Genomic DNA, 57671 nt, shown 5'->3' with positions numbered 1-57671 from the left:
TAGAATCACGCTACACCAACGGCACATTAAGCGGGGAAAAGTGGTTAATTGGCAACGGAGCGCGCGGTGACATTGGCGTGGTGCTGTTCAAAACAGGGGCAAGCCCATTGGCAACACGTGCCGCTCTGGTCACCAAAGACATGATCGACTCGCCGCAGGTGAAACGTCGTTTGTTGAAGCAACATTGTTTGCGTGGTGCGCGCTTGTCTTACTTGAAGTTTGATGAGCTACCCATCCCCCAAGAGCAGTTGCTCGGTGAACACCTTCACCCTTGTGAGCGCGGCTTGTTTTCGATGATCCGCACCTTCAACAAAATGCGCCCGTGCGTGGTTGGCCTGAGCATCGGCTATGCACAAGCCGCGGTGGATGTGCTGCTCGACCACGGTAAAGACGCAGGTATTTCGCAAGATGCCTGTCGCCACTTCAACACCATTCTTTCAACCATTCGGGCAGTGAACTTGGTGGCGGCAAAAACCGCCGACAAAGAACCGGACAACATGGCGTATTCGTCGCTGGCGAAAATTGAATTGGATGATTTAGTGAAGCAAATGCGTCCTTTCTTGTTCCAGCACTTCAGCAAACTTCAATCTGACCATTTCACCCATGTTCGCAAGTTTATGCGCGATAGCTATGCCTTTGACTTTATGGAAGGCACGCACGTTATCCAAAAACATAACTTGGTCAACATCCTGAAGCGGAACGATTACGTGAGCCCATGGAGCGGACTATGAAAAATATCGCCTCTATCCTTTCTTCGGTTGGCCCTACCTTCTCCTCGGTTGGATCGACGCTGTCCATTTTCGCGTCGTCATCTTCCACGTTTGTCACGCAATTGCTGGCGGTGTGGTTAATCAGCCAAGAAGACCAACGCGCGCTGCTTATCCTCACGGTGTTTATGCCGTTTGGCTTCACCTTGTCAGCCTTGTCTGACGCGTTACGTGCTGGCGCATTGCCTATCGTATCAAGCCATGAAGATGCAGGGGCAGCCGAGGTTCACAGCGCGGTTGCCACCTTGTTTGGCATGGCCGTGGTGCTGTTTGGTGGATTAGGCGCGATGGTGTGGGGGCTGATGCCCCTGCTCCAATCTTATTTCCACTTGCCTATCGTCGCCTATCTCGATTTCTCTGATTTGCTGCTCGCCATGACCTTGGTGTTCTTGCCAATCACCGTCTCTTCGATTCTGACGACCTGTTTGTTTGCGAAAGAGAAAAACGCGCTCGCCACCAGCATTGTGGTTGTCGCCAACGTGTTGCAACTCAGCTTGATTTTCATCTTCGCCAAGCAAGGCCACGGCGTGATGTCGATGCCTTATGCGGCGGCATGTTCAACATTGGTTGCCATCACCATGGGGCTGACACTGTCACCCACGTTACGCCAAATTATCGCGCCTCGCGCACTGGCGTATTTCTCCGCTATGCAAACCCAAGTGAAGCAGCTGCTGTCCATTATTGTGCCTATATTTTCCAGCTACTTACTCCTGATTGCGTGGCTGTTCTACATCACTTACATCTTGCTGCAATACAGCGATGCTGCGGCTTCTGCCTTCCCGCTTTATGCACGTATTCAGAACCTCATCATCATGTTGTCGATTGCGGTAGGTGTCAGCCAAGCGATTCGCTTCAACAAAAACTCGGCAGACTACGACTACAGCATGTTGAAAAACAGCGTGACGCAGTTCGTGAGCCAATCGATTCTGTACCAAATCCCTGTGTTGCTGGCCGTGTTTATCTTCAGTGAAAACATTGCACTGTGGCTGGTTAACGAGCCATCCATTGCCGCGGAATGTGCCGAATACCTGCGCATGATCTCGCCAGCGTTGTTGGTGCTTTCCACCTATGTCGGCATGACGGTGTACATGGAGCAAACCTTCCGCTCACGTCGCGCCTTTATCTACAACGCGCTCTACCTTGGCGGAGAAGTCGCGCTGATTGAAATGGTGCGTCCTTATTGCACCACCAGCTCTGAGCTTTATGCCTTACTTGCCGTGGCCTTCTTCGCGTCCGCTATTTTCATCCTGTTTGAAATCGGTCGCTCACGCTACGAATACCATCTCATGCAGAAAATGCAGTCTGTGACTCTTTAAAGGAATATCCCGATGAAAACGACACTTTACGATCAGTTGGTACAAATCCAACAACAGCAACCGAGCAAGGTTTGTCTGAGCGACGCGAAGAACAATTGGACGTTCACAGATTTGCTCGACAAAACCAACAGCCATGCAGAAGCACTCGCAAAAGAAGGCTTAGGGCTGGGCGATCGCCTGCTATACATTGCTGGTCGCGGCATGAACACCTTGCCGTTGCTGCTGGCGGCCAACAAACTGGGTGTGCTGTTCGCGACCATTGATGCACGTGCCGATCAGTTGAAAAACCAATCCATCATCGACCAGTACGAAGCGGACATACTGCTGATTGCGCCGGAGCATGCAGCAAAGGCCAGCTATCAGTTGAGCTACTATCGCGCGTTGGACACCGCCTCGTTGGATGCGCCTGGTTGGATCAGAAATGACCGCGCTACTGGCGTAAACGAAACCAATGTGCCTGCACAGCAACGCAACCGCAAACCTGTGGCGAGCGACATTGGTTTGGTGTTCTTCACATCAGGTTCTACAGGCCGTTCTAAAGGCGTGGCACTGAGCCATTCCAATGTGTTGTTTGCGGCGCAATCCATCATCGAGTATTTGGAAATTAGTGGCGATGACGTGATTTATAACGCGCTGCCGCTGAACTTCGATTATGGCTTCTATCAAATCCTGTTCCCACTGTTCACGGGCTGTCAGACCTTCTTGACTAACTCTTTCATGATCCCGCAGAAGAACTTGATGGAAGTGCAGAAAATCAGCGCGACCCATTTCCCTATCGTGCCGTCGATGGCGCGTTTGATTAAGCAATTCGGCAGTGCCAAGCAACTGGAATCGGTCACCACCATCACCAATACCGGCGAAGCGATTCACCGCGGTGAAGTGGAATACATGCAGACCATTTTCACAAACTGCCGTTTCTTCTCCATGTACGGCTTAACCGAGTGCAAGCGCACCACCTGGCTACACCCTGACGAATACGCGAAGAAACCGGACAGCGTGGGCATTGCCATTCCCGGTACACGCATCGAGATCTTGGATGAGAACAACCAACCTGTTCCGGCTGGCACCGAAGGTCAAATCGTGGTGTCTGGCCCGCATGTGATGACGGAGTATTTGGATAACCCAGACGCAACGCGTAAGGCGATTTTCTTTGATGAAAATGACCGCCAGAAGAAACTCGCGACTGGTGATTTCGGACGCATGGACAGCGACGGTTATCTCTACCTCAGTGGCCGCAAAGACGAAGTGTTCAAGATTGATGGCTTGAAATATTCCTGCAAAGAGCACGAGCAGTGGTTGAAATCGCAGCCTGAACTTCGCGATGCCTGCATTTTAGTGAATGCCGACACCATGGCGATCACGGCCTTTATTGTGGAAGAAGTGGGCGAATCAATGTCTGACGAATTGCTGCGCGAACGCCTGTTGAAACGCTCTGCCTTGTCATCGCATTTGCCGAAACGTGTCGAACGCTTGGTGGACATTCCTATCAACGACAACGGCAAGCACAACAAGCAAAAGCTGAAGCAAGCCCTGCTCGACGGTGACCTCGTTGAATGGCAACTGCCAGAGCCAATCACTCATGTTCAACCAAGACAGTTAGCAGAGACACTATGAACAATAAACTCGCGCTTCTTATCCCGGTGTTAACCGTGGCACTCGGTGTCTCCGTCTATTCTGTGGCGGGCGTGAAGAAAAAAGCACCTGACACCGATATTCCCGCAGGCTTTCAAATGAAAACCGTGGAAAGCCTGTTGGTACAGACGGAACACCGCAACAAGATGTATCAATCCGCTTGCATGATTGCCCCACAGAACATTTACCACCTTGCCCCCAAGGTGGAAGGGGAAGTGGTGTATGTACGCAAAGGCGGCCATCGGGTGAAGAAGGGCGAGTTGTTGCTCGAGATTGAAAACGAATCGGTGCGTTATCACTACCAAGTGGCGCAAAACAATTTGCGCCTCAATGAACTGAACCTGAAACGCTACCGTTCACTCCGCGTGAAAAATTCGAAACAAGAAACCGATGAACTGCAATTGAAGGTGGATAACCTTCGCGCAGAAGTGGCGTATCAACGTTCACTGTTTGAGTCTTTCAAGTTCTACGCGCCGGAAGACGGCGTATTCGAAACGCCGTCTGTGAAGCAATATGATCGCGTAAACCCTGGCGTGTCTGTCCTGACGTTTTACGGTAACCAAACTTTCGAGTTCACCTCGAAAATCCCACTCCATATTTTCTCGTCTATCGCGCTACGGGATGAAATCGCCCTGCGCTCCGTCGATAACGGTGACGTAATTGCCACGGCGCAATACAGCCATCATGAGCCGGAAGACAACGGTGAGTTTGTCACTCTTTACGGCACATTGACGCCTGATGACGTGGTGATGGAAAGCACAGGCACACCCGCAAGTTTGGTGAACCATTCGCTGTTCGAACGCTGCACATCTAACTTGCCGCTGCAACATGCTGATCAAGGCATTTTCCTTGAAAACAAGTATGTGCATTTGGATTACAAAGGCTTCTATGTGTTCAAGCTTGATGGTCGCCGCGTGAAGAAGAACTACGTGCAAGTCAGTTGGTATGACGACGGGGTGTTAGAGCTGGAAAGCGGTGTTTCCGAGGGCGACCGCATCGCCACCGCAGGATCATTCAAGTTACTTGATAACGAATTGGTTCGCGTAAAAAGACCTGAACCAAAACGCGACACGCCGACAAGCACGGAAACCAATGACACTGAACAACTGGTGGGAATGATCCGATGAAACCTGATGCGATGAAAAAGAGCATGGAGAACCCAGCGACCTCTTGGCTAGGACGCTATTTCGAATCGCGCATGGGCTACATCATTCTGATGTTGCTCATCACAATGTGTGGATTGGCCGCACTGAAATTCGTCACGCTAACGTCCTTCCCCTACTCGCGCAGCAGCACCATTTTTGTTTCCGCCCAATTTTACGATAAGCCTGCGAAGTACATCGCCACTCACGTGGCGAGCGACATTGAAGACATTTTCGCGGAACAAGACGGGCTGGAATATACCCGCTTAACCGTGGGCAACAATTCACTGCGCGTTACGGGGAAGTTCGACAAAAGCGTGGACATTGATGCCGTCGCCCGCGATATCAGCAACCAGCTCACCAACCGCCCTATGGTGCAAAACAACCTTGATGAGCTGACATCCGGCTTAGACAAAGGTGATTTCGCCCCTGATTTGGGGTACGTATTTACCTCTAACGCACGTTCAGACTCATTGGTCAGTCGACTGTTGGAAAGTGAAATCACCCCCATTCTTCGCAGCTTACCCGGCATTCAATCGGTCGCCCTTTATGGCCCGAGCGATGCGATTTACATCGATGTGGATCAAGACCGTTTAAACGCGGCAGGTCTAGCACTGAACCAAGTATATGACACCGTGCAGTCGGCATTTACCCAGCCTGCGAGCTATTTGGTGGACGGTGAAAACTACGAGATTTATCACCACAAAGACGTCGATAACGGCATTCAAAAAATGGCGACCTTGCGCCTTGAAGATGATGGCGCGCAAGGGGTTCACGCCTTATCCGATATCGCGACGTTTCGCGTTGCCAACGAATACACCCGCGTAAAAGCCAAGTTCAACGACAAAGACGGCGTGGTGATGCTGGCGACCTTCGATGGCCGCGCAAACCCGCTTTCCGTTTCAACCGAAGTCAAAACCATGATCACCGATTTTCTGGTCGGTGAGCCTGACATCAAAGCGCAGGAAATCATGGACAGCACCGTGATGCTGTATGGCTCTATCAAGGAAACCCTGCTGTCGATTATCTTGTCTATCGCCGTGACGTGTTTGATCGTGTATTTCACGACACGCTCTGTGGCCTCGGCCTTTGCCATTTCTCTGTCGATTCCCCTTTCGTTACTGTTGGCCTTTGCGTTCTATTCCGTGTCGCTCGAGTCCATCAACCTGATCACGATTACTGCGCTTATCATCGCCATTGGCCTCGTGGTGGATGATTCCATTGTGGTGACAGATTACTTGAACGGACACAGTGCAGCGCCAACCACAGCCAGCACGCAATCTAGCAGCCAACTGATGCGATTACGCGCCATCTTGATGGTATTGGTTGCTATCACGCTTACATTGGTGGTTGTGTATTTACCGTATATTTTCTCAAGTGCCGATTACAGTGTGGTCAGCAAAGAGTTCGGCATCGCCATTTCCATCGCCCTGCTGTGTTCTTTGTTTGTTTCTGTGCTTATCACACCCAAGCTGTTGCCGAGCGCTCGCGCTCATGTCAATCAAGTGGCAAATAACACACCACATAACACAGCAAGCAACGCCAAAAGCGAGGCGTACCAAAACCCAGTGTTACGCGCGTATCACCAATCCCTGTGCCTTTTCGCAGAAAGCCGCGTGATCCGGTCGCTGACTGCTGTGGTCATCATGGGTGTGTTAGTCGCGGGGTTCTTTTCATGGCAAAACAGCGACAGCGAAGTCGCGCCACCGGAAGACAAACGTTTGTTGTTGGTACTGAGTGAAGTCAGCCCGAATGCAACGTCATCAGACGTTCAGGCACAAGCCAGCAAACTGACGCAACGTATTTTGGCGCTGGATTGGGTGGATTCCACCAACTATGTCACTGGCCTGCCTGACAGCAATATGATCACCCATTATGTCCGCCTGAAAGAGCCAGTCTCTGGCTCGCAGGAAAACGGCGACAATCTTGTGTGGTGGGAACACATCACAAAACCCATTCAAGAAACAGCTCAACAGTTCGTCGATAATCCTCAGAAGAATAACCTTCTGGTGGAACAGTCTAAGCGCTTGGCGTCACTGCTCGCCCAAGAAACCTTGAGCCGTTCGTTTGTGATTTTGCCAACGGACATTCCAGGCGCATCCACCTTCCCTATCGACATGGCGATCATGGGCAGCGACACAGAACAAGTGCTAGATAAAGTCGAAGCGGCATTGAGAGAAGCGCGTGCCACCGGGCTTTACGAGTTCTTGGTACACGATGCCAAGTATGTGTCGAACCAATTCAACATCGATACCTTAGTGGATACCACAACCTACGGCAGTGCGGAACGTCGCTACTTTGCGTCACTCATCGCGGCGTTTTCCCAACCAAACTATATTGGCAAAACACCTCATGCGAACGACAACGTAAAAGTGTATCTCGGCGTCAGCCCGTCAGATCGTCAAAGCATGGTAGAAGGCACAACCACCATCGATGACTACACCTTGTATGACGATGGCTACCGTAAAATCATGAAAAGTGCGATTCAGCATGTTGAGCCGTCTTTTGAACCGCTTAACATCAATAAAACCAACGGCCTGCCAAGTGTTCAAATTCGCGGTATTACGTTGTCTGGCGTGAACAAGTACGATGCAATTCATACCTTGAAAGACATTCTGATGTCGAAAGGCATTGCAGAACACAACATCACCTTTATTGGCTCAAGCCGCTCGATTTCGTCGTCAGTGACCGAGCACATGAACATTACCTTGTTCTCGCTACTGCTGATTTTCTTGCTACTGACGGTGCTGTTTGATTCTGTGGTCGCGCCGCTGATCATCGTGCTTTCCACGGTGCCAGTGACCTACTTTTCGGGGTATATCGCGCTGGATATGTTTGGTCTGTCCGACAACATTTATACGCGGTTGTCGATTCTGACGGCGGTGGGTTTATCGTCGAAACAAGCGGTGATCATGGTGTATGAAGTGATTCGTATTGCGCGTGAGCATGCAGACCCAGCTAAGCTGAAAGACGCCATTATTGAAGGCTGCTCTCAGCGCTTTAATGCGGTGTTTATGACCTCGTTTTCGCTGATCCTTGGTGTGCTGCCGTTGGTGTTTCAATTTAACTTTGGCGCAGTGGCTAAATACAACATCGCGGTGGTGATTGTGTTCTGCATGACCACGTCGTTCTTCACCGTATTGTACTTAGTGCCTTTAGTGATGATGAGTATGCCAAAACGCGCGTACAACACCTTGCTAGGGTATGTAAACACCGCCAATGAACACGTAATTCAAGGCCATAAAGCACGACCTATTTAAATACGCACAAAAACGGCAAGCTGAGCTTGCCGTTTAATTGGCAAATACAAATACATGACGCCTTGATTGATCTGGAACATCCGTGACAATAAATTCATTATTTTATAAATATTTATAACAGTATTTAGAAGAAAACAGATTAGACAAACATAGATGTTGAACTATGCTTTATGCATGAACTTTCATACACATAAAGCATATGGTTTATCGTCGAGTTTTGCTTATCGGGTTGCTGTCCCTCATTATCGCAATAGGTGTAGGGATTCTCTTTGCACCTGTTAGTTCGCTCATAGACAGACAAGAGCATGATTCACACAGTCACGGAACAAATGCAGACATAAACTCCCTCTACCAAAACGCACTCGTTTTTCCCATTCCAAGTCACTTTGATTATGACCTCCCACTGATCAGAGTAGGCTGGACCTTATTCAGAGACGAGGGTCTCTCATCAAACAACAGCGTAAGCTGTAACAGTTGCCACAATCTTCAAACAAACGGCGCTGAAATCACGCCCGTCTCTGTTGGCGTGGGCGGGGCAGGCTCACGAAATTCATTGACGGTTTTCAATGCCGCGCTGAACTACCGATTCTTTTGGGATGGAAGAACAAATAGCTTGAAGAAACAAATGGACGGTCCTGTCCACGCGCCGTTAGAAATGGCGTCGTCTTGGGCTGCCATTGTTGACTATGTTGCTTCTAAACCCGAGTACAGAACCCTGTTCGATGAGGCAAACATTTTACCCATCAGCGCTGATTCCATTCAGCATGCGCTTGTTGCCTTTCAAGAATCACTACTGACCCCAAACTCTCCTTTTGACCGCTATCTTAACGGTGAGCAATACGCCATTGACTCATCGGCCAAACAAGGTTGGATAGCCTTTCAAAAGTTAGGGTGCATTAACTGCCATCAGGGACAAAATATCGGTGGAAGCTTGATGCAACGTTTTGGCTATTATGACAACGCCACTTCAGACGGGAAAAAAGCCAATGAAAAAGACATGGGCCGTTATCTCATCACCCAACAAAATGCAGATAAATACCTGTTTCGCGTTGCCAGCTTGAGAAATGTTGCCGATACACCGCCCTACTTTCATGACGGCAGAACAAGCAATTTAGAAGAAGCCATAGAGATCATGGCGAAGGTTCAATTAGGACACGCCATAGAACCAACGGTAATAAACGATTTATCTGCTTTTCTGCATTCACTCAGTGCGCCAAGGCCACAGGTTCTGGAGATACTAGAACGTGAATAAACTTGCTCATCTCCGGTATGCTTTTCTCGTTTTGTTTGCCGTGTTATTGCTAATAGCGACAAACGGTTACAACGTGAAGAATCAATTGACTCACCTCAACATTGAGGTAACGACGCTAGGCCATGAAATCTTGTATTTGCGCGATGAAGCTATCGCATTCAATTCTGGTCATTCTGTCACGCCTCATGTGATCACACGTGGCGTAGTTAACACAGAAAGAAGGCTGGAAAGCTTTGTATCAAATACTCACGGGTCTCACGTCGAAGTTTTTAATCAAAATACGCAACGCATCGACAGTGCTATAGATTACTTTTCCGAAGAATTTCGACACCTTACACAGTCTATCGACAACCTTATTGCGTTAATCATCACGCGAAACAGTGCCCTTCATACTCTCTCAGAACGCGATAAATCTATTAACACTTTACCCGCAGAAATCGCTGCCAGTTTGCACCTTTCAAACGAGCAAAACATGCACTTTATAGAGCGATACAATGCATTGAACAAAGAAATCTCACTGCTGATTAACGACATGGTAATTGGCCATCGCGGAGAGTTTGTCGAAGCGACGGAAAGTGAGTTAAAAGAAATGGAATTTCACACTTTTCAGATGTCTGTGGTGTTATTCAGTCTTTCACTTTTAAGCCTCATTGGTTTCATTCTCTTATCTTCATGGCATCGTGTTGATAAATTGAATGAGTTAAACCAGAAACTGACTGAAATGACAGAAAATGCTGAGCGCGCTAATCAAGCCAAATCACTTTTCTTGGCCACAATGAGCCATGAACTCAGAACACCCATGAATGGCGTGCTCGGCATGGCACAACTTATCGCGGATGAAACACAGGAATTATCAACGAAGAAAAACATTCAGATCATCAACGATTCTGGCGAGTATTTGGTCACCATCCTCAATGATATTTTGGATTTTTCTAAGGTCGAACAGGGGCTTATCGAAATTGAATATCACCCTTTCAAGTTCCATCAACTCATTGATCCCGTGACCAATGCGCTGCGTCCTATTGCCAACGAAAAAGATATTATTCTCGAAGTAAAAAGTAATATTTCCGAAGACATCACCTTTATTGGTGACAGTTCTCGCTTTCGCCAAGTACTTTTTAACCTTGTGGGTAATGCCATCAAGTTCACCAACAAAGGCAGTGTGAAAATCATCTGCGATTATAAAGTAAGTGAAAACCAACTGGGAATGTGGATACAAGACACAGGGGTGGGTATTTCGAAGGACAAGCTCACCGATATCTTTGAACCTTTCCGTCAGGCAGAGTCGTCAACCACACGCAAATTTGGGGGGACAGGGTTAGGTTTGTCGATCGTGAAAAATATCATCGAAACCATGAAAGGCGCCATTAGTGTGGTCAGTGATGAAGGCCAAGGCAGTACCTTTGTCATCACCGTGCCACTGGATGTTATTGACGAATGTGTAGAAGACGTCGAAGTACTTGCAGCAAAGCCCCGTATTTCTGCCATTGAATCGCTTGATATCCTAATTACAGATGACAACGCTGTGAATGCCATGGTCGCTAAACGTTTATGTGAAAAAATGGGGCACCAAGTAGATATTGCTGTGGACGGGCAAAAATCCATTGAGGCACTAGAAGCAAAACCCTATGACCTGATTCTTATGGACAAACACATGCCTGAGCTCGACGGCATTGGCGCCATCCATTATATCCGTCAAAAAATGCGCTCTCCCGTTATCATTTTTGCCTGCACGGCTGATGTGTTTAAAGAAGCCCACGACGAATTCTTGGACATTGGTGCTAATCATGTCCTCACTAAACCGATCCAAAAAAGCAGCATTGAAAGCGCCATTCAACATTTTATGAATGATTTCGAACGACTACGAAATGCTCGTGGTATCACCACACAAGGTGCCGAAACCTCGAATGTCGTTTGTTTATCGAGAATGCCGAAAAGCGCACTGCCGATGACGGAAGAAGAACTGTCATCTAGCTCTACGCTCGCGGTTTTCGATGACGATAAAGAAGAGCAACGCTGCTTAATTTTACTCATGATAGAGGAGTTTGAAAAAGCCTCTGACAACCTCATTAACGCCTTTAGTCGCGGGGATCTTGATATGCTCTTCAATGCCTTGCATGTGGTAAAAGGGACTGCATTGAATTTGGATATGCCAAGCTTGGCTAAACTCGCTAAAGAGAACGAAGAAAAGGCCAGAATGAACATTTCACCAGGATCGACAACCTTACAGAAGATCCTCAACCTGATGTCGGTAAATATCCAACAAGCGAACCGTATTTTAGACTTGCACACAGCGGACAAAGCGGAAAAACAAATTAATTGAGAAAAGGGGCGACTGCACACTCAGCTCTGTGACTCGCCTCTGTGACTTGCCTTGAATCTGTTGATACGGAACCGAAGAGGACCGCAACGATCCCCCTGACATCTATACCAATCCCCCAACCTGACCCTCACCTGAACAAAACCGTCACATAAGCAATACAATGAAGCCTGAAAGTGTTTTATTGGTCATTTTTTAGTACCAATGAGAACCATAACAGCCCTCTAGTTCATCAAGATGATTACATCTAAGCTTCTATCGCACTTGAGAAAACTGTAAGTATCAATGCAGTGTCGCTTTCTGCGGCGCAATTACTTCATATTCATGCGAGGCAAAACAACATGGAAGCTCAAAACATTAAAACAATAGAAACCTACTTTTCAGCCTTGGCGACAGGAGACATGGCAACATTTTCAAGCCTTTTCGCAGATGACGTTGTATGGGTCCAACCCGGTAACAATGCATTTTCAGGTATAAAAAAAGGCTTCAATGAAGTTGGCGCAATGGTGGGTGGTATGATGGAGGCATCAGGCGGCAGTTTTGTCGTGAAGCCGACGAGTAATCCAATGGCAAATGGCGATTTTGTCTCTATTGCAGTGACATTCTCTGGTAAAACCCAAACGTCTTCTATTGACATGACTGGCGTTGATTTATTCCAACTCAAAGACAATAAAATTGTCGGTGTTTGGCTTTTCTCTGATGATCAAGCCGCCGAAGATCAGTTCTGGGGAAAGTAACTACAAGCAAGTTATCTTGGTTCGCTCGGCTGAATGAACCCTGACTAGGGTCCTGTATCCCTATCTCAATAGCATTAATCCAGATACGAAAAAGCCCGCTCGCTCTTTATTGTCAGAGCAGGCGGGCTTAACCTTATTTGGCGGAGCCAAGAGAAATACGAAAGCGGTATTTACCTCTCACTTCGCTCACGCCTTTTGGGCTGTCGCCTTTTCCAACTACGTTGCGGCTTTAGCTTGTATAGCCGAGAGATAGAGGCGAAAAGCGAAAGCAGATTGAGATAGAAAGATGCAACGCGGCAAGTTAACTTGCCGCCGATTGTGTCATTGCGAATGAGATGGATAACGCGGCTCTAAATGACCAACTCCTTCACAATTGACTCTCTTAAGGTTGGAGAAGCCGGATAACGCGAGATCAACTCTCCATGGTCTATCACCCAACAAGCACTGGCTATTTGCTCAATCAAGGTCAGATTTTGCTCCGCCACAATAAAGCTATGACCTGCACGTGCCTGCTCGATAATAATGTCACCCATTTTTTGAATATTCTCAGGTTGCACACCTTCGGTCGGTTCATCAAGCAAGGTTATAAGCCCTCCTTCTGCGATCGCCCGGCAAAAAGACACCAACTTCCTTTCGCCCCCTGACAGCTTTCCAGCCAGCACTTTATAACGCCTTTCAATGATGGGAAATGCCTCGACTAACCGCTTGGAAATAGGGTTATCCCCCCACATCCCGGTGAGTGAGAGATTGTCATACACACTCAACCCACTAAACACGGTCTGCTCTTGTAATCCATGGGTGATGTGTTTTTGTTGGCGTTCGAAAGCGTTACATCGTGATACATCACTCCCAGTAAGAGAAATACTTCCTTTCGTTATCGGTAAAGCACCCGAAAGTAGCTTCAACAAGGTTGTTTTCCCAACGCCATTGCGCCCCGCCAGACAAACCACCTCGCCTTTTTCCACAGCCAACGTCACGTCTTTCACCACGGTGATATCACCGTATCCTCCAGAAAGGTTTTTTACATCCATCAGTGATACAGGCATTACTTGGTTCCTCCTGCATAAATACTGCGAACATCCGTATTCGCGCGAACAGACTCAAAACTGCCAAGGCACAACATGGAACCGTGATTCATCACCAGCACTTCATCTGCAAGTTTTTCTACAACCTGCATGTCGTGTTCAATGATGACGCACGGTTTTTCTTCCCTTTCGACGTAGTCTTTGATGATGTTGATAAGCGACGTTGTTTCGACGGGAGACAGCCCCGCACAGGGTTCATCCAACAGCAAGAGGTCGGGCTCAGACACACATGTCATGACAAAATCAAGAAGTTGACGCTGACCCACTGACAACTCCCCCGCAGATACCTTACCTTCCTTAAGAAATGGAATGGCATCATAAAACGCGGCCAGTGAGGCGGTGACGTGTCCATATTCCGCAGAAAGATACATCGAACGCGAATAAGAACGTCGCGCCCATAGCGCAAGGTGAATGTTTTCTTCAACAGTTAACGTGGGAAACACCGAGGGAATTTGAAGCTTTCTACCAATACCTTGGCATGCTGCATCATAGGCTTTTTTAGGATGGAACCGTTCGCCTTTCCAAATGAGGCTACCAGAGGAAAGTGGGAGCACCCCCGTCATGGTATTAAACGCAGAGGTTTTACCCGCACCATTTGGACCGATCAAACACTGCACCCCTTTCCCGCCTAAACGCATTTGCAGCGTAGAAAGAATCGAGACTTCGCCTATCGACACACAGGCATTGTCCATTTCCAATTCGGCGCAGCCATCAGGAGGGGTTGACTCACAAACCACCGCCGCAGAGTTATCCGCATATTTTCGTGATTTACATGTCGGTAACCACCCGAGCAATCCCTTGGGTAAAAAGAGAACCACTAGGATAAAAATGGTCGCAACGATGACCTCCCAATAAGGGAAGGTTTCTTTCAATTCACTCGACACCATTCCCATGACCACTGCACCAGCGATGGGGCCAATAAGAATAAATCGCCCGCCGACTGCCGCCCAAATAACGAATTCAGCGGAAAGAAAAAAGCCTAATGCGGTTGGAGTGACAATGCCTTGGTGTGCAGCGTAGAGTGCACCAGCTAAACCAGAAACAGCAGCACTGATGGCGAAAACTGCACTTTTGAGGTGATCACTTTTATACCCCAGAAGATCAACACGCTGTTCGTTGTCTCTTATTGCATTCAGCAACAGGCCAAACGGCGTGTTATCCATGTATTGCATGACCAACAAAATCACACCAACAACGGCAGCAATCACCCAATAGAGGTTTTCATAACGATCGGTTCCAGGGAGGTCACTGATGCTATTGAGGCCATTAAACCCGCCTGTCACGCCATCAAACACCAGGGCGAGTTGTGTCGCAAGCATGGCCACCGCAAGCGTGATCAATGAAAAGTAGGGACCCGCACTGGCGGTTCGAGAAAACACCAACCTTCCCAATAAATAAGCCGCAAGCGCCGGAAGTAGCAACGCATAGACAGTCCCCAATAATGCGGACGGGACGGTGGCTTCACCTTGGTTGACGTAACCAAACGCATACGCCCCAAGACCAAAAAATACCGCTTGTCCAAGAGGTAGAAAACCCGCTTTACCCCAACACAGTGACACGCTTAAAGCGGCTAAACCAAAAATAAGGTAAAGACCAACTTCATAAGCTGTATAGCTATCAATGAACAATGGCAACCCGAACAGTGCTGCCACCGCGTAGGTGTTAACGTTGCGAAATAATGCCATTGGGTTTCCACCATAAAAAGAAAATCGATAGCAACAAAACGCCGGTATATCCAACGACATTGTCAAAGATATTAGAAAGCGTCTGATTCAATCCACCAATCATGCCACTCCCCAAGATCACACCTTCAACACTGCCTAACCCACCAATCACGAGGGCAAAAAATGAAGAAAGTAAGTAATCCAATCCCATATAGGGATCAACTCTGACTAACGGCGCAATCAGCGCACCGGCTAGGCCTGCTGTGCTAACACCAAAAATAAACGTATACGATGCGAGCCTTTGCGTATTGATGCCCATGGCTTGTGCTAGCGATGGGTTGTCCACCATTGCGCGAATTTTTAAACTGGCCGGGCTTTTGCGAAACCAAATGTAGAGGGCTCCCACCAAGACCGTAATCAAAACGATCAAAACGAGTCGGTAAGCGGGATAGTCCACGCCGATGACGTCCAAGGTTCCAGGAATATACTGAGGGACATTTTGGTACTCTCGACCAAACAGCGCTTCAACCCCTTTTCTTATTAACATCGCGATACCCCAGGTCGCCAACAGGGTATCGAAGGGGCGTTGGTATAAGTGCTTAATGATGCCCCTCTCTATCAAAGCACCAACCATTGCACTCACAAAAACAGCCAGTAAAAGGCCCGCAGGCCAGGGCAAAGACCACTGGCTCGCGAGTACTGCGCTGTACCCACCCAACATGACAAACTCGCCGTGCGCCATGTTCATGACACCGAGCAACCCAAACACAGCTGCCAAGCCTATTGCCACGAGCGCCAGCACAGAAAGGCTATAAATCACATTCAATCCGTACAAAGTGAACACATCCATATGCGTCGCTCACTCCTAAGTCAATTTCAATTGATACATTGCGTTGTTATTCATCCACGGCAAGTGCTGTCGCTTGATACGTCGTTGAACGTTTCGACAACCTGAAAAACACCATCCACGGCTTTTGCCAGATAGATGTCTTTGTCCACATGGCCATTTATCAGTGTCATCTCGCCACGAGGAGAGGAAAATGAGGTCCCTTCAGAGACCTTCGCAATACTGCTCGCAGATAGAGATTTTGCATTGTTTGCAAGTGCATTGAGCAGCAATACACCGTCATAACAAGACTCACCCAGTGCATTCAATACAGGCGCGTCGTCACCAAATTTTTGGTAATAACGCTTGGAAAAGGCGGCAGCTTCCGGCGACCTGATGTTTTGGAAATAACCCGATGACGAATAAAGTCGCGCCGCATTTTCAGCACCAATACCGGCTAACGTATTCTCTTCAATCAAGGTGCCCAGTCGCAGTGCTTGTTTATCGAGTCCAAAGCTGGAAAATGCTCGATTAAAGCCAACAGACGCACCACCCACTAGGGTGACTAATACCGCATCTGCCCCGCTCGCTTTTATCTTCGCCAAGCTCGCATCAAAGTTATCAGCTGAGAAAGGTAAGTAATCTTCCCCTACCACTTCTCCACCCGCGGCCTTTATGTAGCCTTTTGCAGCCGTGTTCGTGTCGCGAGGCCAGTTATAATCGTTGCCAATCAGATACCATTTACTGACGGTCTGATTTTCCATCAACCACGGTATAACAGGCGATAACTGTTGAGCGGGGGTTTCACCGATCACATAGGTACCCGGCGCGCATTCTCCGCCTTCATAAATAGGCGTATAGATATACGGTATTTTGCCTTTAAATAAATCAGTCAATGCACCGCGAACGGCACTGTCATGCATACCGATCACAGCATCGACTTTCTCTCCCTTATAAAGTCGAACTGCGTTTTTCAGTGCCTCAGAGGGCGAGCCTCCCGCATCGGCATAAATCACTTCTATCTGCTTACCAAGCACCCCTCCCGCTTTGTTGATTTCGTCCACCGCCAGTTGCGTGCAGTTTTTGCAAGATGGTCCAAACAAGCCTGCTGGGCCAGATAACGTGATCATGACTCCGAGCTTTATTGTGTCTGTCGCTAATGCTTTGGTAGACACAAAAGCGGGAGACATCGCCACCAACAAGGCAGCACTCATCGACGAAGTTAAAAATTCGCGTCTTTTCATTGTTGTGTTCCTTACATCTATGGAAGTAGCGTTGTATGAGGGCGAATTACGCCCTTTGTTGAAAGGCGAAAACGGCTTCAAGCGCCTCTGCGATGGCAAGCAGTTGCTCATCGCTGCCGTAGGGGCCATCAATTTCAATACCGACAGGGAGGCCATCTCGCGTCAAGCCGATGGGCATGCTAATGCCCGGTATCCCCGCGTTACTGGCAGGGTCAGTGTTATGAATGAAGGTAGAAAAGGTAGGAAGGCGTTCACCGTTTAATTCAACGGTTTCATCGTCACCAATCGGCGCAGCGGGAAGTGCGGTTGTTGGAAAAATGACCGCGTCTACACCATATTTATCAAAGTATTCTTTATAGGCGTTTTGTAATTGAGGGCGCACCACATCAATGGCTTCTCGATACACCGACGTTGGCATCGCTCCATCTGATAATAATGAGGCCATTAATCCTCTGACATCAGGACTTAAGGTGTTATCCGCAACATCCTTAACACTCACATCGGGTACATTGGCACTCAGGTATTCAGGAAGGTTCTGCATAAATTCATAGAGCGCGATCGGGAAGCTACAACCTTCATTGAGTTCACCGACATTGGGAATATCAGCGTCAATCAACGTCACGCCCATGTCTGACAAAGTGTTTAAGGCTTTTTCGGTTAACCACGCGACGTCTTGATCAAGGTTGTCGTAAAAATATGCGCGGGGCACCCCCAATCTAATGGATGAAACCTCTTTTGTTTTATCGATAGACACATCGCGTTTATCCGCCATGATACGGTCAAGAATTCGACAGTCTCTTACGGTATTCGCCATTGGGCCTGCGGTATCACGCGTATGGCTTACTGGCACCATACCTGTTAATGGATAACGCCCTACCGATGGACGAAAACCAACAATACCGCACAAGGCCGCGGGGAGTCTGACCGATCCGCCAGTGTCTGTCCCAATACCTGCGGGCATGATTCCCGCCGCCACTGCCGCCGCAACGCCGCCACTAGATCCCCCTGGGATACGATGTTCATTCCACGGGTTTTTCGATGCACCGCTATACCCATTGTTAGTGGTAATGCCGAACGCGAGTTCGTGCATGTTACCCATGCCTCCCACCAACGCGCCTTGACCCATCAGTCTCGTGGCGACCTCAGAGGCACACGTTCTCTTTCCTGCCAATGCTTTCGTGGCCGCAGAAGCAGGAAGCACGCCCGTTTGAATATTGTCTTTAAAGCAAATCGGTATTCCGTTAAGCGCATCTCCAGCGCCACCACTTTCGTCCACGGCTTTCGCAGCCAGTCGTAACTGTTCCCAATCAACCGATATCAATGCATTGAGGTGCTTCAGGTTTTCAGCCCGTTCTATCACGGTGTTCACGTAAGCTTCACACGTTAAATCACCCGATTTAAAGGCAGTTTTCAGCGACTCTATGGTTAACGGCATCCCTTTACTTTCCACCATCTCTTACTCCTGAGATTTCACATTCCTTTACCTATTAGCATGAGACGAATGAATAAGAACCGCCATCCTCAACAATGAGGATATCGGCACCACGGTGAGCTGATTGGAGGTGTTGTTCGCGGTTTTGAAGGGTTTGGAAAGACAGAAAGAGGCATCTAGAAAAGCAACGGAGTCATTAATTCGCAACAAGTGATAAAAATAGACGCGGGCAATCTAGCCCCCCTAGATTGCCCGCCTTATGTCTATCACTCGTCAGTGAGTCAGCACTTTATGAATCAGTTGGGTTCGCCCGCTCACATGCAGCTTCTCAAAGAGATGTTTAATGTGGGTACGCACTGTTGTGAAGGACACACTGTACCGTCGGGCAATTTCTTTGTCCGACAACCCTTGAATCAAAGCCATACATACATCAACTTCTCGCGACGTTAAGTGATATTCCCGAACTAAAAAATCCGGGTTCATCGCCAAACTATGCTTTGTTTCACTCTCGAGGTCGGTTTTTAACTCGTCAATGACCTCCCTCTTTGATTTGGCTATCTTCATTCCATTGGTAAAGACATTGCCAAGTGCATTGACAATCTCGATGTCTCTTTTGGTGAAATCGTTGCGTTTTCGGCTCCGCCAAATTCTCAAATCACCAATATTATTTACACCGTCATGCGCATGAAAATTCAATCCATATGTCAGACCATCAACAGACAGAAATTCATTAAAAAACTCTGTTTGCTTCAACGCACTGTGAGGCATAATTTGGCTAACAGCTGTCGCTTGCTTTCGTCGTTGCAGCTTCGGCGTTATCGGGTCGTGATACTGAAAATACGCCTCGTAGTGCGTGAGATTGTCTTCTGACATGTTGATAGCAACGCGGTGTAAAAAACCGACTCGAGGACCATCCCAAACATAAGAAGCGAAATAGTCAGCATCAAGCAAGTTCAGCAAATACATCCCAACTTGTTGCCGCATTTCCGAACATTCCATGCCCGCATTGAGGCATTCTGCAATCTGAAAAACAGTGTGAGTTTCACGCATAGACAGGTTCATAACATCCCCCTGTAGTACCGGTTTATCGGGCGTTTAAGGTGTACTTAATCTCTGTCATCCATATAAGAAATCAGGTAAACCCAACGCCAAGGCTGGAATAAAGATAATGGCTAACAGACGAGCAATGTCGGCCACCCAAAAGGGCATAACGCCACGAAACACAGTGCGGCTACTTAAATCTTTAAACATGCCGCTGAGTACAAAGACGTTCATCCCCACTGGTGGCGTGATCAGACTGATCTCAGTCACCACCACCACCACAATGCCAAACCATATCAAGTCAAACCCCATGCTCTGCACCACAGGGTAGAAAACGGGCACAGTGAGCAACATCATCGACATACTTTCCAATACGGTGCCAAGCATCAGGTAAATCACGATGATCATCAGGAAGACCAACATGGGTTCGAGATCTTGCGTGGTCAGAAAGTGCACTAAGCCTTCAGGAAGCCCTGCGAGATTGATAAAATTAGAAAATATCAACGCACCCAGTACGACAAAAAAGATTTTCGCACTCATCGTTGCCGTTTCAAACAGCACCTCTTTCAGCAACGCTTTGGTCAATAAATCACGCAAATAAACAATCACTAACGCACCGAAACTTCCGATACCCGCCGCTTCTGTCGGGGTGAAAACACCCAGATAAATGCCCCCCATGATCACGGTGAACAACGCGGCAATACCGCTTATTCCTTTGTAGGCCTCCCGCTTTTCCGCGGCAGTCATCTCATGCCCTCTCGGGCCTGATTCTGGAGAACGCCAAACCACAAATTTGACCGCAACCAGATACAAAACAATTCCCATGACGCCAGGCACAAATCCAGCAGCAAACAGCTCACGGATACTTTGCTCAGTCAAAATACCGTAGATGATCAACGCCACGCTGGGAGGAATCAAAATACCGAGAGTGCCACCGGCTGCGATGCAGGCAGAAGCAAGGCTGTCGGCATACCCGAAACGGCGCATGGAAGGAATGGCGACACGCCCCATTGTTGCGGCGGTCGCAAGGCTTGAACCACAAATCGCAGAGAACCCGCCACACGCGGTAATGGTGGCCATCGCCATACCACCACGATGATGCCCCACTAACGCATTTGATGCCCGAAACAGTTCAATGGACATGCCCGATCGGCTGATAAGGTTTCCCATCAAGATAAACAAAGGAATCACACTCAACGCGGGATCTTGCAGTGTGTCGATCATTCTCCGCGCACTGATAGAAAGGGCTGCTGTAAAGTTGAAATCAAGCAAAGAGGCATAGCCAACAACCCCTACCAAGGTCATGGCATAAGCGAGGGGCATGCGAAGCACACAAAGCAATAGCACCAAGACCAAACCAATGAATGCACTAATCATGACGATCTCCCTCCATCGATTGGAGGCGATGTTCCAATACAGCCGTGGTGCAAACAGCGCGAAGGAAGAATGCAAACGCACTCAAGAATAAACAGGCAGCAATCGCATACATTGCCCAAGACGCAGGTATTTCCAAGTATTCAGTGACAAGGCGTTTTCGATCAGCTCGCGTTGCCAATTTAAATACCGTCATGGCGAGATACACGCACCCTGCACTCAAACCTAACGCATAAATACGCTCGATCCACTTAGCAACACCAGGGCTGATGGCATCGGTGAGCAAATCCACTCTGATCTGATCATCTTTAAACACCAACAGAGGGAGCATTAACATCACGAGTACGAGCAACATAAAGCCCGTTAACTCACTCCCTCCCAGAATAGGTGTACCCAAAACGTAACGCCCTAATACATCCAACACGGTGAGTAGCATCATGCCGAACAAGGCCAACGCGCTTGTCCACGTGATAGCAGGAAATAAGTAGCAACACCCGTCTTGAAACAGCAGCCAGTAGTGCTGTCCAATTTTCGTATTACTGCGGGTCATTGCTCACCTCGTATGCCTTAGCGGTCTCACGAAATACTTTGAGCGCCGCTTCGGCATCCACATCGCGATCACTAACAGACGTTATCCACGTGCTATCAAGGTCTTGGGTGATCGCAGTGAAATACGCCAAATCCTGATTTGAGGCTTCCACAATCTGGTTGCCATTTTCACGCGCTACGCGTTCCGCCTGATCATCTGCAGCTTCCCACGCTTTGGCTGCCATGGCGGACAGTTTTTCACCCGACACGGCCAAAATGGCTTTTCGGTCACGCTCTGAAAGTTCGCTCAACACGTCTTCATTTAAAAAGATGCCGAAGCTTCCAAGGTACATACCATGTGGCAGTTTTAACGTGTAAGGGGCGACTTCGTGGAGTTTGAGTGCAGTTTTTGTAAACATAGGATTGAAAACACCATCAACCACACCTTGGGTAAGCATTTCGTAGATTTTATTGGCAGGTGCAGCAACCCCCGTCACACCAAGGCGCTCACCAATCGCAGATTGGATACCACCACCTACCCGGATTTTTTTGCCCTTTATTGCTTCAAGGTTGGGCAAAGGTTCACGCATGTGTATTTGACCTGGACCGTGAGTAAACACACCCACCAATTCAACACCCTCATGCTCACCCGCACTCGCAAGGTACTTTTGGTGAATACGCCAGTGCGCAACAGAAACGGCTTCTGCACCGGCATGATGATTGGGTAACTCTGCCAAACTGGTTAGCTTGAACTGTCCTGGGAAATACCCGTGATACGTCCATGCACCGTCAACGGCACCGTCTTCAACCAAATCAATAAGGCTGTTCGGGCTACCGAGATCGTAAACCAATGAAATTTTTACACGCCCATCAGTAGCCTCTTCAATCCATTTCCCCCACGTCGGCAATACCGTTTTATTCATTGCTGCGGCAGGAGATAACCACGTCGCGATTTTGAGTTCGACATTCGCCATCGCGCTCATGGGCAGTAAGAACCCCATTACCATCACAAGCAAAAATACCTTCTTCATAGAACCCCACAGACAATATGATACATTTAATGCGTATATTTAACATATAACGTAACACGTCATAACAAAACAGCAACATGGCAATAAATGTGAATCTTCTCTTTACTGAAACAAAACAGAATAAACACATTAAATCTCATAAACTTAATACATTACTCGCTGTGAATAAGGGGGAATAAAGGTGCTTAATTTGTGAGCTTGATAGGTGCTTAGGCGTAAAAATGTCGATAATCAAAACCGAATTTTATGCGGGATTTGCGCGAGAAATTTGAGGTTTCCAGTATTAGAGATGACCTCATGACTCATTTTTTCTAAAACCAACTAAAGTAATGAGTGATCACTTACTATATTGAATGCCAAAGAGCATCACAGTCTTATCTCGTTTCGCTGACATCAGTGTGGTCATCCACTATCAAAGCAACAACTAATGTAATGAAACGTCTCGAATGTTGCTCAATCTGCATCAACCGTCACGATATGATTTAACCAAACGTCCATTCAGAAGCGAAAGAATATTCAAGAGTGGGTGTAAGGTTGGATGACGAATGACCGACGGAATACAACGACATTTAGATGTTTTTACGTACGGAGGCAATATGTCAGCTTTTCAGAACGCGACAGAATTTTTCCATGCTTGTGAATCGGGTCGTGGGTGGGAGGCTTGTAGAGGCTTTGCTGAGCATGATGCTGGCTTTGACTCTCAAGCAACGGCACTAACGGATATCAGTACGCTTGAAGCCTATACCCATTGGATGCACGACATCATTCATGGCCCCCTTTCGGGTAGCCAATACGAATTAAACGAAGCGACTTACGACAACGAAAACAATACCGCCATTTTCTTCGGTACTTTTTTCGGTGTACACAGCGGTGAAGGCGGCCCAATTGCCCCTACCGGAAAGAAATGCGCAAGTCATTATGTGTACGTCATGCGATTATCGGACGAAGGAAAGATCACGCACATGACCAAGATTTGGAATGATGGCTGGGCACTAGCAGAACTTGGTTGGGTTTAATCATGCAATCGAAAAGTCGCCCAATGTAGGCGATTTTTCCCTTTTCTCACCCCTGAATTTATTGAGTTAAATGGTTCCACTTCGCCAAAAACGCGATTTCAACAGCTCAGTTCATCGGCTCGCAGAGCAAAGAAGCTCGCTTATCATTTGTCCGCAAATTTCGGCTTGATGCTTTCATCAATGACCATCCGCTTACGATCTGGCTCAACGGCGTTAAGAGGCTCTACTTCTTGCATGCTGGCAAGGCAACGCTCGGTCAGCTCAATATAACCATTCGTCCCGAGGCTTTTCCAGGTAACCTCTTCCTCTCTCAGTTCACGGACAACGTTGGCTGGGCTACCAAGTGCGAGCATTTTTGTAGGGATCGTTTGCTGAGACACGACAAGAGAATGGGCAGCGACAATGCTGTGTGCGCCGATAACCGCGCCATCCATCACCACGGTATTCATGCCAACAAGTGCTCCCTCTTCCACTATGCAGCCGTGCAATATTGCGCTGTGACCAATGTGCCCTCTTTCATGCACAACAACATCAACGCCGGGAAAAGCATGAATGACACAATTGTCCTGCACGTTGGCATTGGCCTTGATGTGAATTCTACCAAAGTCTCCACGTAGACTGGCAAACGGTGCAATGTAGCTACCCCGTTCAACAATAACATCACCAATCAGTACCGCTTCAGGGTGCACATACGCACCTTTTTCAACGACGGGCGATATTCCGTCCAAAGCATAACAGGGCATGACTGACTCCTTTGTCATATCAACGCAGTGTGATGCCTCCAAAACGCTCACAAAACTGCTTGTCAGCTTTCGGTAGCGCACCATCGGCTGCACGGGCGACTGCATCAACGTGTTGTTCTGCTGAATACACCACCAAATTATAAATATTGTGCGTTAGTGTTCGTGCTGCTTTTCCAGGCCAATGACTTGGCAATAACTCTTCCGGCAAGGGGGGATATTTCAACAACGCACGGCGATAGATATGGATCAATAAGGTTCGAACTTGAAACGCTTGAGCAGGCTCAATACCGTTACCATTTTCTAACATAGCGAGCACAGGCCTAAACTGACTCAATAGCGTTTGGAAACGCTCTTCCACCTCGTCAAGCAACCAAAGTCTGGCCACCAGCGATTTTAGATTCCCTTCATTCGCATCCATTAAGTCACAGGACTCGGCCTCAAACACAAGCGCTTTGTCACCTAATGCGTATCTATTCAGCAAGTGGCGGGTCATCACTTTGTCGGCGCGAGGATAAAGCATCACTGAAGTAGACAAAATTGCATAGCCTGCACTTTCGAGGTGCTTACGTGCTTCCATCAGTTCGCTACCACTTACATTGGGTAGAGAGATCATTTGCCATTTGCGATTCCACTCTGCATCGTGCGCACTATAAATACGCTCTTCCGCCTCGGTAAATCGTTCCATCGCCTCTTCGGTTACGTGATAAAAGCTGTAACGCCCGCTTCGCTCAGCGACTAACCATCCATCTTTCACTAAGCGAAACACCGAGGTTCTGACAAAGCGATCAGACACATTAAACACGCTCAGTAGCTCAATCAGGCTTGAAAGACTGATCGACCCTCCCCGGCGCGCCAAAATATCACCGAAAACGGTCATGATAAGAGAAGTGCCGCTCACCGAATCTGCAGCGAGGATGTCGGAAAGCAATTTTCCTAATTTTTGGTCCATGTATTAAGAGCCTTGTTAAATCATGTCAATCTATGACCATGAATTCATGCTACACAAAAATAACAAGACCGCAAAAAAATGAACCAAATTGTTAGGCAAGATCGCGTTACTTCTCTATTTTGACTTATCGCTTGTCAATCACACGCTGCGCTTTGCCTTCTGAACGTGGCAATGCCCCTGCAGGTACAACATCAATTTTTGAAGAAATACCGATAAAGGTTTTGATTTTTCCGGACAATTCCCCTGCAATCGCCGAAAGCTGTTCACTGTGTACTTCTGGCTGCTGCTCAACACGCACGATCACACAATCCATATTCCCTTGCTTGAATAGCTCGATCTGATAGTGCGGCGAGAGACCTCGTACATGACAAATTTGCTCTTCAATTTGGGTGGGGAAAACGTTAACCCCACGAATAATCAACATGTCATCACTACGCCCAGTAATCTTCCCCATACGACGCATGGTTCTGGCTGTGCCTGGCAAGAGTCGGGTTAAATCACGAGTGCGGTAGCGAATGATGGGCATCGCTTCTTTGGTCAGGCTGGTGAAAACCAATTCCCCTTCCTCACCATCAGGCAAGACTTCACCCGTCAGAGGATCAATGATTTCTGGATAGAAATGGTCTTCCCACAATGTCGGCCCATCTTTGGATTCCACACATTCCTGCGCGACCCCAGGGCCAATCACTTCTGACAAACCATAGATATCAACGGCATCCATTGATAGACGACGTTGCATTTCCTCACGCATCGCTTCGGTCCAAGGCTCTGCGCCGAATATACCCACACGCAGAGCGAGCTTCTCTGGGTCTAAACCTTGCCTTGCCATTTCATCCGCGAGATTAAGCATGTAAGAGGGGGTAACCATGATGATATCGGGATTAAAATCACGAATGAGCTGTACTTGTTTCTCTGTTTGACCACCACTCATGGGGATCACTGTACACCCCAGCCTTTCAGCGCCGTAGTGGGCACCTAGCCCACCAGTAAAGAGCCCATATCCGTAGGAAACATGCACTTTGTCTTTTGGTCGTCCACCCGCAGCATAAATCGATCGTGCCACCACATCAGCCCACACATTAATGTCGTTTTGCGTGTATCCCACCACGGTAGGTTTACCCGTCGTACCACTCGAGGCGTGTACACGAACAATGTCTTCCATGGGTGTACAAAACATACCAAACGGATAATTGTCCCGAAGGTCAGCTTTCGTCGTCATTGGAAACTTACTGAGATCTGACAATGTTTTCAGGTCATCAGGGTGAACACCGTGCGCCTTGAACTTCTCACGATAGACCGGCGAGTTTTCGTAGACATGATTCAGGGTGTGTTTAAGACGTGATAGCTGAAGTCCGCGTAACTCATCAATGCTGGCATTTTCAATCGCGTGCATCCCTACCTTACTGCTCATCTTGCTCTCTCCTTTCAAGGCTTTACTTACGGCTCCATCGCTTTTCAAGGGTGACCTATTAAAGCGTAGTCGCCAATTCGATTATTTATTCATGTTACACATTATTGATCATTTACATTTATTGTGTATCATAAAATTTAACCAATCATAAACACATTTATCAAATATCGACAACAAACGAGTCACTCCCACAAGGAAGATTCAAGGTCGATTCGGAACGCGAATACGTAGAAGGACACGTGACATGAAAGCGAAAAGTTATGTTTACGGCGCATGGCATCAGGGAGACGCGGAAGGTGTTTCTGTCGCGAATGCCATCACAGGAGAACCCATTTGTTCCGTCAGTTCCGACGGTATCGATTTCGAGCAAGTTGTGCGGTTCGGCAAAGAGGTAGGTGGTCCGGCACTTCGCGCAATGACCATTCACGAGCGGGCTGAAATGCTCAAAGCATTGGGCTTAAAACTTCTCGACAATAAAAAGCGGTTTTACGACATCTCTCAATGGACTGGCGCGACGAAAGCGGACAGTTGGGTCGATATTGAAGGCGGTTTAGGCACCATGCTGAGTTATTCCAGCATTGCCCGAAGAGAGCTAGGAAACGAGCCTTTTATTGTTGAAGACGCGGCTCAACCGCTTTCTGCTGACGGTTCATTTGTTGGCCGGCACATTCTCACGTCAAAGCCTGGTGTTTCCGTTCACATCAATGCCTTCAATTTTCCTTGCTGGGGCATGTTGGAAAAAATCGCCCCAAGCCTCATTGCAGGTGTACCTGTCATTGTAAAACCCGCCACACAGTCTGCGTATCTTACGCAGGCGATGGTTGAAGATATGGTAGAAAGCGGCTTATTGCCAAAAGGGGCGATTCAATTGATCTGTGGCAGTGTGGGAGATCTGTTAGATCACTTACGGGAACAGGACTGTGTCACGTTTACCGGTTCAGCATCCACGGGCCAAATGCTCAAGGTACACCCCAATATTGTGGCCAATAGTATTCCTTTCAACATGGAAGCGGATTCCCTGAATTGCAGTATTTTGGGTGAAAGCGTTAAGGAAGAAGACCCGGAATTCGGCCTTTTCATCAAAGAAATCACGCGCGAGATGACGATTAAAGCAGGTCAGAAATGCACCGCGATTCGTCGGGCGCTTGTGCCTCGTTCAATGATTAATGCCGTGAATGACGCCTTAAAAACCCGCCTATCCGGCGTTGCTATCGGCGATCCGTCCGTTGAAGGCGTAAAAATGGGGCCGCTTATCGGCAAAGGTCAACGTGAAGACGTGGCATCACAAGTCAGTAAGCTTTGTGAACAAGCCGATGTGCTTCTCGGGGGCAACGATGCACCAATGACAATTATCGGTGATCACTGCTCTGCCGACGCGTTCTACCCGCCCACCGTATTACTGTCGAAAAACCCTTCCGAAGATGGCTATGTACATAGCGTTGAAGCCTTTGGGCCTGTATGTACCTTACTCCCTTATGACAGTGTTTCCCAAGCCATTGAAATTGCAGCCTTAGGTCGAGGCAGCCTCGTTGGCTCTGTCATCACTCACAATGCGACTGAGGCGGCGGAATTAGTGCTCAACGCAGCACCTTATCATGGCCGAATATTGGTGCTTAACCGTGACAATGCCAAGGCGTCTACCGGCCATGGTTCGCCACTTGCACCACTCGTTCACGGCGGCCCCGGCCGAGCCGGTGGTGGTGAAGAATTAGGGGGCGTTCGCGCCATAAAACACTATATGCAGCGCACGGCATTGCAAGGTTCGCCAAGTATGTTGACGGCAATGACACGCGAATACACCGCTGGTGCAGATAAAATCCGCTCACCCATCCATCCGTTTCGAAAATACTTCGATGAACTGCAAATTAGCGAGAGTCTCACAACCCACAGACGCACAGTCACCGAAGCTGACATTGTGAACTTTGGGTGCCTGTCTGGCGATCACTTCTACGCACACTTTGATGATATAGCCGCTAAAGATTCGTTGTTCGGTCAACGTGTGGCACACGGTTACTTCGTGCTCTCTGCGGCGGCGGGCTTGTTCGTTGATCCTGCACCGGGGCCTGTACTCGCGAACTATGGTCTCGAAAACTTACGTTTCATTGCGCCCGTTGCCATCGGTGACACGATTCAAGCCGACATCACCGTGAAGCAGAAAATTAAGAAAACACGTCGACCGGACGAAGCGCGTGCAACTGGCGTCGTTGTCTGGGATGTGCTGGTGCGTAACCAAAATGACGAAACCGTAGCGGTCTACGACATCATGACATTGGTTGAGCGCAAGGAGGCATCTCAATGAGCTTTCAGGATTTTCACACCGTTATTTTCAGTGTCGACAAAGGCGTCGCGACGCTAACGCTAAACCGCCCGGAATCACTCAATAGCTTTAATGCCCAAATGCATGACGAAGTGAAAACGGCCATTCGAGAAGTCAGAGAAAACAAAGACATTCGCTGCCTATTGATTACTGGCAATGGTCGCGGTTTCTGCGCAGGGCAAGACCTTAATGATCGCGCCGTCAACGATGCCAGTCGCCCTGTGGATTTGGGGGATTCGGTCGAACGTAATTACAACCCATTGATCCGCGCCATCAGCACCTTAAACGTACCCGTAATTTGCGCCGTTAACGGTGTTGCCGCTGGTGCGGGAGCCAACATAGCAATGGCTTGCGACATTGTTTTTGCGGGTTACTCAGCAAGCTTTATTCAGTCTTTCGCCAGGATAGGGCTGATCCCAGATTCTGGCGGCACATGGAGCCTTACCCGTGCACTCGGCCTGCCGAGAGCAAAAGCGTTGGCATTATTGGGCGAAAAACTCACCGCAGAACAAGCTGAGCAATGGGGAATGATCTGGCGTTGCGTCGATGATGATCAGCTGATGCAAGAAGCCTCAGCAGTGGCTGAGAATTTGGCGTCACAACCCACGTTGGCGCTCGCCAATATAAAACGATTACTCAATGGGTCGTTCGCGAACACACTCGACCACCAGCTTGAGTTGGAAAAAGAAACCATGCGACATCTTGGCTACTCTCAGGATTACGCCGAGGGCGTGGCGGCATTTCTCGAAAAGCGCGCGCCTGAGTTCAAGGGAGAATAAACATGAACGCCAACAAACTCGCTCAAGTATGTGCCAACGAAATGTTCACTCATGACACGGTGTCACGCGAGATGGGCATGAGCATCGAACATATGTCGTACCGTGAAAGCGACGTTTCTATGCGAGTCACGGCCAACATGTTGAATGGCCATAAAACATGCCACGGTGGGATGATTTTTAGCTTGGCAGATTCCGCATTTGCCTTTGCCTGCAATTCAGAAAATGAAGCGGCAGTGGCGTCAGCATGCTCCATTGATTTTCTTCGTCCAGCCCGAGAAAACGATGTGCTAACAGCACACGCTGCTGCGATGCATCAAGGGCGTCGGACAGGTGTTTACATCGTCAACATCGTTAACCAAAAGCAAGAACTCGTTGCCATTTTCAAAGGCACATCCGCCCGCTTGAACCAAGCTGTACTCCCAACAGAATCGAAGGAGTGATTCATGAAGCATGCATATATTTGCGATGGTATTCGTACTGCATTTGGCCGTTATGGCGGCACCCTCTCAACCGTCAGAGCGGATGATCTTGGTGCCTACCCTATTCGCGCACTGATGGAACGGCATCCCCATTTAGACTGGTCGTGCATTGATGAAGTTTTCTATGGTTGCGCCAATCAAGCTGGAGAAGACAACCGCAATGTCGGCCGTATGAGCGCATTACTCGCAGGTTTGCCTGAATCAGTGCCAGCCACAACGATCAATCGACTGTGCGGTTCAGGGATGGATGCCATCGGCACGGCAGCCAGAGCCATTGATTGCGGTGAATTGGAACTCGCCATTGCGGGTGGGGTTGAATCAATGTCACGTGCACCATTTGTGGTGGGAAAAGCGCCTGCTGCTTTTTCTCGACAAGCAGAGATGTACGACACCACCATTGGTTGGCGTTTTATTAACGACAAAATGAAGCAGCAATATGGCGTAGATTCAATGCCTGAAACCGCCGAAAACGTCGCAGAAGATTTCAACGTCAGCCGCGCCGATCAAGACGCCTTTGCATTGCGCAGCCAACAACGCGCAGCGAAAGCGCAACAATCCGGCGTGTTCGATGCTGAAATCACCCCTGTGATGATCCCACGCCGTAAACAAGAGCCCCTTTGTTTTGGCAAAGATGAACATCTGCGCGCAACAACGGCAGATGCTTTAGCCCAGCTCCCTACCCCTTTTCGCGAATCTGGCAGTGTCACCGCTGGCAATGCATCTGGCGTTAACGACGGTTCCGTCGCGCTGCTTCTCGCCTCAGAAAATGCCATTAAACAGCATGGGCTAACGCCACGTGCGCGAATTCTCGCCATGGCCACCGCTGGCGTTCCACCACGCATCATGGGTTTTGGCCCTTCTCCAGCAGCGAAGAAAGCGCTCAAGCGCGCAGGGTTAACACTCGAAGAAATGGACACCATTGAACTCAATGAAGCCTTTGCAGCACAAGCATTGGCCGTTACCCGTGACCTCGGGCTACCGGATGATTCTGAAAAGGTGAATCCAAATGGTGGCGCGATTGCATTAGGTCACCCGCTCGGTGCCAGCGGTGCTCGCCTCGTGCTCACCGCACTAAACCAACTTGAACGCACTCAAGGTCGTTATGCCCTTTGCACCATGTGCATTGGTGTCGGCCAAGGTATCGCGCTGGTCATTGAACGCGTTTGATTTTTCTGCACCTGACACGTGAAAAGAAACAACGGGAGCAAAAACAATGAAAGAACAACATCAAGAAGCCCAAGAACAACGCCTGCTGGAAGCCTTCCAGAAGAAGATTGACCGTGAAGAGAAAATAGAACCAAAAGATTGGATGCCTGATGCTTATCGTCAAAACCTGATCCGTCAAATCTCTCAACACGCACATTCGGAGATCATTGGCGAACAACCAGAAGGAAACTGGATCACCCGAGCACCTTCACTGCGTCGTAAAGCCGTCCTTTTGGCGAAAGTGCAAGATGAAGCAGGTCATGGCCTTTACCTGTATAGCTCAACAGAAACGCTCGGAATTAGCCGCGCGGAGATGATCGAAGCATTGCAAACGGGCAAAGCCAAGTATGCATCCATCTTTAATTACCCCACGCAAACCTGGGGTGACATTGGTGCAATTGGCTGGTTGGTAGACGGCGCTGCTATCTGCAACCAAGTGTCTCTGCAACGCACCTCTTATGGTCCTTATGCCCGCGCCATGATCCGCATTTGCAAAGAAGAAAGCTTCCACCAGCGTCAGGGCTATCAAATCATGTTGTCGTTGGCTAAAGGCAGCGATGAACAACGACAAATGGCCCAAGACTCACTGAATCGCTTTTACTGGCCATCGTTGATGATGTTTGGCCCACATGACGCTGAATCTGCGCATTCTGCACGCTCAATGCAATGGAAAATCAAGCGCGAAACCAACGACAGTCTGCGACAAAAATTCATAGACCAAACCGTTCAACAAATCGCCTTTTTAGGGCTTGAACATCCGGATAGCGCAATTGAATGGAACGAGGAGCGCGGTCATTACGACAGCGGCGATATTGATTGGGAAGAGTTTTACAACGTTATCAACGGCAACGGGCACTGTAATCGCCAGCGTATTCAACACCATGTCAATGCACATGAAGAAGGTGCATGGGTGCGAGATGCTCAGAATGCGCATGCGGAGAAAGTCAAACAACGTCAACAAAACGCAGTTGCTTAAGGAGAAGCACGATGACATTGGAAAACCTAGAACTGTTCGAAGTCTTTGTGCGCAGCAAACGCGGACTCGACCACAAACATGTTGGCAGTCTTCACGCAGAGGATGCCGAGCACGCGCTTCAATACGCGCGAGATTGTTACACACGCCGAAGTGAAGGCGTAAGCATTTGGGTTGTGCGCTCAGCGGATATCTCAGCCTCGCAAGAAGATGACAACGAGGCCTTCTTCGACCCATCAGACGATAAGCCTTATCGCCACGCCACCTACTACCCGCTTCCAAAAGAAGCCGGCAACATGTAAGGAGGAAAAATGATGGAACAGCAAAAAGAACTTCTACGATATGTGTTGAGCTTGGGGGATGACGCATTAACCCTTGGGCACCGACTTTCAGAATGGGCAAGCCATGGCCCTTTTCTTGAAGAAGACATTGCCTTGGGCAACGTGGCTCTTGATTACCTTGGCCGCGCTCGGATGTTTTATGGCTATGCCTCAGAACTGACAAACGGCGAGAAAAGTGAAGATGACTTCGCGTTTCTTCGCGACGAGCGACAATACACCAATCACTTAATCAACGAGCTGCCACGTGGCGATTTCGCGTTCACGATGGCAAGGCAGCTTATTGTGGACATCTATCAATCTTTGGTTCTTGTTCAGCTTGTCGATTCACGTATCCCGATGCTTTCTGCCATCGCACAAAAATCCATTAAAGAAACGCGTTATCACTTGATGCGCAGCCAGGATTGGGTTGTAAAGCTGGGTGACGGCACAGAAGAAAGCCACCAGCGTATGCAGGACGCGTTTAACGATATTTGGGGATATATTCCCGAATTGTTTGAGCCCGATGATGGCGAAAAACAACTGATCAACGCAGAGATTGCCGTTAATACGCCCAATTTAAAAAACCTGTTCCATTCAAAACTGGCGCACGTTTTGGAGCAGGCAACACTGACGGTTCCCGCTGACGAATGGGCGGTTCGTGGAGGCCGAGCGGGTTATCACACTGAGCATTTGAGCCACCTACTTTGTGTCATGCAAAGTGTTCATCGCGCCTACCCTGGCTGTGAGTGGTGACCCATGAATACCATTCCATTAACACCCCGTGCGCGTTTCGAGCGAACTAAAAACCGATTTCATTCCAACCAGTCTGATGTTTGGCGCATTTTAGACGGCGTGACTGACCCTGAGATCCCCGTGGTATCAATTTGGGATATCGGGATCCTTCGCGATGTAACAGAAAATCAAGGGAGGATACTCATCACGATTACGCCTACCTACTCTGGTTGCCCCGCCGTAGAGACAATAAAAGAAGACATTTATGCCGCGATGCATGCTGCCGGATACACAGAGGTTTCGGTAAACGTCACCCTGTTCCCCCCATGGTCAACAGATGACATGTCAGAATCCGGTCAACGGAAACTCAGAGAGTACGGCATTGCCCCGCCAAGTGACGCGCCAAGTGGCTGTTTAAGAATGACGCCCAAGAAGGGAGTGCGTTGTCCACATTGCGGATCGGCGAAAACAAGCAGGATCAGCGAATTTGGATCCACGGCCTGCAAGGCCTTGTTTCGTTGCGAAAGCTGCCAAGAGCCCTTCGATTTCTTTAAATGTTTGTAGTAAAGGGAATTGATCATGAGTGACACCCAATTCTATTCAATCAAAATAAAAAGAACGCAACAGCAAACGGATGCCGCATTGTGCGTCACGTTCGATATTCCTGATGCGTTAAAAGACACCTTTCGTTTTATTCAAGGACAGTTTGTAACATTGCGCGCCACGATCGATGGCGAAGAAGTAAGACGTGCCTATTCAATTTGCTCAGGCGCCAATGAAGGCGTTTTGCAAGTGGCGATCAAACGTGTCGAAGGAGGTGCTTTTTCAAATTTTGCCAATGACACGTTTAAAGCTGGGCAAAGCGTTGATGTGATGCCCCCACAAGGCAGCTTTTACACGACGCTTGATCCATCCCATCAGCATCATTACATGTGTATTGCTGTGGGCAGCGGTATTACCCCTATTCTCTCCATTATCAAAACGGTGTTGTCACAAGAGCCAGACAGTCGCATCACCCTGATTTACGGGAATCGCCAGAGTAATACCATGATGTTCGCTGACACTCTCAGCTATCTAAAAAATCACTACATGATGAGATTTAGTTGGATAAACATCATGAGTCAGGAGGATCAGGGATCTGAACTGCTGTCAGGTTACATCGATGTGGCAAAAGGCGCTGCATTACAAAAGCACCGACTTATCAACATCAACAGCACTGACCATGCATTTATCTGTGGGCCTGAATCCATGATGTCGGAAGTCTCTCGAGGGTTCCGAATTGAAGGGCTTTCAGAGGACCAAATTCACTATGAGCTCTTCTCGAGTTCTTCCGAAGATGCTCAACTTGCCCTGCAAAAAGCAAAACAGCGTGTTGCCAATTATGGCGAAGAAAAGATGAGCAAAGTCACCGTCACGGCTGATGGTCGCTCTTTGACATTTAAATTGGCCACAGTCGGGGAAAATATTCTTGATGCAGGCATCGACAATGGCATGTCTCTCCCTTACTCCTGCAAAGGAGGGGTGTGTTCAACCTGTAAAGCTAAATTGGTGAAAGGTAAGGTCGACATGGATATCAGCCACGGTTTAGAACAGCATGAAATTGATGCTGGCTACATCCTGACATGTCAGGCCCATCCCATATCAGACGATGTCACTGTCGATTTCGACCAGCGTTAAAACGCGACATGGAATGTATCACCAAGTAAGGAAACGCTATGTCTCTCTCTAACACTGTCACGTTAACTCAACAAGACAACATTGGCTTCATTGAAGTCTACAATGCTCCCGTCAATGCCCTTTCTCAATCTGTCAGAGCCGGTATTCTCGCCGGTATTGAATGGGCAAATAGCCGAGCGGATATTGATGCCATCGTCATAGGTTGCAAAGGAAGTACCTTTATTGCTGGTGCAGATATCAAAGAATTTGGTCAACCACCCATAGCCCCAAGCTTACCCACGGTGTTAAGCGCCATCAGAAACAGCAAAAAGCCTGTTACAGCAGCACTTCACGGCACTGTACTTGGCGGAGGCTTTGAATTAGCGCTCTCTTGCCATTATCGCATCGCGATGATTGGCACCAACGTCGGGCTGCCTGAAGTTAAGCTCGGCCTCATTCCCGGCGCAGGAGGTACACAGCTTTTACCTCGCTATATCGGACTAGAGAACGCGCTTTCCATGATCACATCCGGCAACATGGCATCAACAGATACGATGCCTGATCTTGTGGACATGCAAATAGACGAGGGCACTTCTGGGTTGAAAAACGCAGAAAAGCCTGAACATGCCCCAATAGTGAACCGGGCAGCGATTAGCTTTGCAGCAGGAACCGCAAGCGACCCCTTTCTCCCCCCCCAACATCGACGTGTTCCCCCTTCAATCAAGGATGTTTCGTTCGATGAATGGCGCAGTAAACTCGCAAAGAAAGCCAAAGGACAATTTGCCCCTCAACGTGCAATTGACGCCATAGAGGCCGCTACTCTGCGTCCTTTTGATGAAGCAATAAAACTGGAAAGACGCTTTTTTCTGGCCTGTCGAGACTCGGAACAGTCTGCTTCTATGCGCTACGCTTTCTTCGCAGAAAAACAATCGGCAGCGGCCTACAAACCCTCAACAATATCCTCGAACATTTCATCTATTTCGGTGATCGGTGCAGGAACGATGGGAATCGGCATTGCAATTGCATTTATAGATGCAGGCTTCAATGTCACTCTGGTGGATACGACAGAAGAACAATGCTCACTCGGGTTGAAAAAAATCCGAGAACACTATGAAAAAATGCATGAAAAAGGGCGAATTTCCATCGCCGAAAAGCAACAGGCTCTATCATTGATGTCCAGTACCTATGACTATGGGAAGCTCGCTGATATCGATCTTGTGGTAGAAGCGGCATTCGAAAAAATGTCAGTCAAAAAAATGATTTTTTCCTCGCTCGATGCTGTTTGCAAACCGTCCACAATTTTCGCAACAAATACGTCGTATCTCGATATTAATGATATCGCCAGTTCGACTACCCGACCTGAGTTGGTGATTGGCATGCACTTCTTTAGCCCCGCAAACATCATGAAACTTGTTGAGGTGGTGAAAGCGAAATCGACATCTGAAGATGCCGTGAATGCTGTAATGAATATCGCCAAGCAGTTAAGAAAAGTGCCCGTTTGTGTCGGTGTTGGATTCGGCTTCGTCGGCAATCGTATGTATGCAGCCTATGGCCGAGAAGCCAATATGTTACTTTTGGAAGGAGCAAGCCCAGAACAAATTGATTCCGCTATGGAAGCGTGGGGAATGGCGATGGGTCCACTGACTGTGAATGACATGTCTGGCATCGATATCGCTTACAAAGCACGTCGAGAATACCCCCCAATCTACAATGACCCTGCCTATTTTCGTGCCGCAGATGTGATGGTTGAACATGGAAGGCTCGGCCGTAAAACTGGGGCTGGTTTTTATCGATACGAGAACGGGAAACGCTTGGCTGATCCAACGACTCTGACATTGGTTGCTGCAGAAGCGCAAAAATTGGGTATTGAGGCTCGTCAAATCTCGGATGAAGACATTCAAAAGAGGCTTGTCCTTGCATTGGTGAATGAAGGCGCTAACTTATTGGAGAAAGGCATTGCGAGAAATGTCGAGGATATCGACGCCATCTGGTTAAATGGCTACGGATTTCCAAGATTTCGTGGCGGCCCTATGTATTATGCAAAATCTGTGGGAACCAAACTGATCATTGAAAATATATCTTACTTCCATCTGTCCGAAAACAAACCCTGGTGGGAACCCTCCGCTTATTTAAATAAAATGTAGACCATACGGCATAGCTCTAAAAAATAATACCGCAATCCACTTACGGTATTATTTTTTAGAGCTATTTGCTGTTTGCTGTTTGCTGTTTGCTAGAAAAAAAAGACCTTAACTGACGTTAAGGTCAAACATACTCACTATCAAAGTATGGCTAATAAAAGCAGAGGTTAATCATCTAACTAGAAATAAGTGACAGCATTAAGTAATGCGATAAATTGATCGTCTGATTTACCACCAGCAAACAGTCCTGCTCCTTGTCCCTTGTAAGTGTCATAACGTAGTTCAGGGCTGATTTTGATGTACTGATTCGCACTCCAACTTAAATTTGCTGTCAGTGAATAGACATCTCCGCCCGTTGCACCAACCGAACTCCACAGCACGTTTGCCGCGTTTTCGTCATCAAACCATTCGGCACGCACACCCATATGAAGGTTATCATCCAGCTTATATCTCGCCGCAACATTTAACCCCATCCACCCACTGTCTTCAGTGATGAACACAGGTGCAGCAGATACATCACCCGCTTCCTGAAAACCATAAATAAACTCAGCCGCCAATTGAAGATCTGGGTTAAGAGCATGCGTTAACGTTGTTGATGAATGAAAACGATTGAGCGTGTCTCCTGTTGAGCTCACCGCAATGTAAGGAGAGCCCCCTTTCGCCGCGCCAAACGCATCGCCTTCTCCATCACCATAGATAAATTCAACATCCAACCAAGTAGCTAAATCCGGGCTACGCCAGCGAGCAGCACCAATCAACGTAGGCCGTTTTTCATCCCAGTTATTCCAACCCGCCACCAAACCAGCATCAAAACTCAACAATCCAAAATCTTCAGAGGTTGGCACTTTGATACTCGCCAATGCCCCGACATGCTTTGAAGGCCCATGCTGTGCGGCATAAGTGAGAGTGGAAAACCAATTAGGTGGAGTAAACGGAGCACCGATTTCATTGCCGATAAAAGTGAAGAAGCTACCTAGCATCAATGTCATGCCATCAAATGCGGGGATATAAGCATCAATATAAAATTGCGGAACGGCAAATTTGTTCTCGTCGTCTTGGTCAAATGTGTAATCGTCAATACCGGCAACGCGAAAGAACTGAATGTCTTGCCCGTACATGGCGGTGACATTAAAGCCCACCTGCACTTCACCAAGCGGTCCAGGAAATGGACCTACGCGACTCAATACATTTTGTGCAGGGGCAAACGAACTAGTAGGCAGACAACCCATGCCTTTGCAAAGCATTAAGCCAATTTGATCAAGACCAATACCGTCTTCTTGGTTTAGAAATGCTCCATTGCTAATATTCCCATCATCCGTCTTATCGGATGCATAGAGTGCGGTGACACCAGCCCAACCAGCAACCGTGATGTCATATTTATCCAATTCATTGTTTGTTGCTGCGCGAAATAACGAACCACCCGCAGGCTCAGCGTTTGCCATTCCTATTGCAGGAACCATTAATGCAAAAGAGACTGAAAGACCTAATATATTCCTTTTTAGTTTCATACTACTTTCCTTTATGTATTTATTCGCTTACTTTACAAAGATCATGCAGTTACACCCCAGACATCAAACATCCTAGGTGACATTTCAATCCGACAGATATAACAAAGCTCCCATCAAGGAATGGAAAAAGAAAATCTACTCTTTATTTTCAAATATCAAGAATGGGCATTATTAAGAAAATGAGCAATCCTCAATATTAAGGAGAATTGCTATATATATTTATTCCCACATCAACTAAGCAGATAATAACCCGGCTAACAGGCCAGTACCTTTTGTACAATTTATATATTCACCAAACTGGTTACCCGCGGGAAGTACCGACACTTCATGCCAAAGTTGAAGCTGAAGTTCAGGGCCATATTTAGGGGCGATTTCAAGAAAGGTATTAAAAATGGCAAGGTGTGTTGGATGGCTTTCAGCCCATGCTTCCAAATCCGCCATGGTTCGGAAAAATGCGAGGCCAAACGTGCACTCTTTTTTGCCTTTATAGGGCGAGAATTGTGTCATATAGCGACAGCTATAGCAGTTAACTTCCTCCCCTTCATCGCGCAAAAAATTCATGCCCGCTTTCAGTACTGGTTCGATTTGATTAAGGTACTCTTCCCTTTGCTCTCCCTTCGTCAGTGTCCAATCTTGACCCGAACGAATGATGCAGAGGTTTTCGTGAGCCCCCACTACAATGCGGTTTCCGTTTTGTTCAATCACATCCAAACACTGATGAGTATCGAACGCATCATCTGCTGAAAGTGGGATCCGATCACGCATTCCTCCCCAATATCCATGGTGTTCGATCGGTCCTTCAATGTCTTTGCGAATTTGGCTCATACCATGGTTATGAATTGGGCCAGAAAAGAGTGTTTCCAAGCGTTCTAAAGGAATGTTAAACACTTCTCTGAAAATACCGAAGCCCCACTTTTCATCTGAATACAGCTCCCAAAATAAAGCGAATGCATCGCTATCTAACCAGTCAGCACAGGCTTTGCCATCGGCCCAATAAATCGTCGCTAACGTTTGGTACAATCCGTCTTTGTCTTCGCACGTCGCAAAGTCACAAACATCTGCCTTTGTTGAAAGGTTGTTCAAGGCTTCGATAAAATCACTGATATCTGCATCATCTTTGTGCTGACAACCGATGATACACATACTGACTTGCTGAACGTCCTCAGAAAAAACAGAACCCCATGCAGGCACAGGTGGCACCCAATTCGGCGGCATTTTGAGGGCGAGCTTTCTTTCATTCGTAGTTAAGTCCATAGTCATTACTCCTTGTTTCTATGGTGTTGAGCTACCTCATTTATCGATGATTAGTCGATAGCTTCGGCTTGCCAAAGGCACTCGTTTCTGACAAACCACCAGGTCGGTTGGAACCAAACAGCAATGTCAATCCATCTGGCGTCATCACGGCCCACCCTTCGTGGTATGCCGAGTTTATCGTCGCCCCGACGTTTTCCACTTCCCAGTCTTTGATTTGCTCTGCAGCACTTCCAAAACTAACGACAAATAAAATGCCGCAAAATCGCTTCCAGTTCATATTGCTTTCCTTTTAAAAACACAACTCACCAAGGACGCAGCTTTTTAAACAACGTTTGACCTTCACTTCTCTCTTTTTTTTCGTTGTCGCTCCCTTGGTCTGGATCGACTTGCATGATGGCTTCTTGCGCACTTAAATCGCTTGATTCCACCACGGCATGCTGTTTATCGCGGTTAATGAGAAGGCGAGTTGCATCTTTTTTCGCGTAGTGACCCGCAGGATCAGCAACGGCCTTTGAATAAGGGATCATGCTGAGATCAATGTCTGCAAAAACTAAACCTTCTTCTTTCTCCCCGATTTCACTTCCAATCGATTGGCCATCTGGTGCATAGATTTTGGTGAATCCTCCCCCCACTTGGCACATGGCTTCTTTTTCCGGATCGCCCTGACACAACATGTCTTGTTGTGCGGTGCTCACCGTCGCGCAAGGGGCAATGACGTAACATCCTCCTTCTACGGCGTATATCATGCTTGCTGCATTGTTCACGACATCGCCCAAGGCATAAGCCATGCCGCGGTATAACGAGAAATTCGGCCATACACCACAGTGGATCTGCTCATTCTGTGCATACATGGCATATTTGGAGAGCGGTTGAAGGTGCTCCCAACATGAAAGCTGCCCCACGCGACCAATCGAGGTTTCTTTTACCACTAAGTCGCTACCGTCACCTTCACCAAATACCGTCCTTTCCACGTGAGTTGGCTTGAGTTTACGTCGACGGTTGATGATTTCTCCATCTTCTCCGTAATGCCATTGAGCGATGTAAAGGCTGCCTCCATCTCGCTCACTGATACCAATAGACACTTGGATGTTGTTGCGCTTTGCCGCTTCCGCGAGTGTTTTGTCTTGATCGCTACCGACTTCAATACTGTTTTCGAAATAACGACCAACAAACTGCATCTGCCAAGCAACAGGACCAAGCCAGATATGGTTCGGATAACCCGGTAACCACGTTTCAGGAAATACCACTAACTTGCAGCCGTTAGATGCGGCCTCTTCAATAAATGCCACCGCTCTCGTGACTCCTTCATCAAGATTCAAAAACGATGGTGCTGCCTGTACCGCAGCCACTTTGAATACTTCTGACATAACGCACTCTCCTTTTTCGCGTTGTTTGAACAATGGTTCTTGCCACTGTGCTTATGCTTCTAAATCACAGGCATCTGACGTGACACTTAAAACACTAAAAGGAGAATGAACGACGTGCTTGCACCTGAGAGCGGCCTTATTTGTCGTAAAGGGCAGTGAACAGAATGACTCAAATGTGAAACACCATGAATACTTAAATCGGTGTTAGATAGTAGAAGAGCGATTGAAAGAGAGAAGATGGATGAGCAGTACTTTCAAGCAGTGTACGTATGACACAGCCCCTTGTCATAGAAGTGAAAAATTTGCTTTTTGGCGTGAATCGGTGTGCGATGCCTATGTACATTTAGGGTGTGAAACCCTATCTCAAAAGGATTTTTGGGGAAGAATTGAGCTTTCTCGGCATGATTTAGTCGACATTTCCTTCGTCTCAGGATCCAAACACAAAGTGTTGAGACGCACTCAGGATATTGGTCGTAGCTATGACTCAGATTTTCTTGTCAGCATTCAATTAAACAAACGTTCTGTTATTGAACAACATGGAAGAAGTGCGCCGCTTTCCCCATTTGACTTCGCCCTCTACAGCAGCACAGACCCCTACTCGATTGACTTAGAAGAAGATTTTAAGCAGTTAGTGATTAAGCTGCCCAAAAAAGCATTGTTAAGTCGTCTTCCCGACGCAAATATGCTGACAGCCATTCCCGTCGTGGGCGCATCTGAATTGGGGGGCTTGGTCGCCAATACCGCATTGGGTATTTCTTCTCTCATCAACACTCAGGCCTCTGATTGCAAAGTACTGCTACAAGAAACCCTGATTGATTTGATCGCCACATCGCTCGCCCCCTTGAGAGGATCCAGAGTCGAATTGTCTCAGCCAGAGCAACAACTGCTTATTAGGGCGAAGTCATACATTCTTGCTCATTTACAAGATGCCCAACTCAATCGTGAAAGTATTTCCTCCAACCTTGGGTTGTCTGTCCGCCGCCTAAGCGAAGTGTTTGCAAAGAATGGGGAAACGATATGCAGCTTTGTAAAAGAGAGTCGAATGCAGAGAATTGCTAGCGATCTAACGGACGAGCGTTTCGCCCGTGCTGGTGTTAGCGAAATTGCTCTTAAATGGGGAATGAATAACTTGCAGCATTTCTCACGCAGTTTCCGAGACCAATTTGGTTGTACACCGAGAGATTACAGAAAGGACGCCACACTCTTTAAGCACTAAATTGCAATCAGTTCTATGCCGACTCTCCGTCTGCTGCATGACTTAGACAAATCCCAGATACGAAAAAGCCCGCTCGCTCTTTATTGTCAGAGCTGGCGGGCTTAATCTAATTTGGCGGAGAGATAGGGATTTGAACCCTAGGTGCGCTATAAACGCACGCCGGTTTTCAAGACCGGTGCTTTCAACCACTCAGCCATCTCTCCGTGGTTGAGCCGTATATTAATAGGGAGTTCGAGGCTTGTAAACCCACTAATTATGCATTCTTGTTCGTTCGCGCATTATTGCGCCACCATGCGCATATCCCGTGCCAATCTTGGATTAATTTCAAACAGTTGATTGAAATTAATCTTTGATACGCATGGTGTACTGCATAAACATTTAATCAAGATAGTTCTAATATTCTGGTCAAAAGTAAACCGATAAAAACAATGCCAAAGCGCGAATGCTCGTGCATGTTACATAATCAGCACGCAAAAACGCCATCAGTAATGTAAAAACAATGTGTTACAAAATCATTTATTCATATTTTCTTAAGAAATTCTGAGATTATTCGCGAAGATCATTGCATAGATCACACCTCTTACTCGTTCAATTTGCAGCCAAAATCCCAAGTCCTATACTGGGCTTTGTTAATGCAGTGTTAACGGAGCGCTTTCGATTAGCAAACTTTTTGACGTTAACGAACGCTTTGACATGGTTTTACGAGATTCACACCCTTTTTTAGGCAGCTTGTCTCAAATGACTCTCGTCCATGAATAGCAACCAGTAATAACCCACAAAGGATTAATAGGTATGGTTAATAAAAAGTCGACATTGGGGCTTGCAGTGCTGTCAGCACTTTTGCTCGCGGGCTGTGACAGCGGCGGAAACGCGGATAGCCAAAAGCAAATTGACGGTCTAAACCAGCAAGTCGCCTCTTTAGAGAAGCAACTCTCTGAGGCAAAAGCTGGCTCTGCTCAGGCACCTGCTCCGTCTGCTCAAGGCGCAAACACGCTAGATCGCGTGAAAAACGCTGGCGTTATCAGCTGTGGCGTAAGTACCGGCCTTCCAGGTTTCTCTAACCCGAACTCTAACGGTGAGTGGGAAGGCATTGACGTTGAGTTCTGTCAGGCAATGGCTGCTGCTGTTCTGGGTGACAAATCGAAAGTTAAATTTGTACCGCTAACGGCGAAAGAACGTTTCACTGCCCTTCAGTCTGGTGAAATCGATGTACTTTCACGTAACACAACGTGGACGCTACAACGTGACGGCACGCTCGGTCTGAACTTCGTGGGTGTTAACTACTACGATGGTCAAGGCTTCATGGTGAAGAAAGACCTAGGCGTAGAAAGCGCATTGGACCTTGATGGCGCATCGGTATGTGTTCAATCAGGTACCACTACCGAGCTAAACCTGTCTGACTACTTCCGTTCAAACGGTATGTCGTTCAAGCCAGTGGTTTACGATACGTATGATGCAACGGTGAAAGGTTTTGAATCTGGCCGTTGTGACACACTGACGACTGACCAATCTGGTCTGTATGCATCTCGCATCAAGCTTGCCGATCCGACAAGCGCAGTTGTACTTCCAGAAATCATTTCTAAAGAGCCATTGGGCCCTGTTGTTCGCCAAGGCGATGACAACTGGTTCAACATCGCTAAATGGACGTTAAACACCATGATCAATGGTGAAGAATTCAACATCACATCAGCAAATGTTGATGAGATGAAGAACTCTAAAGATCCAAACATCCGCCGCATTCTTGGTTTGGATGGTCCTAAAGGTAAAGGTCTTGGCTTGAATGATGACTGGGGTTACCAAGTGATCAAACAAGTCGGTAACTACGACGAGAGCTTCCAACGCACTGTAGGCACAGGTTCACCACTGAATATTCAACGTGGTGTAAACGCACTATGGAGCAATGGCGGTATCTTGTACGCGCCACCTATCCGTTAAGTAGTTCATTACTACCTCTGACATACGCTGGGGCACCTTGTTGTGCCCCTTTGTTTCACTATCAACGGATAGGGGTGCAGTTGTATGGCATCTAAAGAAAATGCGCTGAATTCAGAGGCGAGCGCTCGCCCAGAGAAGAAGCAAAATATTTTCTACAACCCGACTTTCCGCTCTGTCGTCTTTCAATTTGTCGCCATTGTCGCACTGGTATTCTTTGTTTTTACTATCGTAGACAACGCACTGACGAATCTCGATGCACGAGGGATCGCTACCGGGTTTGGGTTCTTGAGCCAAGAGGCCGGTTTCGGCATTGGCTTAACATTGATCGAATATGATGAAACATATTCCTACGGAAGAACCTTCTTTGTTGGGCTTCTTAATACGGCACTGGTTTCTGTGCTGGGTATCCTTCTTGCTACCGTTTTAGGGTTCTTGATTGGTATCGCACGATTGTCGAACAACTGGTTACTCAGTCGTTTTGCCGCGGTGTACATCGAAACATTTAGGAACATCCCTCTTCTACTTCAAATCTTTTTCTGGTACTTCGCGGTACTCCAAGCATTACCCTCACCAAAAGAAAGTTTGAGCATCGGTGAATCGCTTTTCCTAAATGTCCGTGGCTTGTATTTCACTCGCCCCGTGTTTGAGGAAGGTTCAACCATCATCTTTGTTGCACTCATTGCGGCACTTGTGTTCAGTTTTGTGTTCTCTCGTTGGGCGAAACGCAAACAAGAAACAACGGGCGTACAAACACCCGTATTAAGCATTTCGCTCGCGGCCATTGTTGGCTTGCCACTCATCGCTTTCTTTGTTTCAGGCATGCCTGTTTCACTGGAATACCCTGTGTTGAAAGGCTTCAACTTCCGAGGTGGTTTCTCCATCATCCCTGAGCTGGCAGCATTGATGCTGGCACTTGCGATTTATACCGCTTCTTTCATCGCTGAGATCGTACGTTCAGGTATCAATGCGGTGAGTCATGGTCAAACCGAAGCGGCAATGGCCTTGGGTTTGCCACGCAATAGAACGTTGCGTTTGGTCGTTATTCCACAGGCAATGCGCATCATCATTCCGCCACTCACCAGCCAATACTTGAACTTGACGAAAAACTCGTCGTTGGCAATGGCCATTGGTTATCCAGACCTTGTTTCCGTGTTTGCGGGTACGACACTGAACCAAACCGGTCAGGCGATCGAAATCATTGCAATGACGATGGGTGTTTATCTCACCTTAAGCTTGCTGACATCGATGCTGATGAATATTTATAACGCCAAAGTGGCTCTGGTAGAGAGGTAACCCATGACAAAACAACATGAGTTTCAGCCAGACCTGCCACCACCACCGAACACGGTGGGTGTGATTGGTTGGATGAAAAAGAATCTATTTTCGTCACCACTTAATTCGGTCATGACCCTTGTACTTGCGTTCATCGCATTGAATGGTGTCTGGGCTGTGATTGATTGGGCATTCATCAATGCAGACTGGGTCGGCGCAACGCGTGACGCATGTTCTCGTGAAGGTGCTTGTTGGGTGTTTATTAACGTCCGATTCGATCAGTTTATGTTCGGCTTTTATCCGTCAGAAGAACTCTGGCGTCCGAAATTGTTCTACGCAATTCTCGCTGTGTTTGTCGCTTTACTTGTGTATGAGAAAACGCCAAAACGTCCGTGGATTTTGCTGCTGTTCGTTATCGCGTTCCCGCTGATGGCAATCTACCTGCTGCTTGGTGGTGTTGCCGGTTTGCCGAAAGTGGAAACTCACCTTTGGGGCGGCCTACTGATCACCATGATCATTGCGATTGTGGGTATTGTGATATCTTTGCCAATCGGTGTTGTGCTTGCCTTAGGACGTCGTTCAGACATGCCTATTATTCGCAGCCTGAGCACGGTTTATATTGAAGTATGGCGTGGTGTTCCACTTATCACGGTTCTCTTCATGGCATCGGTGATGCTGCCACTGTTCATGTCAGGCGAATCTGAAACCAACAAATTGGTGCGTGCACTGATTGGTGTGGTGATGTTTGCTTCCGCGTACATGGCAGAAGTCATTCGTGGTGGCTTACAAGCGATTCCAAAAGGCCAATATGAAGCTGCTGATGCGCTGGGTTTAACGTACTGGAAGAAAATGGGCTTTATCATCTTGCCGCAGGCATTGAAGATTACCATTCCGTCTATCGTTAACACCTTCATTGGTCTGTTTAAAGATACAAGCCTTGTACTCATCATCGGTATGTTTGATGTACTTGGTATTGGGCAAGCCGCCAATACGGATCCGAAATGGCTTGGCTTCGCGACAGAAAGCTATGTGTTTGTCGCTCTGGTGTTCTGGGTTTTCTGTTTCGGGATGTCTCGATACAGCATCTACCTAGAAAATAAACTTCACACTGGCCACAAGCGATAAAGAACAAGGATTGTATTATGACGCAACAAGACACCCCAGTGATTAAGCTGACAGACATGAACAAGTGGTACGGTCAGTTCCATGTGTTGAAAAACATCAACCTGACGGTCGCAAAAGGCGAAAAAATCGTTATCTGTGGCCCTTCTGGTTCAGGTAAATCAACCATGATCCGCTGTATCAACCGCTTGGAAGAACACCAGCAAGGTTCGATCATGGTTGGCGGTACAGAGTTGACCGATGACCTTAAAAACATTGAGCTTGTGAGAAAAGAAGTCGGCATGTGTTTCCAGCATTTCAACCTCTTCCCTCACCTAACCGTGCTTGAAAACTGCACGCTTGCGCCGATTTGGGTAAAGAAAATGCCGAAAGAGGAAGCAGAAGCGATTGCAATGAAATACCTAGAGCGCGTAAAAATTCCAGAGCAAGCCAACAAATACCCTGGTCAGCTATCTGGTGGTCAGCAGCAACGTGTTGCGATCGCGCGTTCACTTTGCATGAACCCGAATGTGATGTTGTTTGATGAGCCCACCTCTGCACTTGACCCAGAAATGGTGCGCGAAGTGTTAGATGTTATGGTGGAACTTGCTGAAGAAGGCATGACCATGTTATGTGTAACACACGAAATGGGCTTTGCCAAAGAAGTCGCGGATCGCGTCATCTTTATGGATGCAGGGGAAATTATTGAAGAAAATGAACCAGAACAGTTCTTTAATAACCCACAATCTGACCGCACTCAGTTGTTCTTGAGTCAGATTTTGAGCCACTAACGTGCTCATGAGCGAGTTGTGCGACATCGCCAACTCGCCATTAACATCCATTTACAAACTCACACAGGCTTAGCCAAGAGGATATATTAGTATTCTCAACGGCTAAGCTGTTTTATTATCACTAATGCGACACTTGCGACTTGAAATATTGAGCCAAAGACGCAATAACTGTCGTAATAGAAAATATTCGTACCCCATTGGGAGAAAGCTATGAACGATCGTTTTGTTGCTAATGAATACTCGCAAGAGAGTCAGTTAGTAACCAACAGAGTATTACGCAACACCTACTTCCTATTGTCACTTACCCTTGTGTGGTCAGCGGTTGTCGCTGGTGTGTCAATGGCAGCGAACATGCCTTACCCTGGCATCATTATCACGCTGGTTGGTTTTTACGGCTTGCTTTTCTTGACCGAGAAAAACAAAAACAACTCAATGGGTCTTGTGTTCACCTTCTTGTTCACAGGTTTCTTGGGTTATACCCTCGGTCCAATTCTTAACATGTACATTGGCGCGGGCCTCGGTTGGGCAATTGCTCCAGCGCTAGGCGGCACCGCACTGACCTTCATGGCATGTTCAGCCTACGCTCTAACAACGAAGCGTGATCTGTCATTCCTGAACGGTATGCTTTTGGCAGGTTTCGTGGTTATCGTAGTGGGAATGATTGCCAATATCTTCCTTCAAATGCCAATGATTTCAGTGGCAATTAGCGGCGCATTCGTTCTGTTCTCAACAGGCGTAATTCTTCTAACCACACAATCAATCATCCGTGGCGGCGAGACTAACTACATCTCAGCAACCATCAGCCTATACGTATCCATCTACAACTTGTTCCTAAGCTTGTTGCAGCTGCTGGGTATCTTCGGCGGCGGTGATGATTAATCTCACTTCGACGTGAGAGTAAGATTTGAAAAGCGCCTACGGGCGCTTTTTTATTTCTCTGCGATCTGTCTTTGTGCTGTTCTCCGCCTTGATGACAAGGCGACAAGCCGATATGCTTTGCGCGATCGAAGAACGAGGTAATCCATGTTGGAAGTAAACGGTAAGCACATTGATACCGACGCCCAAGGCTATTTGAAGAACTTTTCTGATTGGTGTGAAGCGTTAGTGCCTTTGCTCGCTGAGCAAGAAAAAATCACGGTGACAGAAGCACATTGGGAAGTGATTTACTTTGTGCAGGAATTCTATAAAGAGTTCAACACCTCACCGGCTGTTCGCATGCTGGTGAAGGCCATGGAAAAGAAGTATGGACCAGAAAAAGGCAACAGCCGTTACCTGTTCAAACTCTTTCCAAAAGGGCCTGCAAAACAAGCCACCAAACTTGCTGGCTTACCAAAACCTGCAAAATGTCTTTAAAAAAGAGGTGGTTTAACCACCTCTTTTTCGTTTTATCCCGCCTAATGAGCGTTAACACAATACACTCGCAACATGCACAGCACTCATTAAACGTTTTTTAAAAGCGTACCTGCTAGGATTTGCGCTGACGGTTTGTACTGGCGGTTTGCACTAGCGGATTGAAAAACCGTCGATAGCTTGCCACTCCACCTGCTCATACGTTACGTCTACCACTCGCGACGATGGTGGCCCTTGTTCAAGCCATTCCAGCAAGGCATGCACGTCCTCTTCTTTTCCGCACATCAGCACAGTGACTTTGCCATCTGATTCATTGCGGGCATAACCCGTTAGCGAGCGCTTCAACCCTTCATGCGCAGTATGAAAACGAAAACCGACACCTTGAACGTGTCCCGAAACTGAAGCTATGACGCATAATTGTGACATTAATCAACAACCCTCTATTGGTGTTCTGCATCTCTCACAATATAAACCGTGTAACATGACATGCGGTATATATGCATTCGCCCACACTAAACCTTGGAGCTCGTATCTTGAAAGAAACGCCATTTCGCTGGATCGATCAGTACCTGATCAAACTGAGTCTTAAAGAAAAATTCACCTTTCTTTATGCTTTTCTTTTTGCCCTGACCATCGCAACGGGTTCCATTTTATATTCCGCATCTCAAACCCAGATCGACCAAGTACAAGAAAAACATAGCGCAGCACTGAATGCTGTGTTGTCTCAGTACGACATTGATCCACTACAAGCTACAAACATCCTGGTAAGCCATGGTGTCATCTCCTCGTCGACGTATGGCTCAGCAACCACTTACCATGTCAAAGCGCCAAGCCTTTGGTCCTACATCAGTGCAACATCATGGACGCTGTTAACGGTACTTTTTGCTCTCGGTTTGATGGCATCGCACTATGTGTCTAGCTTCATCGGTGGTGCGATGTTCACCATGAACGCTGCACTTCAACGCATGTTAGACGGTGACCTCACAAGCCGTATGAACTTCTTCCGCGTACGTGATGAGTTCAGTGTGATTGCGAATACCGTCGACAATATCGCTGACCGCGAACACAGCTTAGTCCACGCCATTAAAAATGCCTCCACGCTAATGGAAGGTTTATCCGCCGATCTGAATCGTCGCAGCGCTGAAAGCGAAAAACTGTCTACCGAACAACGCGGCTACCTTGATTCACTGGCTAGCGCGACGGAAGAAATGGCAGGCTCAATTCGTGATGTGGCTGCTCATGCTGAAAACACCTCTGGCGAAATCAAGATTGCGGGGGAGGCATCAGAACAAAGCGCTCAGCAAGTCAGCCAGACACTTCATGCCATTCAAGCCTTGACCACGGAAATTCAACAGGCATCAGAAGCCGTGTGTGCACTTGAACATAATTCTCAAGAAATCGGCAGTATGGTGGCAACCATCAGCGCAATTTCAGAGCAAACCAACCTGCTTGCACTCAATGCTGCCATCGAAGCTGCCCGTGCCGGTGAGCAAGGCCGAGGCTTTGCTGTTGTCGCAGATGAAGTACGCACGCTTGCGGGCAGAACGCAGCAAGCCACCGTCGAAATTCAACGTATGATCCAAGATTTGGAAGGCAACACCGGTCACCTTCGCAGCGTAATGCAAGGCACGGTTGATAACGCGACTGCGAGTGAATCTCTGATGCAACACATCGAATCAGAGATCAATTCCGTCACAGAACGAAGCCTGCGAATTACCGATCGCAGCACCGAAATTGCCACTGCCGCAAACCAACAAGGCAGCGTGGCGAGCACCCTTTCTGCAGATGTGGAAAAAGTACGCCAACAAGCATGGCAAATGAGCGAAATGATCCAGCAATCAGCAAATGAAGTGAGCAACCTGCAAAAGCAATCAAGCAGCCTCTCTACGTTAGTTGACGGTTTACGCACAGAGTAATCACGCCAACGACACCAATCGATCCAAAAAACCATCAGCATTTTGATGAAAAAACGGCCGCTCACTCAGCGGCCGATTGCAAATTTGCCCCTCATCTCACACAATACGCTTCCATATTGTGTCGGCTGCTTCTCACCGTGCGGTTGTCTCTCTTTCAGACATTAGGAAAAACCAATGAATCCGTCTGTTTACTTGGTAAAAGGCCGTGAAAAATCACTGCGCCGTCGCCACCCTTGGATCTTCTCTCGCGGTATTCAGCGTGTTGAAGGTAAACCTTCTTTAGGCCAAACAGTGGACGTGTATGATCATCAAGGTCAATGGATGGCTCGTGGTGCGTTTTCTCCTAATTCTCAAATCCGCGTGCGCGTATGGAGCTTCGAGCAAGAAGAGATAGATGTCGCCTTCTTCCAAAAACGTCTGCAAGAAGCCCAAGGTCTGCGTGATGTTCTTGCTGCACGCGATGGCTTAACTGGCTACCGCTTGATTGCCGCGGAATCTGACGGCCTACCTGGTATCACCATTGACCGTTACGGCGATTTCATGGTGTGTCAATTGCTAAGTGCAGGTGCAGAAACACAAAAAAAAAATCTGGTAGAAGCGCTTGTGGCCCTGTACCCAAAGTGCAGCATCTACGAACGTTCTGATGTGTCAGTTCGTAAGAAAGAAGGCCTTAAAGAGCGCACAGGCGTTCTACACGGTGACATGCCACCTGCTTCCGTTGTTATTGAAGAGAACGGCATCAAAATCAGTGTTGATATCACGGGTGGCCACAAAACCGGTTTCTACCTCGACCAACGTGACAGCCGTGAAGCAGCAGTGAAATACGTTAACGGTAAACGTGTACTGAACTGTTTCTGCTACACCGGCGGTTTCGGTCTTTACTCGCTGAAAGGTAACGCAGCTGAAGTGATCAACGTTGACGTTTCTCAGCCGGCTCTAGACATCGCAAAAACCAACGCTGAAATGAATGGCTTTGATGTATCTAAAGCCAAGTTCGTCAACGCGGATGTGTTCAAGCTGCTTCGTGAATACCGCGAAAAAGGCGAGAAATTCGACGTTGTGATCATGGACCCACCAAAGTTTGCTGAATCTAAATCTCAGCTGACTGGCGCGTGCCGTGGTTACAAAGACATCAACATGCTGGCGATGCAAATTCTGAATCCAGGCGGCACCTTGCTGACTTACTCGTGTTCAGGATTGATGGATAACGGTTTGTTCCAGAAAATCATCGCCGATGCTGCACTTGATGCACACAGAAGCGTCCAATTCGTTGAGCGTTTTGAGCAAGCTGCTGACCACCCAATTGACAGTGCTTACCCAGAAGGTTTCTACCTGAAAGGGTTTGCGTGCTACGTAAAATAAGACAACGTTGTTTGGCGTGTATGAAGTGAATAACTACCTACACGCCAAGCCGTAAAGAAATAACCAAAAGGGATACCGATGAGAAAGCCTATTCTCGCATCTCTGTTCGCCATGATGCTTCCAGTGAGCGCACACGCGGATGTTACGCTTCACCTAAATAACAATGTTGAGCTGCTTGCCTTCAACGGCCAAGCGCACAAAGGCACTGTATTCGGCACAGAAGAGCCGATCGTGTTGGAAAACGGTACGCAACAAATCGCGTTTCGCTATGTGGCAAGTATTGAAGAAGGCAAAGACGTTACCTTCGTAAAGTCTGACGTTATTGTCGCGAAGTTTGATGCAGACGATGAAGAAATCCACTTTGATTTCCCAGATGTTCGCACCACCAAACAAGCCCGTGAATTCCGCAAGAACCCAGAATTCCAATTGCTTGATGGCAGCGACAGCGTCATGCCTTTTGCAAAAGGCACATTGGAAAAAAACGGCTTTCAGTTAAGCCGTGATTATGTGTCGGAACTACAACGTTTCAATCAAACCACAGAGCCTGCTTCTCTGCAGCTATCAGCGACCCAAGTTGTAGCGCCTGTGCCAACAGTTCGCAGTGGCAAAGTGGTTGTCGTTGATAGCGTGGGTAAAAACGAAGAAGAGTACCAATTGCATTACTGGTACCAAAAAGCCGACCAAGAAACGAAAAATCGATTCAGAGCGTTTATCAACGCAAACTGATCGTCTTTTAGCGCATATTTATAACGTGATTAAGAAACCACCTTTGGGTGGTTTTTTTGCTTTCACTCTGCGTTTCCTTGCGCGTTTTTGACCTATTCGTTCACATAACCAGCATTGAAACGAACGCGTTGAAATATTTATTTCCCACTTCACATTATGGTGATATGTTTCAAATCCAGCACAAGCATCTATACATGATGCTATAGGCAATATTATTATTTGTTAATGGAAAGTGACATGGATAATGAAATCCGACTACGCGCTTTAGAGCAAACCGACCTTCGCTTTATTCACCAACTCAACAACAACCGTTCAATCATGTCTTATTGGTTCGAAGAGCCCTATGAGTCTTACTATGAATTGGAAGAGTTGTTCCGCAAACACATCCACGACAGCAATGAACGTCGTTTTATCGCGGAAAATGGCGAAAAGCAGCAAGTCGGTTTGGTTGAATTGGTTGAAATCAACTCAATTCACCGCAACGCCGAATTCCAAATCATTATTGCACCTGACTATCAAGGCTGCGGCTACGCGCGCAAACTGATCAACAAAGCGCTGAACTATGCCTTTACAATCCTGAACTTGCACAAGGTGTATTTAAACGTTGCAGTGAATAACGAAAAAGCCATCCACCTTTATGAAAAGAGCGGCTTTATCGAAGAAGGTCACTTGGTAAAGGAGATCTTCGTCAACGGCGAATACTGCGACATCAAGCGTATGTACATTCTTCAAGATACCTATCTAATAAACCGCAAACAACCGTAATTACAATCGTTTATTTTTAACGTAATTCATAAAGGCTTCGCTTTAGGAAGTCTTTATATTTTACACCGCTACCTTTTAAATAACGTCTCTATGTAATAGAAAAATAAATGACATTTATTCAATTACATATTCCCGTAACGTTACACGCTTTTCAATGCTGTTTCCGGTCAAAGGTGATACAGAAAACGCTTCGTAAGTTCACCTCATATGGCATGGATAAGAAACTCACAATTCTTAACATTGGAAACTCAGCATTTCTCTTATAGCGCTCCCCCATCGATAAAAGCCCGCCCTGATAACACACTGATGTCTGTCAATTACGCGTGTTGCTTACCCAAAGAAAACCTCAAAAATCACTCGATTAGAACTCATCCAATCACAGTAAAACTACATGCATATTCAATCAGTACCTTAAAGCTAAGTCGATATAAATTATATGGAAAATTAAAATACAGAACAGTGTCTAATAAAATGACCACATGTCATTTTTTATACTATATTTACGAATCAATATCATAAGTAAAACATCGTCTTATTATTAGTACGTGAATTCTATCGTTAGTTTAATTAGGTGGAGAATTATGAGCGAAGTACGCATCCCGGCCAACTTAAAAACAATAAAAATTAATGGTTTAGCCTCACTCATATCTCCACAGGGAAAGAGTGATATTACTGCTGGGGACCAGTTGAATCGAGGCGATATCCTTGAGGTTGCGGAAAATACGCTAATTGAATTCGAGGACGATAATGGGAAGCATTTTTTTTACAACAGCAATGATGTAGATGCATTAAAAAATCTGACAAATACCGATGAAAATCAGAATGTTGATGATATAAGCGCTATTATTCGATCTATTGAGCTTGGTTTAGATCCCACTCAAAACGAAGAAAATGCCACTTCAGCTGGCCAGAATCTATCAAGCTCTGGGACACATGGTTTTTTTACGTTGAGTCGCTCTGCCAACGAAACGATCGCTACCGCAGGTTTTGACACCAGTGAATACACGTCATTAAACGGTTCAGCAGACCAATTAGCAAATGAGGATGCTCCCCTTTTTGACAATCCATCGATCGACATATCCGTAGAATCAAAAACAAACGACAACACGCCGACAATAAACGGAACAACAAATTTATTACCCGGAACCAGCGTTCAGCTAACAATCACTGACGCAAACGGAATTGTTCTGATCATCAATACTATTGTTCAAATTGGTGGTAGCTTCACTGTCGACGCACCTCAAGCGTTAGCGGATGGTACTTTTTCGGTGGTCGCGCTCATATCTGACAATCAAGGGAACACAGCAACATCTTCAACAAATGGCATCGTTGACACTATCGCCCCCGGCGAAGGCACCGGCCCGAACGGCACCGATGAACTGCCTCTTGTTGAAATCCCTGAAGCGAGTGGCGGCGTTGGTGAAGACGAACTCACTGACGGCGTGGGGGTGTTGGTCAACCCACCGACCGGCACTGAGCCGGGCGATACCATTACTGTAACAATCACCCAACCGGATGGCTCGAGCACCGACGTCACCACCACAGTCCCTGACGGCTGGACCGGCGGCACCTCGGTACCTGTTACGGTCTCACCGGAAGACCTGGGCGGCGAAAACAACGAACTGCCGGACGAAGGCGATTACACCATCACCACCACGGTGACTGACAGCGCAGGGAATACCTCATCGCCCAGTGATCCCATCGACATTACGGTTGACACCACGGCACCGGGTGAAGGCACCGGCCCGAACGGCACTGATGAACTGCCCCTCGTTGAGATCCCTGAAGCCTCTGGCGGCGTCGGGGAAGACGAACTCACTGACGGCGTGGAGGTGCTGGTCACCCCACCAACCGGCACTGAGCCGGGCGATACCATCACGGTGGCTGTTACCCAACCGGATGGCTCAAGTACGGACGTGACCGCCACGGTTCCTGACGGCTGGACCGGCGGCAACCCTGTGCCTGTCACGGTCTCACCCGAAGATTTAGGCGGCGAGAACGGCGAGCTGCCGGATGAAGGGGATTACACCATCACCACCACGGTGACTGACAGCGCCGGGAATACCTCATCGCCCAGTGATCCCATCGACATTACGGTTGACACCACGGCACCGGGTGAAGGCACCGGCCCGAACGGCACTGATGAACTGCCCCTCGTTGAGATCCCTGAAGCCTCTGGCGGCGTCGGGGAAGACGAACTCACTGACGGCGTGGAGGTGCTGGTCACCCCACCAACCGGCACTGAGCCGGGCGATACCATCACGGTGGCTGTTACCCAACCGGATGGCTCAAGTACGGACGTGACCGCCACGGTTCCTGACGGCTGGACCGGCGGCAACCCTGTGCCTGTCACGGTCTCACCCGAAGATTTAGGCGGCGAGAACGGCGAGCTGCCGGATGAAGGGGATTACACCATCACCACCACGGTGACTGACAGCGCAGGGAATACCTCATCGCCCAGTGATCCCATCGACATTACGGTTGACACCACGGCACCGGGTGAAGGCACCGGCCCGAACGGCACCGATGAACTGCCCCTCGTTGAGATCCCTGAAGCCTCTGGCGGCGTCGGGGAGGACGAACTCACTGACGGCGTGGAGGTGCTGGTCACCCCACCAACCGGCACTGAGCCGGGCGATACCATCACGGTGACCGTTACCCAACCGGATGGCTCAAGTGCGGACGTGACCACCACGGTTCCTGACGGATGGACTGGCGGCACCTCGGTGCCTGTCACTGTGTCACCGGAAGACTTGGGCGGCGAGAACGGCGAGCTGCCGGATGAAGGGGATTACACCATCACCACCACCGTCACTGACAGCGCAGGTAATACCTCTTCACCGAGTGAGTCAATCGAGATCACCATTGATACTTCGGCACCGGGTGAAGGCACCGGCCCCAATGGCACCGATGAGCTGCCGCTGGTTGAAGTGCCAGAAGCCTCCGGTGGCGTCGGAGAAGATGAACTCACCGATGGCGTGGAAGTACTGGTCACCCCAACGACCGGCACTGAGCCCGGCGATACCATCACTGTCACGGTTACCCAACCGGGCGGTTCAAGTACAGACGTGACCACCACGGTCCCTGACGGCTGGACCAGCGGCACCAGTGTGCCTGTCAACGTCTCACCGGAAGATTTGGGTGGTGAGAACGGCGAGCTGCCGGACGAAGGTGATTACACCATCACCACCACCGTCACAGACAGTGCCGGTAATACCTCCTCACCCAGTGAGTCCGTCGAGATCACTATTGATACCACCGCACCGGGTGAAGGCACCGGTCCAAACGGCACTGATGAATTACCCCTTGTAGAGATCCCTGAAGCGAGTGGCGGCGTTGGAGAAAACGAACTTAACGATGGCGTGGAAGTACTGGTCACCCCGCCGACGGGCACAGAGCCGGGCGATACTATCACTGTCACGGTTACCCAGCCGGACGGTTCAACGACAGATGTGACCACCACGGTTCCTGACGGCTGGACCGGCGGCACCAGTGTGCCTGTCACTGTCTCACCGGAAGATTTGGGTGGCAGCAAAGGCGAACTGCCGGACGAAGGCGATTACACCCTCACCGCCACCGTCACTGACAGTGCCGGTAACACCTCTTCACCGAGTGAAGCATCCAACTTTACCGTCGATACCACGGCACCGGGCGAAGGCACGGGCGCTGGGGGCGCAGATGAAGTCCCTCTCGTGGCAATCCCGGAAGCCGCTGACGGCGTCAACAAAGACGAAG

General features: G+C 48.1%; 48 protein-coding genes and 1 tRNA gene (1 of these 49 running past the window's edge). 31 read left to right on the top strand and 18 right to left on the bottom strand.

Annotated elements, in window-relative coordinates:
• From BM082_RS17990 to BM082_RS17955, 8 genes are all read left to right on the top strand, one after another.
• Positions 1–731: the 3' portion of an acyl-CoA dehydrogenase family protein gene (locus tag BM082_RS17990; protein ID WP_026025213.1), read on the top strand. The gene continues 382 nt to the left of window position 1, outside the view; only the last 731 of its 1113 coding nucleotides appear in the window; the start codon falls outside the window, past its left edge; it ends in the stop codon at positions 729–731.
• Entirely contained in the window at positions 728–2083 is a 1356-nt protein-coding gene (locus BM082_RS17985) for an MATE family efflux transporter (RefSeq protein ID WP_017017527.1), read from the top strand. The genes BM082_RS17990 and BM082_RS17985 overlap by 4 nt, the downstream gene beginning before the upstream one ends.
• Before the next feature lie 12 nt (positions 2084–2095).
• Positions 2096–3697, top strand: a complete 1602-nt coding sequence (locus BM082_RS17980; protein WP_074928036.1) for a class I adenylate-forming enzyme family protein — start codon at positions 2096–2098, stop codon at positions 3695–3697.
• Positions 3694–4842, top strand: coding sequence for an efflux RND transporter periplasmic adaptor subunit (locus BM082_RS17975; RefSeq protein ID WP_017013058.1), 1149 nt, complete (start codon positions 3694–3696; stop codon positions 4840–4842). Before BM082_RS17980 ends, BM082_RS17975 begins: the two co-directional genes overlap by 4 nt.
• On the top strand, positions 4839–8117 hold the full coding sequence (locus tag BM082_RS17970) for an efflux RND transporter permease subunit (protein ID WP_074928034.1): 3279 nt from the start codon (positions 4839–4841) through the stop codon (positions 8115–8117). Before BM082_RS17975 ends, BM082_RS17970 begins: the two co-directional genes overlap by 4 nt.
• Positions 8118–8316: 199 nt before the next feature.
• On the top strand, positions 8317–9369 hold the full coding sequence (locus tag BM082_RS17965) for a cytochrome-c peroxidase (RefSeq protein WP_017017524.1): 1053 nt from the start codon (positions 8317–8319) through the stop codon (positions 9367–9369).
• The gene (locus BM082_RS17960; protein WP_074928032.1) at positions 9362–11692 is read left to right on the top strand and encodes an ATP-binding protein; all 2331 of its coding nucleotides are present in this window, start codon (positions 9362–9364) and stop codon (positions 11690–11692) included. The genes BM082_RS17965 and BM082_RS17960 overlap by 8 nt, the downstream gene beginning before the upstream one ends.
• 338 nt (positions 11693–12030) lie before the next feature.
• A complete protein-coding gene (locus BM082_RS17955; protein ID WP_074928030.1) occupies positions 12031–12426 on the top strand; it encodes a nuclear transport factor 2 family protein in 396 nt (131 codons plus the stop codon).
• A gap of 350 nt (positions 12427–12776) precedes the next feature.
• Here BM082_RS17955 and BM082_RS17950 read toward each other — a convergent pair whose 3' ends face one another.
• From BM082_RS17950 to BM082_RS17910, 9 genes are all read right to left on the bottom strand, one after another.
• Positions 12777–13472 carry an ATP-binding cassette domain-containing protein gene (locus BM082_RS17950; protein ID WP_017017521.1) on the bottom strand — a complete coding sequence of 232 codons (696 nt, stop codon included), beginning with the start codon at positions 13470–13472 and terminating at the stop codon, positions 12777–12779.
• Positions 13472–15196 (bottom strand): ABC transporter permease subunit, encoded by a 1725-nt coding sequence (locus tag BM082_RS17945; RefSeq protein ID WP_017017520.1) that lies wholly within the window; start codon positions 15194–15196, stop codon positions 13472–13474. The genes BM082_RS17950 and BM082_RS17945 overlap by 1 nt, the downstream gene beginning before the upstream one ends.
• The gene (locus BM082_RS17940; protein ID WP_017009289.1) at positions 15174–16025 is read right to left on the bottom strand and encodes a branched-chain amino acid ABC transporter permease; all 852 of its coding nucleotides are present in this window, start codon (positions 16023–16025) and stop codon (positions 15174–15176) included. Before BM082_RS17940 ends, BM082_RS17945 begins: the two co-directional genes overlap by 23 nt.
• A gap of 50 nt (positions 16026–16075) precedes the next feature.
• On the bottom strand, positions 16076–17245 hold the full coding sequence (locus tag BM082_RS17935; protein WP_074928028.1) for a substrate-binding domain-containing protein: 1170 nt from the start codon (positions 17243–17245) through the stop codon (positions 16076–16078).
• 46 nt (positions 17246–17291) lie between these two features.
• Positions 17292–18698 (bottom strand): indoleacetamide hydrolase, encoded by a 1407-nt coding sequence (gene iaaH, locus BM082_RS17930; protein ID WP_074928026.1) that lies wholly within the window; start codon positions 18696–18698, stop codon positions 17292–17294.
• 252 nt (positions 18699–18950) lie between these two features.
• Positions 18951–19739 carry a helix-turn-helix transcriptional regulator gene (locus BM082_RS17925; RefSeq protein ID WP_229491603.1) on the bottom strand — a complete coding sequence of 263 codons (789 nt, stop codon included), beginning with the start codon at positions 19737–19739 and terminating at the stop codon, positions 18951–18953.
• A 54-nt stretch (positions 19740–19793) separates the two neighbouring features.
• The gene (locus tag BM082_RS17920; RefSeq protein WP_017009285.1) at positions 19794–21095 is read right to left on the bottom strand and encodes a TRAP transporter large permease; all 1302 of its coding nucleotides are present in this window, start codon (positions 21093–21095) and stop codon (positions 19794–19796) included.
• Positions 21088–21642 carry a TRAP transporter small permease gene (locus BM082_RS17915; protein WP_074928024.1) on the bottom strand — a complete coding sequence of 185 codons (555 nt, stop codon included), beginning with the start codon at positions 21640–21642 and terminating at the stop codon, positions 21088–21090. Before BM082_RS17915 ends, BM082_RS17920 begins: the two co-directional genes overlap by 8 nt.
• Positions 21629–22651 (bottom strand): TRAP transporter substrate-binding protein, encoded by a 1023-nt coding sequence (locus BM082_RS17910; protein WP_241826621.1) that lies wholly within the window; start codon positions 22649–22651, stop codon positions 21629–21631. Before BM082_RS17910 ends, BM082_RS17915 begins: the two co-directional genes overlap by 14 nt.
• A 596-nt stretch (positions 22652–23247) precedes the next feature.
• On the opposite strand from BM082_RS17910, the gene BM082_RS17905 reads away from it, so the two are divergent.
• Positions 23248–23667, top strand: a complete 420-nt coding sequence (locus BM082_RS17905; protein WP_017013048.1) for a nuclear transport factor 2 family protein — start codon at positions 23248–23250, stop codon at positions 23665–23667.
• A gap of 143 nt (positions 23668–23810) precedes the next feature.
• Here BM082_RS17905 and BM082_RS17900 read toward each other — a convergent pair whose 3' ends face one another.
• The 3 genes from BM082_RS17900 to paaK form a co-directional block, all read right to left on the bottom strand.
• A complete protein-coding gene (locus tag BM082_RS17900) occupies positions 23811–24410 on the bottom strand; it encodes a phenylacetic acid degradation protein PaaY (RefSeq protein WP_074928022.1) in 600 nt (199 codons plus the stop codon).
• Positions 24411–24429: 19 nt separating this feature from the next.
• Positions 24430–25359, bottom strand: coding sequence for a phenylacetic acid degradation operon negative regulatory protein PaaX (paaX, locus tag BM082_RS17895; RefSeq protein ID WP_074928020.1), 930 nt, complete (start codon positions 25357–25359; stop codon positions 24430–24432).
• A 124-nt stretch (positions 25360–25483) separates the two neighbouring features.
• The gene (gene paaK / locus BM082_RS17890; protein ID WP_017017516.1) at positions 25484–26770 is read right to left on the bottom strand and encodes a phenylacetate--CoA ligase PaaK; all 1287 of its coding nucleotides are present in this window, start codon (positions 26768–26770) and stop codon (positions 25484–25486) included.
• 244 nt (positions 26771–27014) lie between these two features.
• Between paaK and paaZ the strand changes: the two genes are divergently transcribed.
• The 10 genes from paaZ to BM082_RS17840 are packed head-to-tail and all read left to right on the top strand — an operon-like array spanning position 27015 to position 37376.
• On the top strand, positions 27015–29069 hold the full coding sequence (gene paaZ / locus BM082_RS17885) for a phenylacetic acid degradation bifunctional protein PaaZ (protein WP_074928018.1): 2055 nt from the start codon (positions 27015–27017) through the stop codon (positions 29067–29069).
• Positions 29066–29866, top strand: coding sequence for a 2-(1,2-epoxy-1,2-dihydrophenyl)acetyl-CoA isomerase PaaG (paaG, locus tag BM082_RS17880; RefSeq protein WP_017016755.1), 801 nt, complete (start codon positions 29066–29068; stop codon positions 29864–29866). The genes paaZ and paaG overlap by 4 nt, the downstream gene beginning before the upstream one ends.
• Before the next feature lie 2 nt (positions 29867–29868).
• Entirely contained in the window at positions 29869–30306 is a 438-nt protein-coding gene (gene paaI / locus BM082_RS17875; RefSeq protein ID WP_017010646.1) for a hydroxyphenylacetyl-CoA thioesterase PaaI, read from the top strand.
• A 3-nt stretch (positions 30307–30309) separates the two neighbouring features.
• Entirely contained in the window at positions 30310–31512 is a 1203-nt protein-coding gene (gene pcaF, locus BM082_RS17870; RefSeq protein ID WP_017013044.1) for a 3-oxoadipyl-CoA thiolase, read from the top strand.
• Positions 31513–31558: 46 nt separating this feature from the next.
• The gene (gene paaA, locus BM082_RS17865; protein ID WP_074928016.1) at positions 31559–32527 is read left to right on the top strand and encodes a 1,2-phenylacetyl-CoA epoxidase subunit PaaA; all 969 of its coding nucleotides are present in this window, start codon (positions 31559–31561) and stop codon (positions 32525–32527) included.
• An 11-nt stretch (positions 32528–32538) separates the two neighbouring features.
• Positions 32539–32826, top strand: coding sequence for a 1,2-phenylacetyl-CoA epoxidase subunit PaaB (paaB, locus tag BM082_RS17860; RefSeq protein ID WP_074928013.1), 288 nt, complete (start codon positions 32539–32541; stop codon positions 32824–32826).
• A gap of 9 nt (positions 32827–32835) precedes the next feature.
• On the top strand, positions 32836–33597 hold the full coding sequence (paaC, locus tag BM082_RS17855; RefSeq protein ID WP_074928011.1) for a 1,2-phenylacetyl-CoA epoxidase subunit PaaC: 762 nt from the start codon (positions 32836–32838) through the stop codon (positions 33595–33597).
• 3 nt (positions 33598–33600) lie between these two features.
• On the top strand, positions 33601–34140 hold the full coding sequence (gene paaD, locus BM082_RS17850) for a 1,2-phenylacetyl-CoA epoxidase subunit PaaD (RefSeq protein ID WP_074928009.1): 540 nt from the start codon (positions 33601–33603) through the stop codon (positions 34138–34140).
• A gap of 15 nt (positions 34141–34155) precedes the next feature.
• Entirely contained in the window at positions 34156–35253 is a 1098-nt protein-coding gene (paaE, locus tag BM082_RS17845; protein ID WP_017013041.1) for a 1,2-phenylacetyl-CoA epoxidase subunit PaaE, read from the top strand.
• 38 nt (positions 35254–35291) lie between these two features.
• Positions 35292–37376 carry a 3-hydroxyacyl-CoA dehydrogenase NAD-binding domain-containing protein gene (locus BM082_RS17840; protein ID WP_017013040.1) on the top strand — a complete coding sequence of 695 codons (2085 nt, stop codon included), beginning with the start codon at positions 35292–35294 and terminating at the stop codon, positions 37374–37376.
• A 176-nt stretch (positions 37377–37552) separates the two neighbouring features.
• Here BM082_RS17840 and BM082_RS17835 read toward each other — a convergent pair whose 3' ends face one another.
• The 4 genes from BM082_RS17835 to BM082_RS17820 form a co-directional block, all read right to left on the bottom strand.
• On the bottom strand, positions 37553–38881 hold the full coding sequence (locus BM082_RS17835) for an outer membrane beta-barrel protein (RefSeq protein WP_229491601.1): 1329 nt from the start codon (positions 38879–38881) through the stop codon (positions 37553–37555).
• Positions 38882–39115: 234 nt separating this feature from the next.
• A complete protein-coding gene (locus tag BM082_RS17830; RefSeq protein ID WP_017010655.1) occupies positions 39116–40135 on the bottom strand; it encodes a phenylacetaldoxime dehydratase family protein in 1020 nt (339 codons plus the stop codon).
• Between the two features lie 40 nt (positions 40136–40175).
• Positions 40176–40412, bottom strand: coding sequence for a hypothetical protein (locus BM082_RS17825; protein WP_017010656.1), 237 nt, complete (start codon positions 40410–40412; stop codon positions 40176–40178).
• A 25-nt stretch (positions 40413–40437) separates the two neighbouring features.
• Positions 40438–41502, bottom strand: a complete 1065-nt coding sequence (locus tag BM082_RS17820; protein ID WP_017016759.1) for a carbon-nitrogen hydrolase family protein — start codon at positions 41500–41502, stop codon at positions 40438–40440.
• 241 nt (positions 41503–41743) lie between these two features.
• Between BM082_RS17820 and BM082_RS17815 the strand changes: the two genes are divergently transcribed.
• Positions 41744–42718: an AraC-like ligand-binding domain-containing protein gene (locus tag BM082_RS17815; protein WP_074928007.1), complete on the top strand. Its 975-nt coding sequence runs from the start codon at positions 41744–41746 to the stop codon at positions 42716–42718.
• A 112-nt stretch (positions 42719–42830) separates the two neighbouring features.
• Here the strand turns inward: BM082_RS17815 and BM082_RS17810 are convergent.
• Positions 42831–42921, bottom strand: a tRNA-Ser gene (locus tag BM082_RS17810).
• A 589-nt stretch (positions 42922–43510) separates the two neighbouring features.
• Between BM082_RS17810 and BM082_RS17805 the strand changes: the two genes are divergently transcribed.
• From BM082_RS17805 to BM082_RS17780, 6 genes are all read left to right on the top strand, one after another.
• On the top strand, positions 43511–44653 hold the full coding sequence (locus BM082_RS17805; RefSeq protein ID WP_017011478.1) for an amino acid ABC transporter substrate-binding protein: 1143 nt from the start codon (positions 43511–43513) through the stop codon (positions 44651–44653).
• A gap of 84 nt (positions 44654–44737) precedes the next feature.
• Positions 44738–45946, top strand: a complete 1209-nt coding sequence (locus BM082_RS17800) for an amino acid ABC transporter permease (RefSeq protein WP_017011477.1) — start codon at positions 44738–44740, stop codon at positions 45944–45946.
• A gap of 3 nt (positions 45947–45949) precedes the next feature.
• On the top strand, positions 45950–47050 hold the full coding sequence (locus tag BM082_RS17795; protein ID WP_017017127.1) for an amino acid ABC transporter permease: 1101 nt from the start codon (positions 45950–45952) through the stop codon (positions 47048–47050).
• Positions 47051–47067: 17 nt separating this feature from the next.
• Complete coding sequence (locus tag BM082_RS17790) at positions 47068–47817, top strand: amino acid ABC transporter ATP-binding protein (protein WP_074928005.1); 750 nt, start codon at positions 47068–47070, stop codon at positions 47815–47817.
• A 210-nt stretch (positions 47818–48027) separates the two neighbouring features.
• On the top strand, positions 48028–48696 hold the full coding sequence (locus tag BM082_RS17785) for a Bax inhibitor-1/YccA family protein (RefSeq protein ID WP_074928003.1): 669 nt from the start codon (positions 48028–48030) through the stop codon (positions 48694–48696).
• A gap of 144 nt (positions 48697–48840) precedes the next feature.
• Positions 48841–49170, top strand: a complete 330-nt coding sequence (locus BM082_RS17780) for a TusE/DsrC/DsvC family sulfur relay protein (protein WP_074928001.1) — start codon at positions 48841–48843, stop codon at positions 49168–49170.
• A gap of 150 nt (positions 49171–49320) precedes the next feature.
• Here the strand turns inward: BM082_RS17780 and yccX are convergent, their stop codons facing one another.
• The gene (yccX, locus tag BM082_RS17775; RefSeq protein ID WP_074927999.1) at positions 49321–49593 is read right to left on the bottom strand and encodes an acylphosphatase; all 273 of its coding nucleotides are present in this window, start codon (positions 49591–49593) and stop codon (positions 49321–49323) included.
• Between the two features lie 71 nt (positions 49594–49664).
• Between yccX and BM082_RS17770 the strand changes: the two genes are divergently transcribed.
• The 5 genes from BM082_RS17770 to BM082_RS17750 form a co-directional block, all read left to right on the top strand.
• The gene (locus BM082_RS17770; protein ID WP_083417937.1) at positions 49665–51083 is read left to right on the top strand and encodes a methyl-accepting chemotaxis protein; all 1419 of its coding nucleotides are present in this window, start codon (positions 49665–49667) and stop codon (positions 51081–51083) included.
• A 174-nt stretch (positions 51084–51257) separates the two neighbouring features.
• The gene (locus tag BM082_RS17765; RefSeq protein WP_017017123.1) at positions 51258–52445 is read left to right on the top strand and encodes a class I SAM-dependent methyltransferase; all 1188 of its coding nucleotides are present in this window, start codon (positions 51258–51260) and stop codon (positions 52443–52445) included.
• A 78-nt stretch (positions 52446–52523) separates the two neighbouring features.
• Complete coding sequence (locus tag BM082_RS17760) at positions 52524–53171, top strand: YccT family protein (RefSeq protein ID WP_074927994.1); 648 nt, start codon at positions 52524–52526, stop codon at positions 53169–53171.
• A 237-nt stretch (positions 53172–53408) separates the two neighbouring features.
• Positions 53409–53936 (top strand): spermidine N1-acetyltransferase, encoded by a 528-nt coding sequence (gene speG / locus BM082_RS17755; RefSeq protein ID WP_017011468.1) that lies wholly within the window; start codon positions 53409–53411, stop codon positions 53934–53936.
• Positions 53937–54517: 581 nt separating this feature from the next.
• A partial coding sequence (locus tag BM082_RS17750; RefSeq protein ID WP_074927992.1) for a retention module-containing protein occupies positions 54518–57671 on the top strand: 3154 nt, incomplete at its 3' end.

The organism is Enterovibrio norvegicus DSM 15893 (genome assembly GCF_900115495.1).
Taxonomy (GTDB): Bacteria; Pseudomonadota; Gammaproteobacteria; order Enterobacterales; family Vibrionaceae; genus Enterovibrio; species Enterovibrio norvegicus.
This window is presented reverse-complemented; position numbering and strand designations above follow the sequence as displayed.

Excerpts from the sequence above, each read along its gene's own strand:
- BM082_RS17920 (WP_017009285.1), bottom strand. The coding sequence starts at position 21,095 with ATGATTAGTGCATTCATTGGTTTGGTCTTGGTGCTATTGCTTTGTGTG.
- BM082_RS17825 (WP_017010656.1), bottom strand. The coding sequence starts at position 40,412 with ATGAACTGGAAGCGATTTTGCGGCATTTTATTTGTCGTTAGTTTTGGA.
- paaX (WP_074928020.1), bottom strand. The coding sequence starts at position 25,359 with ATGGACCAAAAATTAGGAAAATTGCTTTCCGACATCCTCGCTGCAGAT.
- BM082_RS17910 (WP_241826621.1), bottom strand. The coding sequence starts at position 22,651 with ATGAAGAAGGTATTTTTGCTTGTGATGGTAATGGGGTTCTTACTGCCC.
- BM082_RS17800 (WP_017011477.1), top strand. The coding sequence starts at position 44,738 with ATGGCATCTAAAGAAAATGCGCTGAATTCAGAGGCGAGCGCTCGCCCA.
- BM082_RS17900 (WP_074928022.1), bottom strand. The coding sequence starts at position 24,410 with ATGCCCTGTTATGCTTTGGACGGAATATCGCCCGTCGTTGAAAAAGGT.
- BM082_RS17830 (WP_017010655.1), bottom strand. The coding sequence starts at position 40,135 with ATGGACTTAACTACGAATGAAAGAAAGCTCGCCCTCAAAATGCCGCCG.
- BM082_RS17805 (WP_017011478.1), top strand. The coding sequence starts at position 43,511 with ATGGTTAATAAAAAGTCGACATTGGGGCTTGCAGTGCTGTCAGCACTT.
- BM082_RS17835 (WP_229491601.1), bottom strand. The coding sequence starts at position 38,881 with ATGAAACTAAAAAGGAATATATTAGGTCTTTCAGTCTCTTTTGCATTA.
- pcaF (WP_017013044.1), top strand. The coding sequence starts at position 30,310 with ATGAAGCATGCATATATTTGCGATGGTATTCGTACTGCATTTGGCCGT.
- BM082_RS17785 (WP_074928003.1), top strand. The coding sequence starts at position 48,028 with ATGAACGATCGTTTTGTTGCTAATGAATACTCGCAAGAGAGTCAGTTA.
- BM082_RS17940 (WP_017009289.1), bottom strand. The coding sequence starts at position 16,025 with ATGGATGTGTTCACTTTGTACGGATTGAATGTGATTTATAGCCTTTCT.
- BM082_RS17925 (WP_229491603.1), bottom strand. The coding sequence starts at position 19,739 with ATGAACCTGTCTATGCGTGAAACTCACACTGTTTTTCAGATTGCAGAA.
- paaZ (WP_074928018.1), top strand. The coding sequence starts at position 27,015 with ATGAAAGCGAAAAGTTATGTTTACGGCGCATGGCATCAGGGAGACGCG.
- BM082_RS17790 (WP_074928005.1), top strand. The coding sequence starts at position 47,068 with ATGACGCAACAAGACACCCCAGTGATTAAGCTGACAGACATGAACAAG.
- paaB (WP_074928013.1), top strand. The coding sequence starts at position 32,539 with ATGACATTGGAAAACCTAGAACTGTTCGAAGTCTTTGTGCGCAGCAAA.
- paaC (WP_074928011.1), top strand. The coding sequence starts at position 32,836 with ATGATGGAACAGCAAAAAGAACTTCTACGATATGTGTTGAGCTTGGGG.
- speG (WP_017011468.1), top strand. The coding sequence starts at position 53,409 with ATGGATAATGAAATCCGACTACGCGCTTTAGAGCAAACCGACCTTCGC.
- paaD (WP_074928009.1), top strand. The coding sequence starts at position 33,601 with ATGAATACCATTCCATTAACACCCCGTGCGCGTTTCGAGCGAACTAAA.
- BM082_RS17905 (WP_017013048.1), top strand. The coding sequence starts at position 23,248 with ATGTCAGCTTTTCAGAACGCGACAGAATTTTTCCATGCTTGTGAATCG.
- paaG (WP_017016755.1), top strand. The coding sequence starts at position 29,066 with ATGAGCTTTCAGGATTTTCACACCGTTATTTTCAGTGTCGACAAAGGC.
- BM082_RS17795 (WP_017017127.1), top strand. The coding sequence starts at position 45,950 with ATGACAAAACAACATGAGTTTCAGCCAGACCTGCCACCACCACCGAAC.
- BM082_RS17915 (WP_074928024.1), bottom strand. The coding sequence starts at position 21,642 with ATGACCCGCAGTAATACGAAAATTGGACAGCACTACTGGCTGCTGTTT.
- paaE (WP_017013041.1), top strand. The coding sequence starts at position 34,156 with ATGAGTGACACCCAATTCTATTCAATCAAAATAAAAAGAACGCAACAG.
- BM082_RS17840 (WP_017013040.1), top strand. The coding sequence starts at position 35,292 with ATGTCTCTCTCTAACACTGTCACGTTAACTCAACAAGACAACATTGGC.
- BM082_RS17945 (WP_017017520.1), bottom strand. The coding sequence starts at position 15,196 with ATGGCATTATTTCGCAACGTTAACACCTACGCGGTGGCAGCACTGTTC.
- yccX (WP_074927999.1), bottom strand. The coding sequence starts at position 49,593 with ATGTCACAATTATGCGTCATAGCTTCAGTTTCGGGACACGTTCAAGGT.
- BM082_RS17760 (WP_074927994.1), top strand. The coding sequence starts at position 52,524 with ATGAGAAAGCCTATTCTCGCATCTCTGTTCGCCATGATGCTTCCAGTG.
- BM082_RS17965 (WP_017017524.1), top strand. The coding sequence starts at position 8,317 with ATGGTTTATCGTCGAGTTTTGCTTATCGGGTTGCTGTCCCTCATTATC.
- BM082_RS17950 (WP_017017521.1), bottom strand. The coding sequence starts at position 13,472 with ATGCCTGTATCACTGATGGATGTAAAAAACCTTTCTGGAGGATACGGT.
- paaA (WP_074928016.1), top strand. The coding sequence starts at position 31,559 with ATGAAAGAACAACATCAAGAAGCCCAAGAACAACGCCTGCTGGAAGCC.
- BM082_RS17780 (WP_074928001.1), top strand. The coding sequence starts at position 48,841 with ATGTTGGAAGTAAACGGTAAGCACATTGATACCGACGCCCAAGGCTAT.
- BM082_RS17980 (WP_074928036.1), top strand. The coding sequence starts at position 2,096 with ATGAAAACGACACTTTACGATCAGTTGGTACAAATCCAACAACAGCAA.
- BM082_RS17935 (WP_074928028.1), bottom strand. The coding sequence starts at position 17,245 with ATGAAAAGACGCGAATTTTTAACTTCGTCGATGAGTGCTGCCTTGTTG.
- BM082_RS17765 (WP_017017123.1), top strand. The coding sequence starts at position 51,258 with ATGAATCCGTCTGTTTACTTGGTAAAAGGCCGTGAAAAATCACTGCGC.
- iaaH (WP_074928026.1), bottom strand. The coding sequence starts at position 18,698 with ATGGTGGAAAGTAAAGGGATGCCGTTAACCATAGAGTCGCTGAAAACT.
- BM082_RS17820 (WP_017016759.1), bottom strand. The coding sequence starts at position 41,502 with ATGTCAGAAGTATTCAAAGTGGCTGCGGTACAGGCAGCACCATCGTTT.
- paaK (WP_017017516.1), bottom strand. The coding sequence starts at position 26,770 with ATGAGCAGTAAGGTAGGGATGCACGCGATTGAAAATGCCAGCATTGAT.
- BM082_RS17970 (WP_074928034.1), top strand. The coding sequence starts at position 4,839 with ATGAAACCTGATGCGATGAAAAAGAGCATGGAGAACCCAGCGACCTCT.
- BM082_RS17985 (WP_017017527.1), top strand. The coding sequence starts at position 728 with ATGAAAAATATCGCCTCTATCCTTTCTTCGGTTGGCCCTACCTTCTCC.
- BM082_RS17815 (WP_074928007.1), top strand. The coding sequence starts at position 41,744 with ATGAGCAGTACTTTCAAGCAGTGTACGTATGACACAGCCCCTTGTCAT.
- paaI (WP_017010646.1), top strand. The coding sequence starts at position 29,869 with ATGAACGCCAACAAACTCGCTCAAGTATGTGCCAACGAAATGTTCACT.
- BM082_RS17955 (WP_074928030.1), top strand. The coding sequence starts at position 12,031 with ATGGAAGCTCAAAACATTAAAACAATAGAAACCTACTTTTCAGCCTTG.
- BM082_RS17975 (WP_017013058.1), top strand. The coding sequence starts at position 3,694 with ATGAACAATAAACTCGCGCTTCTTATCCCGGTGTTAACCGTGGCACTC.
- BM082_RS17770 (WP_083417937.1), top strand. The coding sequence starts at position 49,665 with ATGCATTCGCCCACACTAAACCTTGGAGCTCGTATCTTGAAAGAAACG.